Below are 57,671 nucleotides of genomic sequence, written 5' to 3'. Positions count from 1 at the left end.
CCGGTCCGGCGCCGGGCACGCCTCCGCCCGGCGGCATCGTGGCCACGACCACCCCCGATGGTGCGATCCCGCCCGAGACCGCTCCGTCGAAGCCCGCGCCACCGCCGACCGAGCACGACGCCCGCTCGAGGCGCGGTGGGAAGGCACTGCCGATGCGGGCGCGGCACCATGGACCCGCCCGTTCGTCCAGGCGCACGCGGCCTCCCACCGCGCGTCCCCGCCCGCACGAACCCGGCTTCTAGCCGTCTCCTTCCGCCTCACCGGCGGCCGGCCCGCGAACCCGCGCCGACGCCTTCACGCCGCCTTCGGCCGTTGCCCATCGGCCGAGGACGGCACCCGCTCCTTCCGATCCGGTACGTCAGCCCGGCAGGGCATCGGCTTGCCGGGGCTCACGTCGTACGCCGGACGAAGGCGCGGGTGACCGCGGTGCCGGCGTCACTCAGGCAGGCGGCGAGTTCCTCGGTGATGAGCGTCTTCTCGACGCCTACTGTGATTTCGTCTGTCGCGAACTCGGCCACGGCGAGCTCATGGCCGAGATCTCCGCTTCTTCTGACGCGGACGCGAAGCGCCGGCATCGGGCCCGCGTCCTCGACCGGCTGGAGCAGCTTCAGCGTCGCCGTGCCGATCTCGTCCATGGGGATCGCCAGCTCGGGGGCGAACTGCCTCTCGTCGACATAGGCGATGATCCGGTTTTCCTGAAGTGCATGAAGGATTACTGCCGGGGAGCTATGCAACAACTGGGCGCGACGGAATTCCACTGATGGTTGCGACGGCGATGACACGTATCATCCACCATATCCTTTCTGGCAATCACGTCCCCGATCGTTTCGCTGCTCGTTGCCAGGAAAGTTTGACGCATCAACCCCACCGAAGGCGACCGTACATCCGGAACATCACGTTTCCTCCCTTTCCGGATCGGCCGGCGCGCTATTGATCGCCTGCATGAGTTGATCGGCAAGGCGCGCTGACTGTTCGCTCGTATACCCCTTGGGCACGCGAAAGATCAGGCGTTCTCCGACTCCGGTCCGGATGTCGGCGATGTCCCACCCGATCCACTGGCTGATCGCCAGTGCCTTGACGCTGTCCGGGTCCATTTCGAGGCCGGCCGCGAGAGCCTCCAGGCGCCAGAGATCAGGCATCCGCGACACCCGGCCACTCAGCACATCGGTAATCCACTGAGCGGTGAGGCACTGACCTGCGCTTCCGCTCACCGACCTCAGTGCGAGCGTACGGATGCTCATCCCCTTGTCCGCCACATAGTCGCGGATGCAGTCGCTCAGGGGGGTGGGGGGCTGGTCGGGTGTCACGCGCTGCGACGGCATTCGGTTGTCAGCTCCTCGAATCTTTCTGTCCGCGATCGCCACCATCATGCCCGCTAGATCCTGACGACAGGGAGCAAACCCCGACGAAGCATGGGATCAGTTGTGTCAACAAGATGCGTCATATAAAGCCATCGCGCGCAAGATTTATTCGCTGGAACCTTCCGTTTCACGTGCGGCCGTGCGCTCGGTCGGATTAGAGTGCGACCTGCAGTCGAGACGTCAGCAGAATCTGATGATGCAGTTTCCATCGGAGAGGTTGGCTATGGCGGGAAAGCCGCAGATGCACCTTCGGAGCGTGGCACTCTTGCGCGCCTTGATGGTCGGCCACAGTCACAGCGTGGCCGATTTCGCTCGCCGGGCAGCACTTACCAGACAGTGCATCGACGGTCTGCTCAAACGAGGCACGTGCCGCCGCACCACGGCGGACGCCATCGCGGCGGCAGCGGGGGTGCGGACTCTCGACCTGTTCCGGCCTTCAGTGTCGTCAAAATTTGCTGACAATGATGAGGGCTCGTGATCCCGTTACCTGTCTCCGATCCGGGATCACCTGATCCTCCGCGGAGGCTCTCACGGGGAGTCCGACTCGAATCGCCTCGACTGCGGTCCTGCGCATCCCGCTTCGCCGTCACCACACCGCCGGCTGCCGGGATGTGTGTTCGATCCGACAGCAGCACCACCTCATGAAAGGAATCGTCTCTTGACGATGAAGAAAGCCCTCCTCACGGGGGCACTCGCCACCGCTGCAATCGTCACCCCCGCGGTGCTGGCCACCGGAGCCGCGAGCGCGGCGAGCACGGCCTCGCAGGCGACGAGCAGCATCTCCCGCCCGATCGACACCCCCAGGCGAGGACCGGATCCGCGCGCGGACATCCGCGTCCACCATTTCGTCCTGAAGGGCAAGACGTACATCCTCCCCAGCTGCCAGTACGTCGTCAACGGCGGCGTCTACGTCTCGCCGTCCTGCGGGGCGGGCCTGACCCGGCCGGTGTACATCCTGAGCGGCCGCACCTACGCCCTGCCGGGCGAGTGGTGCGACCAGGCCGTCAGCGGCCTGCCCGGCCGCTGGTACGGCCTCCCCGGCTACCAGCTCGGGGACGGCGTCCACGAGTACATCGTGGCCGGCCGCACCTACATGCTCCCCAGCTGCCAGTACGTCATCAACGGCGGCGTCTACGTCTCGCCGTCCTGCGGAACGGGCCTGACCCGGCCCGTCTACTTCGTCAGCGGCCGCTGGCTGCCCCTGCCCGGTAGCTGGGGGTGCGACACGTCCCTCGGCCTGCCCGGCCGCTGGTACGGCCTTCCCGGCCGTGTCTTCGGCAACCCGGGCCACAACTGGGGCGGCAGCTCCTGGGGCGGCCGCTGGGGACGCGGCAGCTGGGGCAACTGGGACGGCTGGGGCCGCTGGGGCCGCGGCGGTGACCACGGTGGCTGGGGCCACGGCAACACCGGCGGCTGGGGCCACGGCGGTCCCGGGGGCTCCGGCGGCCCCGGCCACGGCGGCCCTGGCGGCCCCGGGCAGGGCGGCCCTGGCGGCCCCGGGCAGGGCGGTCCCGGCGGTCCCGGCCAGGGCGGTCCCGGCCAGGGCGGTCCCGGCGGCCCCGGCCAGGGCGGCCACGGCGGTCCGGGTCAGGGCGGTCCGGGTCAGGGCGGCCCGGGGGGCGGTAGCTGGGGCGGCCACGGCGGTCCCGGCGGCTCCGGCGGTCCGGGTCAGAGCGGCTGGGGGCACCGCTAACCGCTCGCCCTGGTGTCAGCCGGCGCGGTGAACGGACATCCCACAGCGCCGGCGGCGACAGCACCGAAATGCTCTCGGCGGATGCGCGCCATCCCCGAGAAAGGCGAGGGGCGTGGGGGTAGCTAGTGGACGTCCCTCGTCCGGTTCGCGGCGGAGCTGCCTTCCGGGACACCGGATGATCGTTGACATCCACGCCCCGCTACCTGGGGCAGGGGCGCGGATGGAAACGCGCCGCGAGAGAGCGGCTGCGACCGGCATCGTCGCAGCCGCTCTCCTTTGTTCCGTCTCACCCGTGGACCGTACCCGCGTCCCGGTCACGTCACCCCGGCGACGGCACGACGACCGGCGACCGAGCCCCCGCCTCGGGGACGAATCCCGGTACGGCCTCCGACGAAGGGAAGCCCCGATGACTCTGGACTGGTGCATCGAGGTGGCGCTGCTGAGCCTGCTCACGTTCTCGTCCTGGCCCCCGTCCCGCGCCGGCCTGATCCGGCGGCAGCCGCGCCTGCTCAGCGACGTCGTCGAAGCCGAGTTCGACCAGCACACGCGCCTGTACGTGCTGACGCACGTCCGCGCCGGAGGCTCCACCACCACGCCTCTCGTCGCCAATTGGGACCAGATCACGGCGTACGCGGCACACTGTTCCAACGAGATCGACACTCTTTACGTATGCGTGCTGCACGGCCTGCAGAAGTGGTACTGGCAGTGCGGCCTGAAGACCGACGCCCCGGCCGACACGACCGGAGGCAGACGGACCGGGAGCCGGCGGCACGCCAAGCCGTACGAGTGCCGGCAACGGATCGACGCCGTGCTGGAGGCACTGGAGGATCGGCGTACGCCGTCGGCCTGCCGGTTCCGCCGGCGCCCCAGAACCACTGGGTGAGGAACACCACCGGCGAGGACCCGACCACAACGGACCCGGCATGACGGGCCCACCACGACGCGCACGGCACCCCGGCCCGAGCACGACGCGCACGGGCCCCTCCCGGGCAGGCATGGGCATGGAATGATCAGAAGGTGCTTCCGACCGCGGTGCTTCAGGTGCCCCAGTGGCAGGGGTCGAGCGTCGAGGACGCACGGCTCCTGTCCCTCGGCGCCGAACGGCTGGCCTCTCTGCTGACATCCAGCGAGCCGCCCACCGAACCGCCCACCGAACCGCCCACCGAACCGCCCACCGAGCCGCCCACCGGGCCGTCCGTCAGGGCCGTTCGGGTACCCGTCCCGGACACCGCGGGCACCGAGCGGGACGGAGTCCGGGCCCTGGACGTCCTCACCACCGTCGCCGCCCGCACCCGCGCCGCGCTCGGCGAGTGCGGCACGGCCACGGTCGTCACGGTCGGCGGCGACTGCGGCGTGGAGGTGGAGCCGGTGTCGGCCGCCCTGGAGCGGCACGGCGACGGGCTGACCATCGTCTGGTTCGACGCCCACGGCGATCTCAACACGCCCGGATCCTCACCCTCGCATGCCTTCCACGGCATGGTCCTGCGCACCCTGCTGGGCGAAGGGCACCCCGATCTGGTTCCACCGCGGGCCCTGCACCCCCGGCAGGTGATCCTCGCCGGAGTTCGCGCGCTGGACCCGGCGGAGCTGGCCTACGCCGCCGACGCGGGCCTCGCCCGGCACACCGTGGCCGAACTGACGGCCGATCCCGGCGTCCTGGTCCCGGCCGTCGCCGCCGCCGGGGGCACCGCCGTCTACATCCACATCGACCTCGACGTTCTCGACCCGGAGGAGTTCGGGTCGCTCAGTTGTCCCGAGGCCGGCGGTCTGTCCGTCGCGGCACTGCGGGACGCCGTACGCGCGCTGACGGCCCGCTTTCCCCTGGCCGGCCTGGGGATCACCGAGTACGCCCCCCGCCGGGAGGAGGACCAGGCCGTCCTCGCCTCGCTTGTCCCCGCCCTGCTCGCCGACGCCGCCACCGGGTGAAGGCGCGGGTGCAGGCTCACGCGCCGAGCAGCGCGGCGACCGCGCCGGTCGCCGCCGGATGCCGGTCGAGCAGGGCCGCCACCTCGCCGTTTCCGTGCCCGGTGCTCCCCCACTCCGCCGTACAGCCGAGCAGCACGGCGACGGCGTCGCACGCCCCCGGGTGCCGGGCCAGCAGCGTGGACACCGGCCCGCTCGGCGCGGCTGCCGCCCGGGCCGCTCGGACCGGCGCGGCCGGCCGTTCCCAGGGCGGGGTCCAGGCGTCCAGCTCGGCCAGCGCGCCGGGGAAGGTCCGCCCGGCCTCGCGGACGAGGACGGGGACCAGCTCGGGCGCGTGCTGCCGCAAGGTGCAGATCAACGTCGGCAGCCACGGCAGCAGAACCGGGTCGGGCAGTCGCGCGAAGGCCTTCGACAGCGCCTCGACCACAAACGGCGCGAGGCCGGGCACGGGTTCGAGCGCCTGGACGAATCCGCTCACATAGAGCGGATACGCCGGCACGACGAGCGGGTTGGCCAGCAGCACGTCACAGCGGGCGCGCAGCTCTTCCCTGGTCAGCAGGCCCAGCTGCGTCTGGGCGGCCCACAGCAACGCGACCTTGGCCGGGTCCCGTGGATGCGACTGCCGTACGGCCAGTTCGAGCTGAGCCCGGTCGCAGCCCAGCGACAGCGCGAGGCTCTCCAGTGTGAACAGGAAGCCGAGCATCGCCCCGACCTGGCGTACGGCGGTGTCGTCGTCCGCGAAAGCGGTGGGCAGCAGCGTGCAGTAGTGCGAGTACCCGGCTGTGACGAAGTCCTCGCACCAGGCGGGCAGCTCCGGTTCGCTCGCCCGGTAGTAGGTCAGCAGCCGCCTGATGCGGCGCAGCACCTCGGGAGCGTCGTCCACGGTGCGCTCGGCGGCCAGCAGTTCGACCGCGCGGGCGCCGAGTTCGCCGGGCAGGCGCCGGCCGCCCACATAGAGGATGGCGTCCTCGACGGCCGCGAGCGCCGCCCCGGCGGTGGCCTGGGGATCCCACGCCATGCGGCGCAGCCGCTGCTCCAGCACCTGCTCGACGGTGACGCCCTCGTAGCCCAGCTCGACGATCTCCCGCTGGTGCCGGCCGAGCGCCACGTCCCAGCTCTCCTGGATCGGCCGCTCGCCGAGGCGGCGTGCCCCCATGATCGGCCGGAGCGCACCGTCGGGCAGCAGGTAGCGCAGCGTCCACAGCAGGTCCGAGCACGGCTCCAGCTCCGGGTCCGCCCTGAGGTCGAGCAGCACCCGCTGCTGCGTGCGCCTGGTCAGGTCCAGCCCGAGGGGCTCCAGCCGGTCGTACACGTCGCGGGCCAGCGGGGGCAGCGCGTCGTAGCCGACCATCCCGATCTTGTCGCCGCCCAGGAGGATCTCGCACAGGCGCCGGACGTCCCGGCGGCCTGGCACGGCGTCCTTCTCGATGCAGGTCACGGCCGCGTCGGCGAAGTCGTACGGCGTGGGCCTGGCCCGGCCGCGCAACCCCGCGAGCAGGATCGACGTCTCGAACACGGCGATGGCGTCGGCCGTGCTGGCCAGATAGCCGTTGCGGCGGGCCAGCCGCACGATGTCGACGCACCATCCGCGCAGTTCGTCCTCGTCCAGGCCGTCGAGCGCGGGCGGGGCGGCGAGGAACCCCGACAGCCGGTCGGCCGCCGGCTCGGCCGCGACGGGCGGTGCGGCACTACCGCCCCGCTTGCCGCCCTGCTTGGCCCGGCCGCCCTGCTGCCCCTCCAGCCGGTACGGGGTGACGCCCCCGCGCCTGACCGCCTTGGCCCACGTGGCGGCGGCGATGGACACCGAGCCCTGGGCCAGGCCGAACTGCGCCTCGATCGCCGAGTGGCTGGAGGGGATCAGCCCGTGCAGCCATCGGGTGCCCGTACGCGGGGCGATGGTGTACGGCGGCGCCTCGGACCGCAGGCCGAACTCCGCGACCGTGCTGACGGCATGGAAGGCTCCGCACACGTACAGGCAGTCGGCGGGGTCCGCGCCCGACTCGGCGAGGTGCTCGCGGATGCGCGTCCACATGTAGCGCTCGCGTTCCTCGTCGACGGCCAGGCGGCCGTGCCCGTCGGGGCGGAGCCGCCGGAACAGGCTGCCGATCAGCGCCATCGCCTGGCGGTAGGTGTCGTAGTCCGCTCCGGTCAGCGGCTGTTCGACGTACTGGTCCCACCACTCCGACCAGTGCCGCACCTTGCCGTGGTGCAGCAGGTGCTTTTCCAGCTCGGCGAAGCGCGGCCGCAGGTCGCCGATCTCGACGCCGACGGCGTCACCGTGCAGCGCCACATCGTCACTGTGCAGTGCCGCCTCGTCGCCCTGCGCGGCCTGCTCGTGCGGATCCGGACCATCCGTCTCCTGCGGCAGCCACTGGAAGACGTGGTCCACCGAGCGGTCGACCAGCACGATCTCGACGCCGGGGGTGTCGAGCGCGTACGCGATCGCCTGATACTCCGCCGACGCCTCCGTGACCGGCGCGATCACGCTGAGCGGTCCGGAGCCGGCCGGGAACCCGTCCAGCTGGGTGGCGAACGCCTGCAGCGCCACCGGCAGCCTGCAGTTGCGCAGCTCGTCGAGGAGCGGGCGCATGTCCTCGCACAGCTCCAGGTAGACGACCTTGGGCCGCTTGTCGCGCAGTCGCCGGGTCATGGCCAGGGCGGAGGCCGGCGAGTGGTGGCAGACCGGGAAGATCTCCAGCTCCTCGCGCAGCATGCGGTCGACGTCGTCGACCATGCCGGACAGGATGCCGGCCAGGACGTCCCCGCCGCCGGAGAAGGCCTCGGCGGCGTCGAGAAGCTGCCCGCGCAGGGCGTCGAAGGTGCTCATGACAGCGTCGAGATCGCCTGACGGCCGCCGTCGAGGAACCGCGTCCACTCGCCTCCGTCGTTCCTGCTGCGTGGTTCGACCACCCCGTGCCAGTACTTGTTGAGGATGGCCAGGTCTTCGGGGGCGCGCCTGGCCAGGGAGCCCACCAGGGCGCCGGCCAGCGTCTCGGCGCGCAGCGTGCGGTCGCCGAAGAAGTGGCTGTGCAGGATGGCGTCCTCCAGCACGCCGATCTGCTCGGCGGTGGACAGGGCCGACTCCAGCTTCTCGTCCTCGCTCGTGGCCGAGGCCGCCGCGGTGCGCAGGTCGGCGAAGCTCTGCAGCAGGATGTCCAGCAGCGCCGGCGGCACGTCCAGCTCGATGCGGTGCCGGCGCAGCAGTTCGATGGTGCGGAAACGGACGATCTCCGCCTCGCTGGCCTTGCTCGTCACCACGGGGATGCGGACGAAGTTGAACCGCCGTTTCAGCGCCGAGGACAGGTCGTTGACGCCCCGGTCGCGGCTGTTGGCGGTGGCGATGATCGAGAATCCGGGCTTGGCGAACACGGTGTTGTCGGTGTCGAGCTCGGGAATGGAGACGTACTTCTCCGACAGGATCGAGATCAGGGCGTCCTGCACGTCGCTGGTGGCGCGGGTCAGCTCCTCGAATCGGCCGATCATGCCCTGTTCCATCGCCGTCATGATCGGCGAGGGGATCATCGACTCGCGGGACTGGCCCTTGGCGATCACCATCGAGACGTTCCACGAATACTTGATGTGGTCCTCGGTGGTGCCCGCCGTTCCCTGCACGACCAGGGTGGAGTCGCGGCAGATGGCGGCGGACAGCAGTTCGGCCAGCCAGCTCTTGCCGGTGCCGGGGTCGCCGATCAGCAGCAGGCCGCGATCGGAGGCGAGCGTCACTATGCTGCGCTCGACGAAGCTCCGGTCGCCGAACCACTTCTGCGCGATCTCGCGGTCGAGGCCGTCGGACCGCTCGCTGCCCAGCACGAACAGCCGGACCATCCGGGGGCTGAGCCGCCAGGAGAACGGCTTGGGGCCGTCGTCGACGGACTCCAGCCAGTCGAGCTCCTCGGCGTACTTCACCTCGGCGGGCGCGCGGAGCATCTCGTTGGTCATGTGAAGGGGTCTCCTAGGCGAGGAAGTTCTTGAGTTCGAACACGAGCTTGCGGATGTGGCCCGAGATCACCGGCGTGCCCAGGTCCTTGAGCTTCTGCCGGAACCACGGGTTCACGCTCTGGTGACCCGAGCTGTTCACCGAGCCGACCGGGATGAACCTGACCCCGGAGCGGTGCACCGCCTGGATGGCGTCGAACAACGGCTGGGACCGGTCGAACTCGTAGAAGTCCGAGATCCACACCATCACCGTGTTGCGCGGGTCGGCGATCTTCGGCTGGGCCATGGCCATCGCGACGGGGCCGTCGTTGCCGCCGCCCAGATTCGTGCGCAGCAGCACCTCGAACGGGTCGTGCACCCACGGCGTGAGGTCGATCGCCCGCGTGTCGTACGCGATCAGGTGGACGTCCACCTTGGGCAGCCCGGCGAAGATCGACGCGAGGATCGTGCAGTTGACCATGGAGTCGACCATCGACCCCGACTGGTCCACCACGACGATCAGCCGGGCCGGGGTGGTCCGGCGGGCGGTGTGCCGGTAGTAGAGCCGGTCGACGTAGAGCCGCTGGTCCTCCGGGTTCCAGTTGGTGAGGTTCTTCCAGATCGTCCGTTCGATGTCCAGGTTGCGGAACACCCGTTTGGGCGGCACCGACCGGTCGATCGTCCCCGCGCCGGCCTTCTCGACCTGCGTGCGCAGCACCTCGGCGACCTCGTCGACATACCTGCGGATCAGCGCCTTGGCGTTGGCCAGCGCCACGCCCGACAGGTTGGCCTTGTCGCGCAGCAACTGCTCGACCAGCGACATGCTGGGCGTGAGCTGCCGCGCCAGGGCCGGATCCGCCAGAACCTCGCGCAGCCGCATGCGGCTGACCAGCCCGGCCTCGATGTCGGCCAGCACCTTGGCCAGGTCGCCGCCGGGCCCCTGCCCGAACCCGGCCGCCGGCCCGGTGTGCGGTCCGGCATCCGGTCCGGTCCCGGCCTGCGCCCCGGACTCGCCGCCCGGCTCTCCGGCACCCGTTTGCGCGCCCGTTCCCGATCCGGGTGCCGTGCCCGTTCCCGATCCGGGTGCCGGCCCCGCGCACAGGGCGCGCTTGAGCCAGGCGGCGTCCTGCTGCCAGGTCGCGAGCTGGGTGGCGCTGACGTCACCCGCGCCGGTGGCGAAGGCGTTGAGCAGCAGCTTCGAGACGAGCGCCGCCCGGCGCACCTCGCCGCCCGGCGCGTGCTCGTCCGGCGTGAGCAGGGTCTCGAACTCGGCGGCCAGTTCGGGGAAACGCTGCACCAGCGAGTCGACCGACACGGCCGGGTCGAGCAGCCCGGCGGGCAGGCCCAGGTCGCCGACGACCGCGACGCTCGCGGTCTCCAGCGCCGGCTGCTCCTCGTGATCGAACAGCCGGGCCAGCAGCCGCCAGTAGAGCAGCTGACGCCGGTTCCTGTCGGCGTTCGTCGGTCCGCCGTCCCCGGCAGGGGAACCGGCCGCGGAAACGGCCACGGAAACGGGCGTGGAAACGGCAGGCGGCGCGGACACCGCAGGACCGGGGTGCGCGGTGGCGTCCCCGCCCGTCGGCGGGTGGGCGTCCGTGGAGATGTCGTCGCCCATCGCCTGGGCGCTCGTGGAGATGTCGTCGCTCATCGTCGCAGCAACCGCCCGGCTCGCTCCCGCAGCACGGCCACCGCGTCCGCGGCTTTGGCCTCGGCCTTGGCCGCCTTGGGGTCGGTGGGGCCGAGCGCCCAGTCACCGGTGGCGACCACCACGGTCTCGCGCTTGACCTTCGCCTGCACGGCCAGCGGTTGCAGCGTCCAGCGGCCGCCGTCCCACCGAAGCAGCCCCACGCACGCCGACGAGGCCGCCACCAGCTTGGGCGTGAGCGGGCCGCAGTCGGGCAGCCGTTCGGTGTCCACGACGATGACGGCGCCGCCGAGGTCGAAGGAGCCGTCCCCGGTGACCTTGTAGCCCTCCACCAGCACGGGCTCGGCGATGCGTACGGGCGCCCGGTCGAGAGGCGGCACCGCCGGGCCGAGCGCGCCGGGCAGGCACAGCCGGGCGGTGGCCAGCGGGTCGGCGGGCTTGCTCACGAAGGCGCGGTCGTCGTCCCAGACGAGGTCACCGCTGTCGAGCAGGGGCACGTCCGCGATCTCGATGCAGCGGCGGTCCGCCAGCGCGGCCAGCAGCACCTTGTGGCGCTGCGGCAGCTTCCACAGCGCGGGCCCGACGATGGTGTCGACCTTGGCCACCGTGACGGAGGTGCGCACCAGCCGGGACCGGCCTCCGTCGGCGGGTTCCAGGACGGCGTGCACCTGGAACTGGACGGCGGTGCCGTGTTCGTGCACGTCGACGCCGAGCACCAGCAGCCGTCCCGACACCGTGGCGGCGGGGCCGGGCTCGCCGGTCAGGACGCCGTCCTGCGACAGCAGCACGGCCCGGGTCCACAGGTCGGCCCAGCGCCGCACGGGCAGGTGCTCCGCGGAGCCGATCGGGCAGGACGCGCGCAGTTCCGCGGCGAAACCGTCCAGCAGCACCGCGAGCCTGCGCAGCGCCGGTGCGCCGAGCAGTGCCTCGATGACCTGATCCGCCGCGGAGACGAGGTCGTGGTCGACGCCGCGCCAGCCGGTGATGGCCAGCTCGCGCAGCCAGGAGCGGACGCCCTCGATCGCGTTGCCGGCGGGCTGAGCGCCGGACGCGGGGCCCCCGGATGTGGACGTCCATTCCGCGTGTTCCCGGCCCAGAGCCGTGTCCAGGCTCGTGAGCAGGGCGTCGTGCATGGCGCCGGACAACGCGATCCGGCCGCCGGCCAGGATCGTCAGGTGCTCCTGGGTGATCGAGCCGGACACGACCGCGTCGGCGGCCTCCGCCAGCCGAGCACCGAGGGGAGTGGCCGCGAACGCCGCGGCCAGCGCGGTCACCGCGCCGGCGCGCTCGTCGGCGAGCCGGGCGAGGCCGTGCACCAGGGCGTCGTCGAAGCCGTCCAGCAGTGCGAGCGCCTCTCCGGCTCCCTCGCCGGCGGCATCGGAGTCGCCGAGCAGGGCGGCGAGCTGTACGGCGAGCATCAGCGCACCGTCCCCGTGGCCGGGAACCAGTGCAGCTCCGGGATCGGCATGGTGGTGTCGGGCACCTCCAGGTAGGCCAGGTGACGCAGGAACCGGCTGAACACGACCGCGGCGGGGGCGGGCTCGTGGATGCCGCGCAGGCAGTCGGCCGGCTCCGCGCCCTCGGGGACCTCCGCCCGCAGATAACGGGACACGCGGTCGGCGCCGTACTGCAGGACGGCCTCGGCGACCAGGGCGCGCAGGTGCTTGCACGGCGCGCCGTACAGGCCGCCGCAGGGGCGGTTGTTGTTGGTGCTGCAGTTGTAGTTGTGGGTGCCGGCGGCGATGGAGGAGACGTAGACCCGGCCGATGTCCGAGCCGCTCGACACCACGCCCTGCAGCCTGCCGTCCGCCAGCTCGACGAAGGGGACCTTCGCCAGCTTGCGCGGCTGGACCGGCGGCACCACCCGCAGCCTGCTGTTTCGCGCCCACACGGTCGCGCCGTCGGGGGAACGCTCTGTCATGATCCGGAACGTATCCGAGCCGTACGACAAAACGGCTCGGCCGCCCATCCAGAGTCTTGACATAGACGGACACTTACAGAAAGATCCACCTGTCGATTCTTGTCCCGCTCGCGATGCCGAGAGGTCCCCTTGCGGTTGCCCCGCGTGAAAGCCCAGCACCGCCCCCACAGGTACGGCAACGACCGGATCCGGATAGGCGGATCGGTCAACGGCGTGACAGCGGAGATCAGCGATCCGGACGGCCACGCCTGGGCGGCCCTGAAGGCGATGGACGGCACGAGGACCCCGGAAGAGGTCGTCGCCCGCCTGCATCGCGCGTTCCCGGGGCTGACCGAGGCCGAGGCGGCCGACGTCGTCGACCTCCTGCTGAACTCGGGGTGTGTGGAGGACGCCGCCGGCCCGCGGCCCGAGGAGCTCAGCCTGCGGGAACTCGAACGCTACTCGCGCAACGCGGCGTTCTTCCGCGACGCCGACCCCACCCGCCCCGAGCGCGGCTGGGAGGCGCAGGTCCGCCTCAAGCGCTCCCGTGTGCTCGTCCTCGGCCTGGGCGGGACCGGCAGCCACACGGCCTGGGCGCTCGCCGCGTGCGGCGTCGGCGAGATCCACTGCGTCGACCGCGACCCGGTCGAGCTGCCCGACCTGACCCGCCAGGCCCTCTACCGGGAGTCCGACATCGGCAGTCCCAAGGTGGACGTGGCCGCCGCCCGGCTCGCCGAGGTCAACTCCTCCGTCCGCGTCACCGCGGAGGCCCGGCCGGTCGAGTGCGAGGAGGACATGCTCGACCTCGTACGCGGGTTCGACGCGGTGGCGATGTGCGCCGACGAGCCCGCGGGCAGGGGCGGCATCCGCGTCTGGGCCAACCGGGCCTGTCTGTCGGAGAAGATCCCGTGGGCGCTCGGCGGCTACAACGGCCCGCTGGTGAGCGTGGCGGCCTTCACCCCCGGCGGCCCGTGCTACGAGTGCCTGACCGCGAGCGTCGACGCCCCTCTCGCGCCCGGAATCCCCGTCGACCTCGGCGGGCCGGGCGCCATCGCGCCCTCCGCCGGGGTGTCGGGCCATCTGACCGCCCAGGCGGTCGTCGCGTTCCTGACCGGGATCCCGGCGACCTCGGGCAGCTACGTCACCGGGATCAACCTCGCGGCCCCGGACCAGCACGTCTACACGCGTCATCCCGGGGCGCCGGACTGCCCCGCCTGCTCGCCGGACGCGCTCCGCGCCGAGTCCCTCGGCAGCATGGCCCGGTGAAACGCCCGGGCCACGGTCAGGCGAGCGGAAGGCCGGCGCCGCGTTCGGACTCGGGGCGCGGCCCGCGGATGCGCCGCTCGCTCTCCTCGATCGGCACGTCGTTGATGCTCGCCTCCCTGCGGCTCATCAGGCCCTCGGCGGTGAACTCCCACAGCTCGTTGCCGTAGCTGCGCCACCACCGGCCGTCGGCGTCGTGCCACTCGTACTGGAACCGTACGGCGATGCGGTCGCCGCCGAACGTCCACAGGTCCTTGCGCAGGGCGTAGTCCTGCTCGCGCTCCCACTTGTGGCGCAGGAAGGCGACGATCTCCTCGCGTCCGGTCAGGAACTCCGATCGGTTGCGCCACACCGAGTCCTCGGTGTACGCGAGCGCGACGCGTTCCGGGTCTCTGGTGTTCCAGGCGTCCTCGGCGGCCTGGACCTTCTGCCTGGCGGTCTCCTCGGTGAACGGCGGAAGCGGTGGGCGTGTGCTCATCGTGGCTGTCCTTCCAACACGGGAGAACGATCGTTCTCCCTACGTATCGTAGAGAACGAGCGTTTTCCTCGGTGAGGAGGGGCGGGTGGACGGGACCCGACGGGTGCGGATGGACGGAGAAGAGGCGCGCCGGCGCATCCTGGACGCCGCCGAGCGGTTGTTCTACGCGCGGGGCATCCAGGCCGTGGGCATGGACCAGGTCCGCGACGCCGCGGGGGTCTCGCTCAAGCGGCTCTACCAGTGCTACGCCTCCAAGGACGCGCTGGTGGAGGCGTACCTGGAACATCGCGACCGACGGTGGAACGACGCCCTGGCCGACCATCTCGGCCGTGTCGGGGAGCCCCGCGAGCGCGTGCTCGCCGTCTTCGGCTTCCTCGCCGAGTGGTTCGGCACGGCCGACTTCCGCGGCTGCGCGTTCGTCAACGCCTTCGGCGAGCTCGGCCCGGCGTCACCGCCCGTCGTGGCGGCGGCGCGGGCGCACAAGAACGCGCTGCGGGGAAGGCTTCGCACGCTCACGGCCGAGGCGGGGGCCGCCGATCCGGACCTGCTCGCCGACCAGCTTCTGCTGCTGGTGGAGGGGGCCATCGTCGCCGCCGCCATGGGAACGGCCGCCGACCCCGCGGAGCGGGCCCGGTCCGCCGCCCGTGCGCTGCTCGACGCCGCGGCCGCGCCCGATCATCCCCTCACCGCGCGTTGGCCCTCGTGAGCACGCTCCGCCATCCGCGGAGGACTACAGGCAGGCGTCGCCGGGGCCGGAGGCGGTCGCCTCCGGCGTTCTGTTCGTCTCGCTCCGCGGCCGCCGGGGCAGGAAGATCGATCCGGGAGAGGCGCGGAGCGGGGTCCGGCGCCGCCCGAGGGAGACGGATGGTGAAGGTGGCTCCGGCTCCCGGCCGCCCGTCCACGTCGATCGCGCCGCCGTGCGCGGTCATCACCTCGCTCACGAGAGCCAGGCCGATGCCGAGACCTCCGGTGTGGGGCGCGCCGACATGCCTGACCAACAGGCGCTCGCCGTCACGCGGGTCCAGCCCCACGCCGTCGTCCCGCACACTGAGCTGAACGGTCTGCGGCCCCGAACACACGCTCACCCAGATGTGGCCGCCCGTGGAGGTGTGGCGGAGTGCGTTGTCGAGGAGCGCGGAGATCACCCGGCGCAGCGCGGACGGCGCTCCGCACACGACGTGATCGCCGGGATCTCGCCGCAGGTCGATGGTCACCCCGCGCTGCCCGGCGCGGGCCGCCTCGGCGTCGGCCGCCTCCTCCGCCAGGGCGGCCAGGTCCGCGGACCCGAACGGCCGGCGGCTCTGCCTGAGCTGGGTCGACAGCAACAGGTCCTCGATCACCTCGCCCAGCTGCCCGATGCCGGTGACCAGCCGGTCGACGTCGCCCACGACGAGAAGAGGATCGGGCTCCCGTCTCAGGCGCCGGGCGGCGAGCTGCGCACGGACGTGCAGCCGGGTCAGCGGGCTGCGCAGTTCGTGGCTGACGTCGGCGGTGAACCGGCGCTGCCGGTCGAGGGCCTCGCCCAGCGGCGCGATCGCCCGGCGGGCGAGGACCTGGCCGATCAGCAACGCCACCAGCAGGGCCGCGACCTCGGCCGCGCAGAGCGTGCGCAGCAGCCGCTGCCGCTCGGTGACGGGGTAGTACAGGTCCATCACCGCCTGCAGGGGCACGTCGCCGCGCCGCTGCGTACGGACCAGGTACGTATGGCCGCCGACTTCCGCGACGTCGACCCGGGTGCGGCCGTCGGCGGCGACCCGGTCGAGTGTCTCGCGCACCGGCAGGCCCTCCGGCGCCCCCGGGGATCTTCGCACGGTGTCCGCCCGGAGTTCGAACAGCCATACGCAGGGCGGCGGGTGGTCCATCGGGGCCGACATCGCGGCCACGGCCAGATCGCGCCGGGCGGTGGCGTCCTGCGCGTCGGCCACCACGCAGTAGACCAGCGTGCCCAGGAGGGCGATCGCCAGCGTGAACACGGCCGCCACCTGCGCGGTGATCCGGCGGCGGGTCCGGATGAGCAGGCGCCGCTCCGGGTCGAAGGACCGTGTCGTCTTCACAGCTCACCCAGGCGGTACCCCACGCCCCGCACGGTACGGACGACGCCGGGCCCCAGCTTGGTGCGCAGGTAGTAGACGTAGGTGTCCACGATCGACTCGGTCCTGGCGCCGTCGAAGACCCGCTGCCGCAGCGAGGTGCGCGTGTGCACCTGCCGGGGGCGGGCCGCCAGCGCGTGGAGCAGCCGGCACTCCTGGCCGGACAGTGTCACCTGCTCGCCGGACGGCAGCCGTACGACGCAGGACGCGGAGTCGAGCCAGCCGGCGCCGAGCGGCAGCAGCGTCGCCTGGTCCAGGTTCCTGCGGTGCAGGGCGCGCACCCTGGCCAGCAGCTCGTCGATCTCGAACGGCTTGACCAGGTAGTCCTCCGCGCCCGCGTCGAGTCCGGTCACCCGGTCGGCGAGAGCGCCGAAGGCGGTGAGCATCAGCACCGGTACGGTGACCGCCTGGCGGCGCAGCCGCCGCAGCAGATCGAGCCCGTCGACCACGGGCAGTCCGCGATCGATGACCATCGCGTCGTAGCCGCGGCTCAGCGCCAGGTGCAGGCCCCGCTGGCCCTCCAGCGCCAGGTCGACCGTGTAGCCCTGGTCGGTGAACACCTCGACCAGCATGTCTCCCAGCTCGCGGTCGTCCTCCACGAGCAGCAGGCGCCGGGAGCGCGGTTCGGATGTCCCCGGTATCCGTGCCACCGAACAACCGTGTCACCGATATCAGGAGATATCCAGACTTCGGAATTTCACTCCAGGGAAATCGCCCTATATTCCACGAATGTCCGACTCTCCGGTGAAATTAAATGAAACCGGTTTCTCCCGCCGCCGCACCCATCCGGGGCGCACTACCCACGCTTCCCGCATCGGCCCGCTCGTGGCGCTCCGGCAGCGCCAGTTTGTACAGCGGCAGGGCCCCCGCGGTGGTGAGCACGGCCACGAGGACGAGCATCGCGAAGAGCTCCTGCGTGATCATTCCCTGCGCCAGGCCGATGTTGATGAAGATGAGGATCATCAGTCCGCGGGCGTTCATCATCGCGCCCATGGCCCAGGATTCGCGCCAGCCGAATCCCAGCGCCCGTGTCGCCAGCGAGCAGCCGAAGTACTTCCCGCAGAAGGCCAGGGTCAGGATCAGCGCGAACGCCAGGAGCGCCGAGCCCCCGGCGATGCCGCCGAGATGGGTGTTCAGCCCCGAGAACGCGAAGAAGACGGGCAGCAGCAGGGTCGATACGACATCCATCATCCGGTCGTGCAGAGCGGCGCGGAACGCCGGCTCGCGCGGCATGGACAACCCGGCGACGAAGCCGCCGAACACCGAGTAGACGCCGATCGCGTCGGTGATCCACCCGGCCGCGAGCGGCACCAGCACGATCACGTACACGGCGCCGGCGCCGAGGCGCCCGGTACGCGCGACGCGGCGGCCCAGGGGGCGCAGCAGCGGAGCCACCACCCCGAGCATCACCGCCGCGAACACCCCTGCCAGGGCGATGGTGCGCAGCGTGTCGCCGGGACCGCCGCCCAGGTGCGCCGCCGACAACGCGGCGAGCAGGCACCAGGCCACGGCGTCGTCGATGGAGGCGGCGAGCAGGGCGATCCGGCCGATGCGGGTGTTCTGCAGCCCGCGTTCGTACAGGATCCTGGCGAGCATGGGGAACGCGGTCAGCGACAGCGCTCCCCCGAGGAACAGGGCGAACTCGATCCGGCCGACGTCCGGCCGGGAGAGGCGGTCCCACAGGACGAGACCGGCGGCGCCGCCGAGGACCAGCGGTGAGCCGATCCCCGACGCCGCCAGCACGCTCGCCTTGCGCAGCTCGCCCGGCGCCCGGGCGTCGTGGTCCATTCCGGCCCCGACCAGGAACATGTACAACGTCAGGCCGAGGGTGCTGAGCACGTACAGGACCGGTCTGACCTCGGCGGGGAACAGGGCCGCCTGGGCGCCGGGGAACAGCGCGCCGAGGAGCGTCGGCCCGAGCAGGACGCCGGCGACCATCTCGCCGACGACGCGCGGCTGCATCACCAGAGTGGCCAGCCGGCCGCACAGCGCCGCGGCCAGCAGGATGACGGCCAGGGCCGGCAACACCCTGAGGGCCAGCTCCAGGTTGGGGTCGGCAGTGTGCGCCTCCACTGAAAGGAGGGCCGGAACGGGCATGGCATGTGCCTCCGCTCGTGGTCGGGCCTGGGATCGGCCGGTCGTCTACGTGCCCTCGGGACGGGCGTCGCGGGTGAAGTGGCGCTCGCACAGACGCAGCCGGCGCGCGTCCCACACCATGTACGTGCCGAGGACGAGCTGCACGAGGCTGCGCCAGACGTCCTCCCAGCCGTCCCGCAGGCGCATGGACAGCAGCGTCAGGCGCCGTCCCGGCCCGCGCCGTGCGGCCGTCGGGGTGAGGAGGCACGGTCCCCGGTTGGGCAGCGACCGGGTGTGCCCCGCGGTGGTGTCAAGCGCGTACGCCCGCAGGACCTCCCGCGTCGCGACCCGCATGGCGAGCGGCGCGAGCCGCCACGCCGGGCAGGGACGGTTCGCCGGCATGCCGAACGGGATGTGGTTGAGCTCCCTGACCGGGGTGTGCCCGGGGGCGAAGCGGCCGGGATCGAAGCGCTCCGGATCGGGGAAGCCCGAGCGGTGGAACGCGGGGTAGTCGAAGCACAGCACCGAGCCGGCCGGGATGGCGATCCCCTCGCCCAGGGGGATGTCGCCTTTGGTGACGCGGTGGGCGATGCCGAAGAGCGGGTAGAGCCGCAGCGTCTCCGCGATCACCTGGTCGAGGTAGTGGTCGTCGCCGCTCCGCGCCCTGTCCTGTACGTCCGGATGCTGGGCCAGGGCCATCAGCACGTGAGCCATGGCCTCCGACATCTGCACGACAGCGGTGGTGAAGAAGGCCCCATGGAGATACAGCGCCTGCTCCCGGGGTGTCAGGCCCGCCGGGAGCTCGTGCCTCACCCTGGGCAGCGACTCGACGAGATAGGCGGTCAGCCGGTCGCGCCGGTCCATGTGCCGCAGGCCACAGCACTTGAGCGCGGTCACGACGTCGTTCGCGTTGCCGACGATGAGGTCACGGACCTGCGGCGGGCACGGCTCGCCGAAGACGAGCTCGTAGGAGAACTCGGCCCAGGCCGGCATCATCAGATCGCGCAGCCGGACCAGCCCGCGCCCGCCCTCCAGTGCCCGGCGGACGCACCGGCGGGTGAGCTCCTCCACCTGCGCCCGCGGCAGGGACAGGATGCGGCGGGTGGCCAGGGCGACGGCGTCGTACCGCTCCCCCGCCTCCAGGTGCTCCTGGTGCATCTCGGGCCCGGGCGACAGCCAGTACCAGAACAGGTCGGACAGGACGGCTCCTTCGCTGCGGCCGGAGGCCGCCGGGTGGGAGTAGATCTCCCTGAACCGGTCGACGCCGACGAGGTCGCCGGGGACCGCGATGCTCTCCTCGCCGTTGATCCTCGTGAACACCCACCCGCGCAGCGCGACGACGCGCCCGGGGAGCCACCGGGGCAGGCTGATCACGACGATGGCCCCAGCCACCCACAGCGCCACCCACACCGCCGTCAGCATCGCCGCACCAGCCCCGGCTCCAGGTCGCGCGGCGAGGCCAGGCCGCACAGAGTGAGCGCGTGCTCGACCTCGTCCCGCAGCAGCCCGAGCACGCGGGCCACGCCGCACTCGCCGTCCGCCGCCAGGCCCCAGACCACCGGACGGCCGACCGCGACGGCGGTCGCGCCGAGCGCCAGCGCCTTGACCACGTCGGTGCCGCGCCGGATCCCTCCGTCCACCAGCACCGGTACGGCCCCGCCGGCGGCGGCCACGATCTCCGGCAGCAGATCGACGGTGGCCGGGACCGTGTCGAGCTGCCGCCCTCCGTGGTTGGAGACGTACAGCGCCGCCACGCCGTGGTCCAGGGCGAGGCGCGCGTCGGCGGGGTGCGTGACGCCCTTGAGCACGATCGGCAGCCGCGTCATCCGCCTCAGCGAATCGACGTGCTCCCAGGAGATCGCGGGCGACATGACGATCGGCCGCACCGACTCGGCGTCGCCGTCGCGCAGGTTCTCGCAGCGCATGCCCTCGGGCAGATCGTCGAAGCCGCGGCGCACATCCCGATCCCTGCGGCCACGGGCGGGGGAGTCCACGGTGACGACCAGCGCCGCGCACCCGGCCGCCTCGGCGCGCCGGACGATCGCCTCGGTGAAGGCCATGTCGGGCTGGACGTAGAGCTGGAACCACAGGGTGGCGCCCGGCGCCGCGGCCGCGACGTCCTCGACGGCGACGGTGGCGGCCATGCTGACGATCATGATGGTCCCCGCGGCGGCCGCCGCGCGGGCCGTGGCCTTCTCCCCCTCGGGGTCGGCGAGCCGGTGGAACGCGGTCGGCGCCACCAGCACCGGCATCTCCGCGCGGCTGCCCAGCAGGGTGACCCCGATCCGCGGACTCCCCGCGCCGCGAAGGACCCGCGGCAGCAGCGCGAGCCGGGCGAACGCCGCCTCGTTGGCCTTCACGGTGACCTCGTCGCCGGCCCCGCCGGCGAAGTAGTCGTAGTGGGCGGGGTCCAGCCGGTCGCGCGCCGCCGCCTCGAACTCCCGGGTGGTCGTCAGCACGGCCGTCACACCGAGACCGGGAGGCTCTGACGCGTGAAGAAATCCCGGAGCGGGCGCAGGTGCACCTCATCCGAGGTCCAGTCGTTCTCCAGGTTCTCGGTGACGTGGTGGACGGCCTCCACGACACCGCCCCGATAGCGGCGTACGACGGGGTGGAGGTAGTGGCCCTCGTGCGCACGCTCCGCGTCGCTCTGCCTGATCCGCCCCACCGAGAGATCGAAGGGGTCGACCTGGTCGTGGTGCGGGCCGTACTCCAGGGTGATCGCGAAGTGGCCCGCGTCGCCGATCGGCGGACCCTGCAGGTCGATCGGCAGCTCCTCCAGGTAGCGCATGCCGCCGAGCCCGTCCGGGACGATCACGTCGGCCAGCACCCCGAACTGCTGCCACAGCGCCGAGCTGCGGTTGACCCGTTCGAGCACGGCCGCCGCGAGCGCGTCCGGATCCGCGGGGAGGTCGCGGCCCGGCCAGGGGACGCCGTGATGCCTGTTCTCCAGCATGCGGTGCAGGGCGCGTACGCCGTACCGGAAACCGTGGATGAACCCGTTGGTGCCGCGCTTGAAGTCGAGCGACTGGGTGATCGTCCCGGCGAAGTGGAGGTCTGGCACGTTGACCGACTCGTACGCCGGGGTCAGGGCGGGGAACCTGTCCCCGATCGCCAGATCGGGACGGCACTCGGGCGAGAAGATGGAGGCGTCGAACCGGAAGCCGGTGCAGACGATCACCCGGTCGTACGGGATGTCCTTGGTGACCTCGTCGGCCCGGACGAAGGCCACCGTCACCAGGTAGGAGCCGTCGGCCCGGCGCTCGATCCTCCTGACGTCGCCGTCCAGCACGGCGTTCTGCAGTTTGAGCTGGTAGGTGTCGAGGAAGTTGTTGTTGACCGCGCGCAGGTGCCCGACGAAGTGGGTCCGCCAGGCCAGGCGCACCGGGTGCGGTCCGGCCACGTGGACGACCGCGGCGGTCTCGATGAGGTTGTCGGCGGTCTCGAAGGCCGAGTTGGCCTTGCCGATGACGAGCACCCGCATGTCCGTGTAGTCCGCGGGATCGGTCGAGTGGGTGCTGTACTGCTCGGCGGTCTCGATGCCGGGGATGGGCGGGACGTTGGGCCGGGAGACCCCCGTCGCGACGATCACCCGCCGCGCCCGGTACGTCCGGCCGTACTCGTCGGTCGCGAGGAAGGGGCCTTCGGCGTCCGGGCGCGCGACCTCGGTGACCCGCGCGTCGTACGTGACGTGCAGGCCCTGGAGGGCGACGAAGTCCTCGATGTAGCGGACGAAGTCCTCGGCGGCGGGGAAGTAACGGTCGCTGTAGCGGGTGAACAGGAGACGGGGGTCGTCCGAGAGCAGCGAGTTCCAGTCCATCCGGAGGTTGAGCTCCGGGTCGTCCCATCCGGTGTGCTTCTTGTTGATGGAGATGAGCGTGCGATGGCGGGGGAAGGTCCGGAAGAACGCGCCGGGCTCGGGCGCCGCCTCGAGGATCCGGTAGGCGCGCCCCGCCCGGTGCAGGAAGTGACCCATCTGCAGGCCCGCCGGTCCGGCGCCGACCACCAGGTAGTCCAGGATGTTGTCCGGCACTGACGCCTCCCTCACTGGGATGGTTGAAGTTTCACCAGTGTTGGCGGGCGATTCTCAGAGATGGATCAGAGCGCCGTGGACAGATGCCGCTCCAGCAGGGCACGCTTGTCCGGTTTTCCGCTCGGCGCGACCGGCACGGAGGCGACCGTCGTGATCGTCCGGGGGACGCTGTCCGCGCCGAGCTCGGCGCGTACCAGCTCTGCCAGGGCGGCGTGGTCCGGAGTGCGGCCCGGAGCGGGGACCACGAACGCGTGGACGGCCTCTCCGGTCCGCTCGTCCGGCGCGCCGGTCACGTACGCCTCGGCCACGTCGGGGTGGCCGGCCAGCGCCCCCTCGATGGGCCCGGCATAGACGACGATCGCGTTCACGATGATCACGTCCCTGGTCCGGCCGGCCAGGTACAGCAGGCCGGTCTCGTCGAGGTGCCCGAGATCGCGGGTGCGCAGCCAGCCGTCCCGCAGCACGTCGCGGGTTTCCTCCGGCTGGTTCCAGTAGCCCGCCATCAGGAAGGGGCCGCGCACGTGGATCTCGCCGGTGCGTCCCGTGGCGACCGGGCGGCCCTCCTCGTCGCGCACGCTGATCTCGACGCTGGGGTGCGGGCGTCCGACCGAGGTGGGCGCGTCGTGGCCCTCCCCGGGAGGAAGCATGGAGATGACCCCGGCCTCGGTCGCGCCGTACCCCACGTAGACGACGGGGCCCAGCCGGTCCAGCGCCTCGAGCAGCCGATGCGGGCTGACGGACGATCCGGAGACCGTCAGCGCGCGCAGGCTGCCGACGTCGACCGGCTCCTCACGGAGCAGGTCGAGCATCTGACACAGCCGGGGCACGGTCACGATCGCGCCGGTGATCCGGTGCCGCTCGATCGCGTACGGGAACAGCGGCCGGCCGTCCTCATCGGGGATCACCGCGGTGCCGCCGCCGAGCAGGCACGGCGCCAGGAAATCCAGAACCACCAGGCTGGACAGCGTGCCGAACAGCATGTAGCGGTGGAAGGACTCGTCGAAGCCGGGCGCGATCGACGACCAGCCGCGATGGCTGGACCAGTGCGCGGCCAGAGCCCGATAGGTGAGCACGCAGCCCTTCGGCCTGCCCGTGCTGCCGCTGGTGAAGGTCAGCAGGGCCGCGTCGTCCGGGCGCGCCGTGACGGCGGGGAAGCGGTCATCGCCGGTATAGGCGTCGTCGCCGGTATGGGCCAGGATGTCGGCCGCCCCGGCCACGCCGGGAGCGGGCCCCAGCGACAGCATCGTGGCCGGCCCGGCGGCTTGGAGCAGTTCCGGTGTCGCCGTCGACCGGTCGAGGACCACGGCGTCGACTCCCACGCCGAGGACATCGGCGAGCTGGCCGGGGGTGTACCCGGGCTTCACGCTCACGACGCGGCAGCCCAGCACATGGGCGGCCATCTGGGCGGCGAACCCTTCCGGTGACAGCCCGGTGCGGACGGCGACGCCACTGCCGGGGCCGAGTCCCACGTCGCGCATCGCGCCGGCCATGCGTCCGATGAGCTTCAGCACCTCGCCCCTGGAGACGATCCTGCCGCCCTGCTCGAAGGCGGCGGTGCCGGGTGAGTCGCGCAGCGCCTCCAGCAGCACGTGCGGGAACGCGCCGGCGGCGTGCTCGGGCCCGCCGTGGTCGGCAGGCTCGCCGCTCTCGTGGTGCGTGGCGCGGATGACGGGATCGTCCATGTCCGGTTCCTTCGTCTCGCGAGGCGCCCGCCCGCGGCGACGACACGACCCGCCGCGGCGCGGGCGGCCGGTGTCCCACCGGCTGTCGCGACCGTAGGCGGCACAGATCAGAGCCGGATCAGAACGCGTCCGCGGGCCGCCCGTGGGAGCGGCCCGGTGGGAGCTGCAGAGTTCAGCCCATCGCGAGCATCATCGGAGCGAACATGCGGGTCCGGTCGCCGGGGAGCGGCCTGCCGCCGTGGACCATGAAAGACGTCGAGAACGCCTGTGCCATACCCCGCTCGCCGAGCCAGGCCAGCAGGCTCGGCCGGGTGCGCTCGGCCTCGATCCGCACCAGGCCCTCGGCGTTGCGGGCGAGGTCCGTGACGAGCGCGCGGGCGACCGCCTCGCCGCCGGCGACCACCGGCCCGATGAACAGCGTGTTCATGCTGCGCCACGACACGGCGTAGCCGGTCGGCCCCGTCTCGTCCTCGGCGACCCTGACCTCCTCGGCGAAGGCGAACAGCCGCGCCAGCAGTGCGGCCCGGTCCGCGCCGAAGACCTCCGCGTCGAGCGCGAGCAGGGCGTCGAGATCGGCGTCGAGATCGGCCGGCCTCGACAGAACGGGATCGTCCCCGGGGCGCAGGCGCCCCACGCGCGCCTCCGTCACGCCCAGCGTCTCGAATCCGAGCTTCTCGTACAGCGGCCGGCCGAGTTCGGTGGCCCAGAGGAAGACGGTCGCGTCACCGGCCGTGTCGAGCACATACGTCATCAGCCGGCGGCCGAGCCCGCGTCCGCCGTACCGGGTGGCGACGAGCATCATGCCGATGCCCGCCGCGGCCGTGCCGTACCGGGTCAGCGTGACCGTGCCCGCCAGCTCTCCCGACGGGGCGTCGATCGCGTAGACCTCGGCGTTCTCCAGGAGGAACAGCCACTTGCGCTCCTCCCGGGCCCAGGCCCTGTCCTGGCTCAGGGCGAGGCACCGATCCAGGTCCTCGGGTCCGAGCCGGCGGACCGGAAGCTCGGCGGCCGGTGTGGTGAGCGGGTCAGGCATACGTGCGCGTCCTTGTCCGCGCCGGTTCACGGCCCAGGCGCTCGTGGCGGCCTCCGAGGCTAACCGCATCCCCCACCCTGGGGATACCGGTTTTCCCCCTGGCCACGGCGCCGGGGAAAACCGGTGTCCGGCACGCTCCGGATCTTGTCAGGATCGTGCCATGCGACATTGGCCGCTCTTCGCGCTCAGACTGACGACGCCCCGGCTGGAGCTGCGCCTGCCCGGCCTGGACGACCTGGACGAGCTCGCCGACCGCGCGGCCGAGGGCGTCCACGACCCCGCAGAGATGCCGTTCGGCGTGCCATGGACGGACTCCCCGCCGCACGAACGCGCCCGCTCGACCGTCCAGATCCACTTCCGGCAGTGGGGCACCTGGTCTCCCGACGACTGGAGCTGCTCCTTCGTCACGGTGTGGGAGGGCCGGGTGGTCGGCGTGCAGGAGATGCGGGCCCGCGACTTCGCGGTCACCCGGGAGGTCGCCACCGGTTCCTGGATCGGCCTGCGCTTCCAGGGCAGGGGCATCGGGACCGAGATGCGCGCGGCCGTCCTGCACCTCGCCTTCGCCGGTCTCGGCGCCCGGTACGCGACGTCGTCCGCCTTCGTCGACAATCCACGGTCTCTGGCGATCTCCCGGCGGCTCGGCTACAGGGAGGACGGACTCGCCGTGGAGAAGCGCAGGGGCGAGGCCGCGCTGCAGCGGCGGCTGCGGCTGTCGCGCGACGAGTGGACGACCCCCGACGGGTTCGAGATCCACGGCCTCGAACCCTGCCTGCCCCTGTTCGGAGTTCCGAAGAGGATCACGGATGCAGGGTGAGCCCTTTGAGCACCTTGTCCGCCGCGTTCCTGAGGCCGTACACGGCCAGCCCGACGAGCGGCATCTCCTCGGCCGTGACGGCCCGTACGGCGGCCCGGTTGTCCACGTCGTTGCCGGTCTCGAACATCTCCTCGATGTAGACGGCCACGGCCGATTTTGGTGTCGAAACGCATGGGCATCAGGCTGCCTCCCGGCGCACGGACCGTCTTGTACGCTCGTGCGCCATCCGGGTCGGGCAAGCGGCCGCCGATCCGCGCACAATAGTGCCGTGGCACAGGACCGGTCCCGCTACTGGCGCTCTCCCGACCGGTCGCTGGAGGCCATGCACGCCCACTTGGCCCGGCACGTCTACCACCGGCACAGCCACGAGACGTACTCCTTCGGCGTCACCGAGGAGGGCAACCAGGCGTTCACCTGCCGCGGGGCGGCGCATACCAGCGTGACGGGCACGGTCATGGCGTTCAATCCGGACGACCCGCACGACGGGCATGCCGCCGACGCCCTCGGGTTCACCTACCGGATCATTCACATCGGGCCGGAGCTCGTCACCGCCGTGCTGGGCGACCTGGCCGGGCGGGAAACGGGACCGCCCTTGTTTCCTCACCCCATCGTGCGCGACGCGGAGCTCGCGGCCGGGCTCAGGGCGCTGCACACGGCCCTGCTCGCGGGCGCCGAGGTCACCGCCGACGACCTCGCCGCCGTGACCGGGCGCAGCAGGTTCGCGGTCTACCGCGCCTTCCGTGCCGTGTACGGCATGGCGCCCAGCGACTACCAGCGCCTGCTCCGGTTGCGTACGGCCCGGCGGCTGATCGCCCAGGGCCGTTCACTGAGCGAGGCGGCGGCGGATGCGGGATTCGCCGACCAGAGCCATCTCACCCGGTGGTTCGTCCGCTGTTACGGCATGAACCCGGAGATTACCGGGCGGCCGTACGGGCCTGACTCAGGCCGCTTCGCGCCCCCGCCTGCCCGCGTACCCGGCACTGGCGGCAAGCAGGACGGCGAGCAGCAAGTAACCCGAGGTCAGTGACAGCGCGGTCGCGACCGCCCCGACGAGGAGCGGGCCGCCCGCGTCGCCGATCTCCCGGCCCACCTCGGCGCTCCCCATGGTCTGGCCCATACGTTCGGGCGGTGTGCCGCCCGCCAGCACGGTGAATCCGAGCGGGGTGACCAGCCCGATCCCCACGCCCGCCGTCGCCGCCGCGAGGACCAGCGGAGCCACGCCCGGGACGGCCGCGAGCGCGAAGGCCGCCGCGCAGAGCAGCAGCCCGGCGGCCAGACCGCGGACCGCGGTGATTCTCCCCGCGTCGAGCGCCCGGCCCGCGAGGGGCTGGGCGACGGCGGCGCACGCGGCCAGCAGGGAGACGGCCGCACCGGTCGCGACGGGCCCGAGCCCGTCCGCCCGGCCGGAGACCGGCAGGAAGCCGACCCCTACCGACAGCGCCGCCGTCCCCGCCGCCAGGGCCGTCACCGGCCGCAGGAACCCGTGGTCGGCGAGCCGCCTGGCGAGGTCGCCCACGGTCTGCCTGGTACGCGGCAGCGGGGGCACCCGGGGCACCGCGAGAGCCGCCCAGCAGGCCACCGCGGCGGCGAGCACGGCCATGACCGCGAACAGCGACCGCAGGCCGCCGGCCACGACGACCGCCCCGCCGAGGAGCGGTCCGAGGGTGTAGCCGATGCTCTTGTAGAAGCCGTACGAGCCGAAGGCCCGGCCCCGCGCGCTCTCGGGCGTCAGGCGCGCGACCAGCGCGGACGCCGAGGGTGAGAACGCCGAGGCCGCCGCGCCCTGCCCCAGCCTCGCCGCGAGGAGCCACCAGGTCTCCGCGGCGCCGTCCGGCCCGGCGGCCAGCGCGTACGCGCCCGACGCGAGGACGAACGCGACGAGGCCGCCCACGAGCACCGGGCGCGGCCCGATCCGGTCGGCCAGCGTGCCGAACACCGGTTTGAGCACGACCTCGGCGCCGTCGTACAGGGCGAGCAGCACGCCCAGCCGGAGCAGGGACGCGCCCGCGCCGTCACCCGTCACCGCGAGGTTCGCGGCGATGCCGTGGGCGCCGAAGGCCGTGGTGAACCCTGCGGCGTACAACGGCCACAGGCGCGCGCCGCTCAAGTGCGTCAGGCCAGGCGCGGCGGGAACCCGCCGGTGGCGACCGGCCCCCAGGACGTCGGGGTGATCCGCACCAGCGACTTGCCCTGGCGGACCATGGCCGCGCGGTACTCCTCCCAGTCGGGGTGCTCGCCGGAGATCGACCGGTAGTACTCGACCAGCGGCTCCAGGGCCTCCGGCAGGTCGAGCACCTCGGCGGTGCCGTCCACCTGCACCCACGGCCCGTCGAAGTCGTCGGACAGCACGACCACGCTCACCCGGGGGTCGCGGCGGGCGTTGCGGGTCTTGGCGCGTTCGGGGTAGGTCGACACGACGATGCGGCCCTCGGCGTCGACTCCACACGACACGGGGGACGCCTGCGGGCCGCCCTCACGTCTCGCCGTGATCAGGATCGCCCGGTGGCGATCACGGACGAAGTCGAGCAACTGCTCACGGGACACCTTCTCGGCGGTCGCGATCCTCGGACTCATGCGACAACTCTAATGACCATCCAGGACTCGCCCACGGGAGGTGCGGCCCTCTCCCCCCGAGGTCCGCGGGGAGGCCGGGCCAGGGACGTGATCTCCCTGCACGGGCGAGGGTTTACCCGCCGTCTACCTGGCCTCCACCCACTCTCTACGTATCCCTCGAACAGGTATCGATACGGGTGTTTTCCCCCTCCTCACCCCAAGGAGCGAGAAGGCAGTCTGAAAACGTCTCAAAGAGTGCATGAGAGTCAGGGGGACCGATCATGTGCCAGCACCACCCACAGTGCCCGCCGGCGGACGCGCCCGACCGCGACGCCGCCTGCCTGGTCGCCTTCCACCCGGAGCAGGGATGGGGCCTGCTCTGCAACGGCGTGGTGCTCTTCGACGACAGCGGCGAGCTCATGCCGGACGGTCGCAGCATCCCCGCCCGCGCGTCTCTGGGGTGTGCCGCATGAGCGAGCGGACCAGGCAGCACAGCGCGCGGCGAGGTGTCGGACCGTGCGCCTCCCGTACGACCGAGCTCCGGAATGAAGGCGAGGAGGAGGTATGAGCCTGATCTACTGTCCCGTCCGGGACGAACCACGGTCGCTCTCGCAGAGCGACGACGCGCCCGCCACCCCGCCCCGCCGGCACTCCACGGTCCGCCATCGCTGGGACACGCTGCGGCAGCGGGTGGGCGAACTCACGATCCGGCTCGTGGACGAGCCCGACGTCGAGGCGGCGTCCTGGCGGCTGCCCGCCCACCCCACCTCCGTCGGGCGGGCCCGGCGGCTGACCCGCGAGCGCCTGCGCGCATGGGACATGGAGAAGCTGTCCGACACGGCGGAGCTGCTGGTGAGCGAGCTGGTCACCAATGTGCTGTGCCACACCTGCTGCGGCGACCTCGTCGTGCGGCTGTCGGCCGTCGAGGGGCTGCTGCGCTGCGAGGTGGAGGACTGCGACGGCGCGCTCCCCGAGATGGCCCGGCCCTGCGCCGGTGACGAGAACGGCCGCGGACTGCTGCTGCTCGACTCGCTGGCCTGCTGCTGGGGCGCGGAGCGCACTCGCCGGGGCAAGATCATGTGGTTCGAGTTGCCGGCGTACGCCCTTCGTTGACCGGTCCGTCCGCGCCGTCCGCCCTGTCCGCGGCCGGGCCTTCGGGCCGCTCGCTCAGCCGCTCCTTGATCCAGGCGGCCACCTGGGCGCGGGACTTGAACCCGAGCTTGTCGAGGATGTGCTCGATGTGGCCCTCCGCGGTGCGCTGGGAGATGACCAGCCGGCCGGCGATGTCCTTGTTGCTCAGTCCCTCGGCGACGAGGTGCGCGATCTCCGTCTCCCGCCGCGTCAGCGGTGCGATCCGGCCCTCGAACGGCGCGGGCTCGTGGGCGGCGGGTGCGCGTTCCCGCAGCGCGTAGGCCAGGGCCTCTTCCCGCGTCAGGGCCGCGCCCCGGGCCGTCTCGGCCTGGAAGGCGCGCTCGCCCAGCGCCTCGCACGCGGCCGCGACGCAGTCGTCGTGACAGCCGCTCATGTAGCGGAACTCCCCCAGCCGCGCGCCGGCGGCCCGCCAGGAGGTCCGTACGACGCCGAGCAGCCGGGCCGCCCGCTCGTACCTGTGCTCGCCCGCGGCCGACCAGGCGTGGACCTCCAGGTTCATCCCCATCCCGAGCTGGTCGCCCACGGCCGTGTTGTAGCGCAGGCTCTCGTTGTTCATCTCGCAGGCCGCGCGCGTGTCGCCCCCGCGCCAGGCGTCGATCGCCAGCGCCAGCAACGCGTACGCCCGGTGCCAGCCCTCGCCGTACAGGTCGCACAGGGCCATGCACTCCTCGGCGAGGTCGCGGGCGACCGGCCGGCTCAGGAACGCGTTGGCCAGGGCGAGCCGGTTGAGGGCCAGCGCCAGGCCGATGGGGTTGCCGACGGCGCGATGGGCGGCCGCGGCCTCCTCGTACCGCCGCATGCCGGTCTCCAGGTCGCCCCCGCAGACGGCGGCCGTGCCGGACAGGAACGCGATGTAGCCGTGCGTCACCCGCAGCCCGAGCCGTTCGGCGATCGCCGTGGCGTCCTTCAGCCGCGCGAGCGCGGTGGTGTGGTCGTCCCGGAGCAGGGCGACCCAGGCGCCCGCCCACAGCGCGTGGGCGCGCACCTCGCCGGGTTCGGTCGCGGTGGCCAGGCTCCGGTCGAACCAGCCGGACCCCTCCGACAGGTGGTAGCCGCTCCAGTGGTAGAGCAGCTCCGCGGTCATCGCGAGGCCCGTCTCCGCCTCCCCGGGCTCGCGCAGCGACCAGTCCAGCGCCTTGCGGAGGTTGGCGTGGTCCCGCCGCAGGCGCTCCACCCACGCCTGCTGGGTGGCGCCGAACAGCTCGGCCCAGGCCCGTGACGTGATCTTCCGGTAGTAGTCGCGGTGCCGCCGGTGCAGCGTCGCCTCGTCCCCGGACGCGGCGAGCAGCTCACGGCCGAACCGCTGGACGGTGTCGAGCAGGCGGTAGCGGACGACCCCCTCGGACTCCCGCCGCAGCAGCACCGACTTGTCGACCAGCCCCGCGACGAGTTCGAGCACGTCCTCGTGCGCGATGCCGTCGCCCGCGCACACGTGCTCGGCGGCCTCCAGGTCCAGGCCCCCGGCGAAGACCGAGACACGCTGCCACATCAGGCGTTCCTGCTCGGTGCACAGCTCGTAGCTCCACTCGAACAGCGCGCGCAGCGTACGCTGCCGGGGCAGTGCGGCCCGCGATCCCCCGGTCAGCAGCCGGAACCGGTCGTCCAGCCGCTCCAGCACCTGCCGCACCGACAGGGCGCGCAGCCGTACGACGGCCATCTCGATCGCCAGGGGCAGGCCGTCCAGCCGGCGGCAGATCTCGGCCACCACCTCCTCGTTCTCCTCGGTCACCTCGAACTCGGGCACCACCGCCACGGCCCGCTCGGCGAACAGGCGGACCGCGTCCGACTCGGCGAGCGGCACCGCGGAGTCGCCGTTCGGGGCGGGCGTCGACAGCGGCGCCAGCTCGACGATCTGCTCGCCGTCGATACCGAGCGCCTGCCTGCTCGTGGCGAGGACGCGAAGGCCGGGAAGCGCGCGGACCAGCGTGTCCACGAGCGTCGCGCACTCGGCGAGGACGTGCTCACAGGTGTCCAGCACGATCAGGGTCTGCCGGTCCCGCAGGCGTTCGACCAGCACGTCCAGCGGCGGCCGGGTCGAGTAGTCGGTGACCGACAGCGCCTCGCCCACGGCCTGCACGAGCAGGGCGGGATCTTCGAGCGCGGCCAGCTCGACCAGCCGTACCCCGCCGGGAAAGCTCCTGCGGACATCCTCGGCCGCCCGCAGCGCGAGGCGGGTCTTGCCCACCCCGCCCGCCCCGACCACGGTGACCACGTGCGAGGTCCCCAGCAGGCGTTTGAGCTCGGCCAGCTCGTGCCGGCGCCCGACGAAGCTGGTCACCTCGGCGGGCAGCCCGGCCGGTTCCCCTCCGGCACCCCTCGTTCGCATAGCGGTCATGAGCCCACGCCGCCCCCGTCGTCCGGTGCGCCACGACGCTGTGGCACATACCACCGTACAAACCGCGCCCCGGACCTTCCGGAGCGCCCCGGTGGAGCTCAGCCCTTCATACGGCGCAGGATCTGCTCGCGCCTGACCTGCAGGTCGTCGATGAGCGCCTCCTGCTGCTCGACGTTGGTCAGTAGTGTGGATCTCTCCGCCATGTCCGTCGGCGCGTCCCAGCTCTGCCCGATCTCCTCGCGCATCTGCGCGGCCTCCTTGCGCAGGCGCTCGATCTGGGCGTCCACCTCCTCGAGCTCCTTGCCGAGCTCAGAGTCGTCCATGCCTCACCATCCCGTTCGGTCACTCGCGTTCGTGTTGGCGCGTTCGTCCACCACATTCCACGAGGACGGGAAACTATTCGGCGACGGCGGCAGGGAGGTAGACGGTTTCGCCGGTGTCGCGGGCCCGCTGGGCGGCCGTGAGCCGGGCCACCAGATAGGCCGGCATGAGGGAAGCGGCCTGCGCGGCGGTGAAGAACCCGTAGTCGTCCAGCTCCTCCTGCTGCAGGACCACGCCCGTGCCGTCCCGGAACGTCCCGCAGTCGAACAGGAAGTGGACCAGCGGGATCGGCCGGTCGTCCAGCGGCGGCACCCACTGGACCACGAGCAGACGACCCACCGGCCGGGTGAGGCCCAGCTCCTCGGCCAGCTCCCGGCCACAGGCCGCCTCGGGTGACTCGCCCTCGTCGACGTGGCCGCCCGGCCAGCCCCAGTGGTCGCGGTAACCCGGCTTGACGAGCAGGACCCGGTCCGAGGAGTCGGTGATGAAACCGGCCGCCGCGGCGGCCACCTTGAACAGCCCCGCGTAGAAGGCGTCCGCGGGAATCATCGCAGCTCCGATCTCATGCCCTGAGCCTAGTAGGGGATGTCCCCTAGATCGCGGGGATGAGGGGTGTACGCCCCGAGCAGTACGCGCGATCTGGTCTGCGCGTCCGATGTGCCGCCCTTGATCGGCTCCTACCGTCGAAGCAGACGTAAAAGGGGAGGTCATGGGACGCCGCAGGAACATCGCCGCCACCATCGGCGGCTGGAGCGCACGCCATCGGTGGTGGGCGCTGCTCATCTGGGTCGCCTTCGTCGCCGTCGCGACGGTCGGGGGCAACGCCGTGGGCACCACCGAAATGCGCGGCTACGAGTCCGCGAACGGCGACTCGCGCCAGGCCGGGCAGATCCTCGACGGCGCGCGGTTCCCGGACGTGGCCGGCGAGGTGGTGCTGGTCCAGTCGCGTACGGGGACGCTGACGGTGGCGGACCCGGCCTTCCGCCGGGCCGTCGAGGACGTCAAGAAGGCCGTGGAGGCCACCGGCCAGGTCGAGCACGTGCGCACGCCGTACGACAAGGAGCCCTCGCCGGTGACGCAGGACCGGCGGACGACGCTGGTCCAGTTCGACATGAAGGGCGACGGCGGCACGGCGGAGGAGCGGATCCAGCCCGTGCTCGACGCGGTGGCCAGGGTGCAGGGGGCACACCCTGACCTGCGCGTGGAGGAGGCCGGCGCCGCCAGCTCCGAGAAGCTGATCGGCGAGGCGATCGACGCGGACTTCGTCCGCGCCGAGCAGCTCTCGCTGCCCATCACGATCGGCATCCTGCTCGCGGCGTTCGGCGCGCTCCTGGCGGCGGTCGTCCCGGTCGCGCTGGCGATGACGGCGATCTTCGCGGCCACCGGCCTGCTGGCCTTCACCAGCCATCTTCTGCACGTCGACTCGGCCACCACCAACGTCATGCTGCTGATCGGCCTGGCCGTCGGCGTCGACTACAGCCTCTTCTACATCATGCGCGAGAGGGAGGAACGGGCGAAGGGCCGCGACAAGAAGCGGTCCATCGAGATCGCCGCGGCCACGTCGGGACGCGCCGTGCTGATCTCCGGCATCACCGTCATCGTGGCCATGGCGGGCATGTTCCTCACCGGCAACGGCATCTTCATGGGCTTCGCCGAGGGCACGATCCTCGTGGTGCTCACTGCCGTCGTGGGTTCGCTGACCGTGCTGCCCGCCCTGCTCTCGCTGATCGGCGAGAAGATCGACGCCCGGCTGATCCACGGCACGGCGCGCGTCCTCACCGGCGGCCGGCTCACCTGGCGGCGGATCCTCGGAGTGCGCGGCGGCGAGAGCCGCGTGTGGGGCGCGATCCTGCGGCCGGTGTTGCGGCACCCGCTCATCTCCGTCGTCCTCGCGGGCGGGCTGCTCGCCGCCCTGGCCGTCCCGGCCTTCGGCCTGAAGACCGGCACCCAGACCATCGACGACCTCCAGGGCGACTACCAGATCGCCGAGACGTTCAAGCGGATCGACAAGGCGTTCCCCGGCGGCAACGAGCCGGCGGTGGTCGTGGTCAAGGCGGCCGACGTGACGACGCCGGCCTTCACCGCCAAGATCGAGGACTTCAAACGGCAGGCGCTGGCCACGGGTGAGGCCAACGAGCCCTTCGCCGTCGCCGTCAACCCAGACAAGACGGTCGCGAGAATCAGTATCGGCATCAAGGGCACCGGCGCGGACGAGGTCTCCGAGCACGCGATCCGCACCCTGCGGGAGAAGGTCGTGCCGGCCACGCTGCCCGGCGCCCACGTCACCGGCAACACGGCCGGCTCGATGGACTTCAACGAGCAACTCACCAGCCGCATCCCGCTGGTGTTCGGGTTCGTGCTGCTGCTGGCGTTCGTGCTGCTGCTGGTCTCGTTCCGCTCGGTGGTCGTGGCGGTCAAGGCCATCGTGCTCAACCTGCTGTCCGTCGCCGCGGCGTACGGCGTGCTCGTGCTCGTCTTCCAGAAGGGGTACGGCGAGAGCCTGCTGGGCTTCCACTCGACGGGCACGATCACCAACTGGCTGCCGCTGTTCCTGTTCGTGATCCTCTTCGGGCTGTCGATGGACTACCACGTCTTCATCCTCAGCCGGATCAGGGAGGCGTACGACAAGGGCATGAGCACCGAGGACGCCGTGTCGTTCGGGATCAGGAGCACCGCGGCCGTGGTGACCAGCGCCGCGCTCATCATGGTGGCGGTGTTCGCGACGTTCGCCACGCTGTCGCTGCTGACGTTCATGCAGCTGGGCGTCGGCCTGGCGGCCGCCGTGCTCATCGACGCGACGATCGTCCGCGCGGTGCTGCTGCCCGCGACGATGAAGCTGCTCGGCGACTGGAACTGGTACCTGCCGCGCTGGCTGGACTGGCTGCCCCGGTTGTCGCACGGCGACGACGAGCCCGAGGAGGCCCCCGAGGAACGGGTTCCCGCCCTCGTCTGACACCCGGTTGTGCGCCGGAACGGTGATCCTGCCGTTCCGGCGTATCGCCGTTCATCGGGCTCTTTCGTGTGGACCGTTCTCGCGCGAAATTCCCGGTAAATTACCGGCGACGGGGGCGCTTGATAACAGGGCAGCGACGGAGGCGTCATGACGGAGAACGGCCCGACCGAAAACAGGGAAAAGGACTTCTTCGTCACCTATAACGGCAAGGACGAAGCCTGGGCAACCTGGATCGCGCGCACCCTGGAGGACGCCGGCTACACCACGACCATCCAGGCCTGGGACTTCCGGCCCGGGGACAACTTCATGGCGGGCATGGACAAGGCGTTGTCCGGCTGCCGCCACGTTCTGGGCGTGCTCTCTCCCCATTACCTGAGCTCCATCTTCACCCAGGCCGAATGGACCGCGGCCTATCGTCAGACGCTGCTCGGCAAAGAACGCGGATTCATACCGGTGCGGGTGGCCGAATGCGATGTCGCCCCGTTGCTCGGGCCGCTGGTCTACATCGACCTGGTGGAAGTCGAGGAGGCCGAGGCGCGGGACCGTCTCCTGGCCGGGGTCTCTCCCTCGGTGAGCCGAACGCCACGCGCACCCGGATTCCCGGGCGGCGCACGCCGGTGAGTCTCGGAGGTCACGTGCGGGACGACGACCACACCGCGGACTTCTTCATCTGTCACGCGGACGCCGACGTGCCGTGGGCGGAGTGGATCGCGGAAGAGCTGGAAGGCGCCGGCTACGGCGTGGTCCTCAAGTCGTGGGACTTCCGGCCCGGGCACAACCTGCTCGCGAAGCTCGATGAGGCCCTGGCCAAGAGCCGTCACACGCTCTGCCTGCTGTCGGACGCCGGCGAGGCCGTCCAAGCGGCCGCGCAGGCCGCCGCCCAGCTACAGGAGGTGGAGGGCAAGGACCGGGCCCTGATCCCCGTCCTCCTGGCCGAGTGTGAGAGGCCGCCGCTGCTGGCGGCGTACGTGTCCATGGACCTGTGCAACGTGGACGAGGACGAGGCCCGGCGGCGCCTGCTGGCCGGAGTGGCCGACCGCGCGGAGCGTGTGGCGAGCGGCGGCTTTCCCGGCGCCGGGCGGAAGGCCACCGGGAAACAAGTCCGGTTCCCCGCCGCCGCCCCGGAGGCGGGGCAACTGCGCGGGCAGCGTCCGAATCCGCATTTCGTCGGGCGTGACGACGATCTGAAGGACCTGTACCGCGCCTTCCGCGCGAACCGCCCGACCTCCGCCATCCAAGCGATCACCGGGCTCGGCGGGCTGGGCAAGACCCAGCTCGCCATCCAATACGCCTGCCGGTACGGCAACGCCTACGACGTGGTGTGGTGGGTGCGGGCCGAGGACCCGACGACCCTGCGCGGGGACTACGCGGAGCTCGCCAAGGAGCTGGGCCTGCCGTTCGACCAGGACGACCAGGCGATCCCGGCGCTCCGCCAGACGCTGCGCCGCCGGGGCGACTGGTTGCTGATCTTCGACAACGCCGAGGACCCGGAGCAGATTTTCCCGCTTCTCCCGGACCGGCTCACGGGCCACGTGCTGATCACTTCCCAGTTGCGCAATTGGCGGCATGCGGAGACGCGGCACCTGGAGGTCCTGCCGACCGCGGCCGCTGTGGAATACCTGCAGCGGAAGGGCAAGGTCACCAACGCGGACACGGCGCGAGAGCTGGCGGAGGCCCTGGGCGGCCTGCCTCTCGCGCTGGCCCAGGCGGCCGGCGTCATCGCCGAAGGCATGTCGGCGGCCGACTACCTCGCCCAATTGCAGCGGCAGTCGCCGGAACTGTTCACGCGGGGCCGGGACGGGGACAACGAGGCGACGATCGCCTCGACCTGGCGGGTGTCCTTCGAACGGCTGGCATCCCAGTCCGTCGCCGCGGTCGCCCTGCTCCGCCTCGCCGCGTTCCTCGGGGCCGAGGCCATCCCGCTGTCCCGGCTCGCCCCGGTGCCGGACATGCCCGCCGACCTCGCCGAGGCCCTGGCCGACCCCTTACGCCGCCACGATGTGACGCGAGTCATGGGTCAATACTCGCTGGCCGACACCGAAGACGGCCTGCTGTCCCTCCACCGCATGGTGCAGGCGGTCACCCGCACCGACCTCGGCGAGGAGGAGCCGCGCTGGGCGGGGGTCGCGCTCGCCACCGTCGCCGCGGCGTTCCCCGACGACGTCCGTGATCCGAAGATCTGGCCCGACTGCGAGGCCATGCTCGCCCACGCCGTCGCCGCCGCCCAGCACACCATGCGGCTCAACGTCGCACCGGTGGAAACGACCGGCCTGCTGGAACGGGTCGCCCGATATCTGCTGCAGCGCGGGCGGTTGGATCACTCGGAGTCGGTGATCGGGGACGCCCTGGCCGTGGCCGGGCGACTGCCGGATGGGCCAGAGTATCTCCGCTGCCGCAACACGCACGGTCTGCTCCTGCTTGCTCAAGGCCGGCTCACGGCGGCCCTGGAGGCCCAGGAGGAGGTCTACGAGGCCCGAGTCCGCACGCTCGGGCCTGACCACATCGACACTCTCCGGAGTGGCCGAGACCTGGTTGAGGCGCTCTATCGCCAAGGCCACCTGACGCAGGCCAAGCGCTTGCAGGATCACCTCGTCCACGAGTTCGCTGTGACGCGTGGTGCGAAGGACCTCGAGACCATCACCGCCCTTGCCTACCAGGCGACTCTCCTGTCCGACGCCGGCCAGTACAAAGAGGCTCGCCACCTGGAGGAGCAGGTGCTGGACGCCCGACGCCGACTCGTCGGCGACCACCACCCCGACACCCTCGACGCCATGGCCAACCTCGCCGCCACCCTCCGCGCCCAAGGCGAACTCCATCAAGCACGCGCCCTCGAAGAACAGGTCCTCGACGCCCGCCGACAACTCCTCGGCGACCACCACCCCCACACCCTCACAGCCATAGCCAGCCTCGCCAGCACCCTCCGCGCCCAAGGCGAACTCGACCAAGCACGCGCCCTCGAAGAACAGGTCCTCGACGCCCGCCGACAACTCCTCGGCGACCACCACCCCCAGACCCTCACAGCCATGGCCAACCTCGCCGCCACCCTCTACGCCGAAGGCGAGCTCAACCAAGCACGGGCCCTCAACGAACAGGTCCTCGGCGCCTGCCGACAACTCCTCGGCGACCACCACCCCCAGACCCTCACAGCCATGGCCAACCTCGCCGCCACCCTCTACGCCCAAGGCGAACTCGACCAAGCACGGGCCCTCAACGAACAGGTCCTCGGCGCCTGCCGACAACTCCTCGGCGACCACCACCCTGAAACGCTCACCGCAATGGCCAACCTCGCCAACACCCTTCGCAATCAAGGGCATCTCGAGCAGGCCCACACCCTCAACGAACAGGTCCTCGACGCCTGCCGACAACTCCTCGGCGACCACCACCCCCAGACCCTCACAGCCATGGCCAACCTCGCCGCCACCCTTCGCGCCCAAGGTGAACTCCATCAAGCACGCGCCCTCGAAGAACAGGTCCTCGACGCCCGCCGCCGACTCCTCGGCGACCACCATCCCGACACGCTCAGGGCGATGGCCAACCTCGCCGCCACTCTTTGGGAGCAAGGCGAGAAACCGCAAGCGCGCTCTCTACTCGTGACGGCCCTTGCCACCAGCGAACGGACGTTCGGCAAGAAGCACACGATCACTACTTGGCTCGCCTGGAGGCTGGTGTCCCTGCACAACGCACGGCACGAGGCGGCCAGGAGGAAGGCGATCGCCATCGAGAACCTGTCCTGGCTCGCCAAGGAGCCGTCGAACCGGCTCACCGGGGAGCAGAAGAGCATCAGAGAGCGTGTGAAGGCGTTCTTCGGCGGCGGCAAGTCGGCCGGACGCCGCCCGTCCAAGCGCAAGAGGTAGCCGCCCGGTCAGCGCCATCTGCCACATGCCGTTCCCCGGGATAGGGGCACCTAAGGGGCAAGAAGTACATAACGGTAAAATGTGTGCACGTGGTGCAGAAGGGCGAGAACAGCCGCAAACCTCTGATCTACTGGACCGCCGGTGTGCTCGCGTACATGGTCGCGGTCTTCCACCGGCAGTCGCTCGGCGTGACGGGGATCGACGCGGCGACGAGGTTCGGGGTCGGATCGGCGGCGCTGTCCACGCTCGCGATGCTGCAACTGCTCGTCTACGCGGCCATGCAGATCCCCGTCGGCGTCCTTGTCGACCGCCTGGGGTCCAAGCGCATGCTGCTCATCGGCGCGGCGGTCATGGCCCTCGGCCAGTTCCTGTTCGCCGTCTCCACCGGCCTGGCGTCGGCCGCCGCCGGGAGAATGCTGGTCGGCTGCGGTGACGCGATGACGTTCATCAGCGTGATCCGGGTGGTCAACGTCTGGTTCCCGCCCCGGCGCAACCCGCTGATCGTGCAGCTCACCGGCCTCATCGGCCAGTTCGGCGCGGTCGTGTCGGCCGTGCCGCTGATCAGCTCCCTGCACGCGTACGGCTGGACGCCGACCTTCCTGTGGGCGGCGGGCCTGGGAGTGGTGGCGCTGGCCGTCGTCGCCGCCGGGCTCCGCGACCGCAGGCCCGAGCGCCTACCGGCGGCGTCCGGAGTGCGGGCCGCGTGGGCCGAGCCCGGCACCCGCCTCGGGATGTGGACCCACGCCGCCACCCAGTGCTCGTCCGCGGCCTTCACGATCCTGTGGGGCTATCCCTTCCTCGTGCAGGGGCAGGGCCTGTCCCCGCGTACGGCCGGGGTGCTGATGACCGCGCTGACGCTGCTCGCGATGGCGTGCGGGCCGCTGCTCGGCTATCTGGCCGGGCGTTTCCCGCTGCGCCGCTCCTGGATGGTGCTCACGGTCATCGGCGTCACGGCCGGCGCGTGGACGCTCGTCCTGCTGTGGCCCGGTGGCCATGCCCCGCTGTGGACGCTCGGGCTGCTCATGCTGGCCCTCGCGACGAACGGGCCGGGCTCGGTCATCGGCTTCGACTACGCCCGCACGTTCAACCCGGCCGAGCGCATCGGCGTCGCCACCGGCATCGTCAACGGCGGCGGCTTCGCCGCCTCGATGTCCCTGATCGCGCTCGTCGGGGTCGTCATGGACCTGCAGGGCGACTTCCGCTGGGCGTTCGCCGTGCAGTATCCGATCTGGCTGCTCGGGGCCGTACAGGTCGTCCGATACAGAACCCGCGCCCGCCGCCGCGCCGCGGTTCACCCCACCCCTGCCCCGGCTCCGGCTCCCGCCTGAGCGGAGCCCGCCTACCTCAGAAGGTGTTCGACTGCCGGCTGTCGCGGCTGCTCTGCACGTCAACCGCTTCCGTGAAGCCGGGGATCGTACCGATCACGTCATCCCACGCACCGCCAGGGAGTGCCCGTCGCAGGTCCTTCATCAGCAGCAGGAGGTGCAGCGGGTCGCTCGGGCTCTGCTCGAACGCGGCGAGCCGCAGATAGAAGGCCCGCGCCGCCTCGCTCTCGCAATGGATGAGCATGGCCCGGACGCCGATCTGGTCGGCCACCCGAGCCACCCTCCGGAAGGCGTCCACGACGAGAGCCCGTCCCAGCCCGATGCCCTGTGCGGCTCTGTCAACGCCCAGCCGGGCCAGGATGACCACGGGTTGTGCGTGACGACCGGCCCCCTTGAGCAGCCGTGCGGGAGCCTCGCCCGGAGTGACGCTCCCGGCCGCGAGCGCGTAGTAGCCCACCACCTTGCCGGACCCCATGTCGCAGACGACGTAGACGCGACATCCCCCGCTCGCGTGCGCCTGCAGCGCATGACGCGCCAGCCACTCGCTCTGGGCGGGAGAACCGCGATCGAAACCGTCAAGATCGTCGCCCCTCGTGACGGGAGCAACCGGAGACAGCTTCACGGGCCTTCGTCCAGAACCGTTGAGGTTCTCATAAGTTCGGCGAGCCCCGGCACGTCCCGAGCCTCCCGGGACAGGGCCGCGTCGAAGGCCTGCCACTGCTCTTCGTCGAGGTGGAACACCGTGCGATCCGCCAGCAACTCGCGGGCCGCTGCAGTCGCCACACCGATTACTTGAGGTTTATGAAGGGGTCGGGGAAGTGGGAAGGGGCGAGGACGCCGGCCCGGGCGAGGATGTCCTCACGCGTCCGCACAGCGAGGCCGGGGTCCTCGTCGTACACGTAGGGGATCGCGGGATCGGCGAGCTGGACGGGGTGGAGCACGGCGTCGCCGCTCATGACCACATCCCCCACCTCGACGCACTGGTGGCCAGGCGTGTGGCCCGGCGCGTGCAGCACCCGGACCCCCGGCACGGGTTCGGCGTCGCCGTCCACGACGTGGAGCCTGTCTCGCAGGGGATCGAGGATCAGCTCGCGCACCGGGGCGGAGGCCCACTCGACCTCCGACCGCTGTAGCACGTAGCGGGCGCCGGGGAAGGCGGGAACGCCGTCCACGACCGCGCCGCCCGCGTGGTCGCTGTGCAGATGGGTCAGCACGACCACATCCACGTCGCCCGGGGCGGCCCCGGCGGCGGCCAGTTCCGCGCCGATCCGTCCGGGCAGCGGCGCCCAGGTGGCGAGCGAGTGCGCGCCGCCGATCCCGGTGTCCACCAGGACCGTACGGCCCGCCACGCGCAGCAGGTAGCAGTGGAAGTGCAGCACCCACTCCTCGCCAGGTGCGAACGTGGCGCCGGGAAACATCTCGGGCAGCGGCTTGCGGACCGGTTCCTTCATCGGGCCGACGGCATCGCAGAGCGGGACGATCTCGACACCGGACACGATTCTCGGCTCATGCGGCATCGCCCCACCATAGAAGAACCTAATCAGCCGGCGAAGCCCGTGGTGTCCACGAAGGTCACCCGGCCGCCCTGCTCCCACACCCACAGGCGGTGCGGATCGGGGCCGAAGCCGGTCGTCCAGCAGGTGACGAGCACCTCGTCCCGCCCGTCCCGGTCGTAGTCGCCGGCGCGCAACGCTCCCGGCCAGCCCCCCTTGACCTCGTGGCACGAGAACGGGCCGAGCCCACGCCGGGCGGTCAGGCCGTTCTCGAGCAGTTCGACCCGGCCGCCGCCCTGGAGCAGAAGGTCGTCCCGGCCGTCCCCGTCGACGTCCCCGGCGACCAGCTTGCCGTGGATGCCGGGAACGCCGATCGCGACCGGGGCCTGCGGCGCCCGCCCGTGGTAGACCGTGACCGCGGACGTCGCGCCGGTCGTCTCCGCGCCCGGTTCGTCGTTGCGGCTTCCGTCGTCGCCGACCGCGACGTCGCGGCGCCCGTCCCCGTCGAAGTCACCGACGGCGACGGCGTTCCCGGGGCCGAGCGGGTGACCTCGCCCCGAGGGGACCCGCGTCAGATATGTCGCGCCGGTCTGCTCGCCGTCGTCGGCCGCGTGGAGGACCAGCCCGGTCCGTCTGCCCGGCCTGATCCCGTCCGGGACGATCCAGGCGACGCGCCGCCCGGGACCGTTCGCCGGTCCCGGGCCGGAGAAGTACGTGCGGCTCGGCCGCCCGCTCCTGCCGAACGGCCCGTAGAGCACCGCGTAGCCGCCGATGTCGGAGACTTCCAAGTGCGGTGCGGCGAGCGCCAGGTCGGCGTGCCCGTCGCCGTCGAAGTCCCCGATGGCGGGCCAGTCCGATTTGATCCTTCTCACGTCGGGCACCGGCACCACGGGGGACAGTTCGCCCGCCGGGCCGGCCGGGCCGCCCCAGACGATCCGCAGCCCTGTTCGGAGTATGACCGGGATGTCGGCGTATCCGTCGCCGTCGAGGTCGGCGGTGTCCGGCCGTCGGAGACGCGGTCCCGCGAAGTCGAACAGCTCCTGCCCGCCGAACCGCACCACCGTCCGCCGCCCCGCGTCGAGACCGCCGCGCGAGCCGTACAGGACGGCGAGGATGGGGACCTGCGGCGACGTCTCCATCGTGACCACCGCATCCACATAGCCGTCCCCGTTGACGTCGTCCGGCAGCGCGCTCCCCGCGCCGTACGGCACGCCTTCCGCGTCGGCCGTCACCGGCGCCATCCGGGCGGAGGCCGGCCCGGCGCCGGTCGGGGCGGAGTCGGATGCGCCGGCCCCGCCGACGCGGGGCGGCGGAGGTACCTCGCCGGCAGCGCCGCACGCAGCGAGAACGAGCGCGACGGCCAGCGCGACCCCCGCCCGTGAGGCGGTACGACCGGGACACCTCATGGCTGTTGGACGCCCGGCCCGCCCTCGTGGTTCAGCGGGCGGCGGCCGGGACGGGGGCATAGTCGACGTCGAGGTCGGCGGCGTAGACGGCGCGCTCGCAGTGGGCGCAGCGGTAGAGGATCGGGCCCTCGTCGAGCTCGGTACGGCAGCGCGGGCAGCGGCGGCGGGTGCGGGTCATCTCGGTCTCCCCCTTCGAAAAGTTCCTTGCGTGTCCATGGAAGCTCCGGCGGCTTGCCGTACTCCTGCAGCCGACTTGTCGCCGGTTCGCACTCCCGGTCGGGGTGGATGATGGACGGGTGCTCGCCGACGTCATCGACCATCTCGTCTGCCCGGCCTGCGGGACGGCGATCCATCTGGCCGACGGGTCGGTCAGATGCGCGCGCGGCCACTCCTTCGACGTGGCGCGGCAGGGATACGTGAACATGCTCACCCGCCCGGCCGGCACGGCCGACACGCCCGCCATGGTGGCCGCACGGGCGGGCTTCCTGGAGGCGGGCCACTACGCCCCGCTGGCCGGCCGCCTCGCCCGGCTGTGCGAGGGCGCCGCCGTGGTCGCCGACGCCGGCGCGGGCACCGGCTACTACCTGGCCGCGGCGCTCGGCGACGCCGCGGTGGGCATCGCGCTCGACGTGTCCAAGCACGCGCTGAAGCGGGCCGCCCGTGCGCATCCCCGCATCGGTGCCGTGGTCGCGGACGTGTGGCGGCCGATCCCCGTCGCCGACCACCGCGTGGACGTGCTGCTCAACGTCTTCGCGCCGCGCAACGCGGAGGAGTTCGCCCGGGTGCTGCGGCCGGGCGGTTCCCTGGTCGTCGTCACGCCCGGCCCCGGCCACCTGAGCCCACTCGTCGAACGGCTCGGCCTGCTGAGCGTGGACGAGGACAAGGACCGCCGCCTGGAGGACACCCTGGGCGGCCGGTTCGCCCGCGCCGGGGAGGAGACCGAGGAGATCGCGCTCTCGCTGCGCCACGACGAGGTCGAGGCGGTGGTCGGCATGGGCCCGAGCGCCTGGCACACGCGCCCGGAGGAACTGGCCGCGAAGATCGGTGCGTTGCCCGACCCGGTGCCGGTGACCGCGTCCTTCCACATCACCCGCTGGGCCCTGCCCGCCTGACCACGCCCCAGAGCGCGCGCGGGTCACGACCGCGGGACGGCCACACCCCTGGTGCGGATCGCGGGGGCGACCGCGGCGACCGCCCCGAGTAGGAAGCAGATCGCGATCACCGCGACGACCGGCTGCCAGGGCACAGCGAAGGCGAACGGACCGGCCAGGCGCAGCAGGGCCGCCTCCAGCCCCAGCAGGCCGAGTGCCGTGGCCGCGAACCCCAGCACCACGCCGACGGCCACCACCGCCAGCGCCTCCGCCACGACGTACCGCAGCACCTGTGCCCGCGTCGCGCCCAGCAGCCGCAGGCCGCCGCGCTCCGCCGCCCGGTCGGAGGCCGCCATCAGCAGCGTTTTGACCAGCGCGATCACGGTGTAGCAGAGCATGATCCCCAGCACGGCCAGCAGGCCGAGCCGGCTGGCCGAGGCTCGCCGGTCGCCGGACTGCCGCGCCCACTCGGCCCTGCTCACCGCGCGGGCGTTGTGGCCGCGTACGGCATCCTCCAGCGCGGCACGTACGGCCGGGGCCGAGGCTCCGGGACGTGGCGTCACGTACGCGACGGAGGGCAGCGCGGAGAAGGCGTGGGCGGGCGTGACGTAGGCGTCGGCGGGCGAGTCGTCCCCGAGCACACCGGTCACCGTCAGCATGACCGGGCTGCCGTCGGCGCGCCACATGCGCACCCGTTGCCCCAGGCTCAGCTCCCAGGTCCGGGAGACGACGATCGTGTCGTCGCGGAGTCCGGCCGCCGATCCGGCGACCAGCGGGACCGACAACGCCGTGGAGAGCGTGGCGGGTTCGACGGCCTGAGCGGGCCTGCGGATGAGCTGGGTGTCGCCTTCGAGTGTGTACACGCTGGTCTCGGTCTCGGTGGCGACGATCACGCCGGGAACGGCCCGCAGCCGCTGGACGAGCTGCCGGTCCAATCCGGAGTCGCCCTCGGGGAGCACCAGGTAGTCGGCGCGTACCGGCCGGGTCTGCAGTGCGGCCTTGGCGGCGTCGGTCATCGCGGCCCCGCCCAGCAGCGAGGCCGCCAGCGCCACGGTGACCAGGACGGGCGCGGCCGTGGCGGCGGTGCGCCCGGGCGAGGCCGCCGTCCCTCCCGCGACCACGACGCCGCCGGCGCCGCGCAGCCGCTCAAGCGGCGCCACGAGCAGGCGGGTGACGGGCCGCGCGAAGACCGGCGCGAGCAGGCCCAGCGCGGCGATGAGCAGCATGACGATCGGCATGAAGGTCTTGTTGTTCGTGGCCGACGCCGGGTCGCCGACCGCGTTCACCGCCATGCCGACCAGTGCCGTGCCCAGCAGGCCCAGCCCGGCGATCCACCTGCCCCAGGTCATCGCACGGGGTTCCACCGCCGCCTCGCGCAGCGCCTCGGCGGGCCGCACCCGCCCGGCCCGCCGCGCGGCCGCGGCCACCCCGGTCAGCGCGACCAGCACTCCGGTGCCGAAGGCCGCCCAGGCCGGTACGGACGACTCGGACGGCACCAGCCATTCCGGCGCCATCCCGAGCTCGGTCAGCCGGTCGAGGATCGGCCCGGTGGCCTGCGGGCCGAGGAACGCGCCCACCGCGGAGGCGGCCACCGCGACGAGGGCGGCCTCGCCGTACATCATCCGTCTGACCTGGCGCGCGGTCGCGCCGATGGTCCGCAGCAGGGCGAACTCGCGCCGCCGCTGCCCCACCGCGAACGCGAACGTGGACGAGACCACGAAGATCGCGATGAAGGCGGCGAACCCGGCGGCGATGCCGGCGATCGTGTTGGCGTTGTTGCGCGCCCGCTCGTCGGCCTCACGGAACGGATCGGCCAGCGCCCGATCCTGCCCGCTCAGCACCCGCGCCGCCCCCGCGACCGCCTTCGTCACCTCGGCGGCGGGCCGCCACAGCGCGAGCGCGTCCACGCGCGGCGACAGCCGGGCGGCGTGCGCGTCGGCGAAGAACACCGTGGGTTGCGGCCCCGCCTCCGTGACGCCCACGACCCGGTGCGTCTCGATCCCGGTCGCGGTGACCACGGGCACCCGCGTCCCGACCAGCGCCCGCGCCGCGGCGGACCCCCGCCGCCCGGGCCGCGTCCCCGCGCTGATCGCGATCTCGCCGTCCCCCGACGGTGCGCGGCCCGCGACGAGCGGCTGCGGGGCCGTACGGGCGGCCGACCAGGGCCTGCCCACCGCCGGCGGCCCGTCCGAGAGCCGCGCCGGGAAGACCCGGTCCACCACCGCGCCGGGGAAACGGGCGACGATGTCGTCCGCGAGGCCGCGCGGCTCGGCCAGGGGCGCGCTGCTGCCGCCCCGCCAGGTGTCCACGGTGAGGCGGTCGTCGGGCACTACCACGACGGGTGCGGCGGCGTACCGCTGCGGCCCCCGCGGCGGTGAGGTGATCCCGGAGGCCAGCACCTGACCGAGCGCGGCGATCAGCGCGGCGCCCAGCGCCAGCGCGGCGAACGTGCCCGCGAAGGAGACCCAGCGCGTACGCAGCGTGGACCAGGCGATCCTCAGCACGACGCCTCCAGCTGCAGCATCCGGGTGGCGACCAGCTCGGCGGTGGGCTCGTGCAGCTCGCCGTACACACGGCCGTCGGCCAGGAACACGACCCGGTCGGCGTACGAGGCCGCCACGGCGTCGTGGGTGACCATGACGATGGTCTGGGCCTGCCGGTCCACCAGCGTGCGCAGCAGGCGCAGCACGTCGCGGCTGGTGTTGGCGTCGAGGGCGCCGGTCGGCTCGTCGGCGAAGAGCACGGCGGGGCGGGTGACCAGCGCCCGCGCGATGGCCACCCGCTGCTGCTGCCCGCCCGACAGCTCGGCGGGCCGGTGCCCGGCGCGCTCGGCCAGGCCCACGGCGGTCAGGCTCTGCCCCACCAGCTCCCGGTCGGGGCGCCGCCCGGCCAGCCGCAGCGGCAGGCCCACATTCTGCTCCGCGGTGAGCGAGGGCAGCAGGTTGAACGATTGGAACACGAAGCCGATCCGGTCTCTGCGCAGCAGCGTCAGCTTCCGGTCGCCTAGTGCGGCCAGGTCGCGGCCGTCCACGACCACCCGGCCCGCGTTGGGCCGGTCCAGCCCGGCCGCGCACTGCAGCAGCGTCGACTTGCCCGACCCCGAGGGCCCCATCACGGCCGTGAACGTGCCGGCGCCGAACCCGATCGTGACGTCGTCCAGCGCCGTGACGCCGTGTGCGTAGTGTTTGGTGACCCCGATGAGATCGACCGCTTGGGTGTTGTCCACCCTGAGAACGCTAGGAACGCCGACGTCCGGGGGGTATCGGACACATGACCGGTGCCGTCACCGGAAGGGCCACCGGCCGCACCGGCCCTCGGGCCGTCGGGCCGGGCGTGATGATCAGGGCCACTAGGATTCCGGCGTGCTGTGGGGGCGTGCGACCGATCAAGCGGTGATCGACGGTCTGCTCGACCGGGCGCGTGCCGGACGGTCCGGCGTGCTCGTGGTCCGGGGCGAGCCGGGCATCGGCAAGACGTCGCTGCTGGGGTACGCCGCCGACCGGGCCCGGGACACGCGCGACATGCGCGTGCTGCGCGGCGTCGGCGTCGAGACCGAGGCGGAGATCCCGTTCGCCTCGCTCCACCTGCTGCTCGGGCACGGGCTCGACCGGCTCGACGCGCTGCCCGCACCGCAGGCCGCCGCCCTGCGCGGCGCCTTCGGCCTGGCCCCGGTGACCAACCGGCTCCTGGCGGGCCTGGCCGTGCTGTCGCTGCTGGCGGAGCTGGCCGAGGGCGGGCCGCTGCTGTGCCTGGTGGACGACGCGCAGTGGCTCGACCAGGAGTCGGCGCAGGCGCTGCGGTTCGCGGCCCACCGGCTGCACGCCGAGGGCATCGTCATGATCTTCGCCGCGCGTGACGGCTTCGACCCCTCCGGCCTGCCCGAGCACCGGTTGCCGGGCATCGACGCCGGCAGCGCCGCCGCGCTGCTCGACCACGCGGCCCCCGGCCTCGCTCCCGGCACCCGCGACCGTCTCATCGAGGAGAGCTGCGGCAATCCGCTCGCCCTGCTCGAACTCCCGCGTACGGCCCCGCCCGCCTACGACCGGAGCCCGCTGCCGCTGCCCGACCGCATCCAGCAGGCGTACGCGATCCGCATCGCCGGACTGCCCCCGGACGCCCAGCGGGCGCTGCTGCTCACCGCGCTGACCGACGGCGGCGACCTGGATGTGATCGTACGGGCGGGGCGTGAGCTGGGGATCGCGCCCGCCGCCCTGGGCGTGGCCGAGAAGTCCGGCCTGATCAGGATCGACGGCGGGCGGGTGGCCTTCACCCACCCGCTCATGCGCGCGGCGGCCTTCCGGCACGGCACCTACGACCTGCGGCTGGAGGTCCACGCGGTCCTGGCGCGGCTGCTTGAGCACCAGCCGGACCGGCGGGCCTGGCACCTGGCCGCCGCCGCCACCGGCCCCGACGAGACGGCGGCACTGGCGCTGGAGCAGGCCGCGCGGCGCGCCCGGGACCGCGACGGCAACGCGGCTGCCTGCGCCGCACTCGAACGGGCCGCCGAGCTCACCGAGGACCGCGCGCTCAAGGCGGGGCGGCTGACCGCGGCCGCCGTCGCCGCCGCCGACGCGGGCCAGGCCGGCCGGGCCAAGCACCTGGTCGAGCGCGCCGCCGAGCTGGTCACCGACCCCCGTTCCCGCGCCCGGCTCTGTGAGCTGCGCGCCCGGATCGCGTTCGACGAAGGCGCCCCCTACCTGGCCCACGACCTGCTCATGCAGGGCGCGGAGGAACTGGCCGCGCTCGCCGGGACGGACGAGGAGGGCCCCGGCGGGCAGGCGCGTCAGGACCGGATCGCGGCCGGGCTCATGCTGACCGACGCCGCGCGCAACGCCTGGCAGCTCAGCGATCCGGACAGGGTCGCCGAGGCGGCCGCACGCCTGCACGGGCTCGGCCTGCGCCCGGAGGACGGCCTCGACCCCGCCGTCCAGGCCGTGACCGGCGCGGCCGTGCTGCTGCGGCAGGGGCCGGCGCAGGGGGTGCCCATCATGCGCGACATGGTCGCCAGCGGCGGCCGGATCACCTCCGGGGCGCACACGTTCCGGATCAACGCGGCCTTCGTGGCCCCGCTCGTCGGCGACTTCCGGACCGGGCACGACATCTCGGCCGCGATGGCGGAGGAGTGCCGGGCCGCCGGAGACGTCGGCAAGCTCCCGCTGGTCCACGTCACGCTCGCCGCCGCCGAGCTGTACCTGGGCAGGTTCAGGGACGCCGAGGCCACCGCGGCCGAGGGCCTGCGGCTCATCTCCGACACCGGGCAGCGCAACCGGGCGGGCTACCTGGAGGGCACGCTGGCGTGGCTCGCGGCCGTACGGGGTGAGGCGGACCGATGCGCCGAGCTCGCCGCCCGCTGCCGCGACCGCTTCGACGCCAACCACATCGTCAACGGCCTCGCCTGGGCCGAGTGGGCGCCGGCCCTGCTCGACCTCGGCCGGGGCCGGTTCGCCGAGGCGCTGGACCGGCTCGACGCCGCCATGACCGGCCCGGTGCGCCATCAGATCCAGGCCGTCTACTTCGCTCCCGACCAGATCGAGGCGGCCGTACGGCTCGGGCTGCCCGCGCACGAGCCCCTGTGCCGGTTCGAGGAGTGGGCGACGGCCTCGGGGCAGGACTGGGCGCTGGCCGTCCTGCACCGTTGCCGCGCCCTGGTCGAGCCCGACGGGGAACGGGCGCACGAGCACTTCCGCACCGCCCTACGGCTGCACGCCGGCAGCGGCCGCCCCTGGGAGGCGGCCCGCACCAGGCTCGCCTTCGGGGAGCGCCTGCGCAGGGAGCGCGACAAGGGCAGTGCCCGGCCGCATCTGCGGGCCGCGTGGGAGACCTTCGAGCGGCTGGGCGCCCGTCCGTGGGCCGAACGCGCGAGCACCGAACTGCGCGCCACCGGAGACACCGGCTCCCCGGCCGCGCGCGGGGAGGCGCTGTCCGCCCTGTCGCCGCAGGAGCTGCAGATCGTACGGCTGGCCGCCAAGGGCCTGACCAACCGGGAGATCGGCGCGCGGCTGTTCCTCAGCCCGAAGACCGTCAGCTATCACCTCTACCGGGCGTTTCCGAAGCTGAACGTGGCCAGCCGCGCCCAGCTCGCCGGTCTGGACCTGTCCTGACCCGCCGCCCGCGCCAACTTGTGTCCCGACATCACCTATTTGTCGGTCATTTGCATCTCTCGCGGGACATACTGAACCCGACCCCGTAGGAGCACCTGGGGAGGGCCGGCATGAAGGCCGAGGAACGCTGGCAGGCCAGGTTCCGGGCACCGCGGGTGACCCTGCCCACGTGGGCGCGTCAGGCGCCGCACCGCGCCGTCTACCGCGGCAACGCCTCCGGCGCGTGGGAGATCTACGCCTGGGACCGGTCGAGCGGGCAGATCCGCCAGGTCACCGACCGCGCCCGCGGCACCCGGTACGGCGCGATCGACCCCGCCGGCCGGTGGATCTGGTGGTTCGGCGACACGGACGGCGACGGGCGGGGCGACGGATACGGCGTGTGGTCGCGTCAGCCGTTCCACGGCGGCCCGGACGAGCCCCTGGCCATACCGCCCGGCCACCCGTGCGGGCTCGCGCTCGCCTCGGACGGCGCCGCGGCCGTCGGCCGTTCCTCCCGGGACGGCTTCGAGATCCTGCTGGCCCGGCCCGGGAGCGAGCCGGTCACGTTGTACCGCCACGACGAGTACGCCGCGGTCGCGGACATGTCCCTCGACGGCTCGCTCATCGCCGTCAACCACAGCGAGCACGGCGACGCCCTGCACCCGGCCGTACGGGTCATCAGGGCGAACGGCTCGACGGTCGCCGAGCTGAACGACGGACCGGGCAGAGGCGTGACCGGCTGCAGGTTCGCCCCCGTCCCCGGCGACCGGCGCCTGCTCGTCCTGCACGAGCGCCGGGGCCGCCGCGAACCGCTCGTGTGGGACCCGGTGACCGGCGAGCAGCGGGAGATCTGGCTGCGGGTGCGCGGCGAGATCTCCGCGGACTGGTACGACGACGGCCGGGCCCTGCTCATCATCCACAACCAGCGGGGACGCACGGAACTGCTGCGCTACGACCTCGCCGGCGGCGGCCTCACCCCGATCCAGAGCCCGCACGGGGTGATCGAGGCGGCGGCGCCGCGCCCCGACGGCACCGTCGAGTACGCCTGGTCGAGCGCCGCCCACCCGCCGGTCGTCAGGTCGAGCAACGGCCACGTGGTCTTCAGCCCCGGGCGCACGCCGCCGCCGTCCGTGCCGCTGGAGGACATCGACGTGGAGGGCCCGGGCGGGCGCATCCACGCCCTCGTCTCCCGGCCCGAGCGGGTGGCCGCGCCGTACCCGACGGTGTTCCTGCTGCGCAGCGCGCTGCCGGGGTTCGGCGGCGGCACGGGCGGCCAGGACGACGACTCGTTCCAGCCGCAGGTCGCGGCGTGGGTCGACAGCGGTTTCGCCGTGATCCGGGTGAACCACCGGGGGTCGGCCGGCTACGGCTCCGCCTGGCGCGACGCGCTGCGCGGCGACATCGGCCACATCGAGCTGGCCGACGTGGCGGCGGTGCGCGACTGGGCGGTGGAGCGCCGCATCGCCGACCCGGACCGCCTCGTGCTCGCCGGCACGGCATGGGGCGGCTACCTGACCCTGCTGGCGCTCGGCACCCAGCCGAAGTCGTGGACGGCGGGGATCGCCGCCGCCCCCATCGCCGACCACGCGGCGGCGTACGAGGACGAGGCCGAATGCATGCGCGCGGTGCACCGGGCGCTGCTGGGCGGTTCCCCGGACGAGGTGCCCGAACGGTACGCCGCGTCCTCCCCGATCACGTACGCCGACATGGTGACCGCGCCGCTGCTGATCCTCACGGGGGTGAACGACCGGCGCTGCCCGGCCCGGCAGGTCGAGCGCTATGTGCGGGCCCTGGCCGGCCACGGCAGGGAGGCGGCCGTGTACCGGTACGACGCCGATCCGGGCACGCCGGCCGTCGAGGAGCGGGTGCACAGAATGGCCGCGTCCATCGCCTTCGCCGCCCGAGCCCTGGGTCGTGCCTAAGATCTGTCGTACCTGGGCTCTAGGGCGCGCGCAGGACGAGGATGGCCAGGTCGTCGGCGCTCGGCACGGGCGCGAAGTCCTGTACGGCGCGGCGGATGCGCTCGGCCACCGCGCGGGCGGACAGGTCCACGCACTCGGCCAGGAGCTTGGCCAGGCCGCCGTCGTCGTCGAGCAGCCGGTTGCCCGACCGCCGCTCGGTGACCCCGTCGGTCACGCCCAGCAGCACGTCGCCCGGAGTGAGCCGCAGGCTGTCCTCCTGGAACTTCACCTCGGGGAACACCCCGAGCAGCGACTGCGGCGAGGCGACGACCTCGACGTCGCCGTTCGGCCGCAGCCGCAGGGCCTCCGGATGCCCGGCGGAGACGAGACGGATGTCGAGGCCCTCCGGCATGACCGTGATCTGGCCGTGCAGCAGGGTCAGGAAGCGGGCGCGCTCCCCCTCCTCCAGGATGGCCTGGTTGAGCCGGCCCACGACGGCGGCCACGCCGTACCCCTCGCGGGCGAGCAGCCGGAGCGTGTGACGGGCCAGCCCGGTGACCGCGGCGGCCTCCGGCCCGGTGCCGCAGACGTCGCCGATCGCGAAGCGCCAGACTCCTTCCGCGATCGGGAACAGGTCGTAGAAGTCGCCGCCGACCTCGTTGTTCTCCCCCGCCGGCTCGTAGATCACGTGGAAGTCGAGCCCCGGGGTGGTGGGCTCGTCGGGCGGCAGGAGGCTGCGCTGGAGCGCCCGGTTGGCCGCCGCCTGCTGGGCGTACAGGCGCGCGTTGTCGAGCGCCAGCGCCGCGCGGCGGCTGAGGTCCTCGGCGATCTGCATGGCCTCGTCGGGGAAGCGGTCGCGCCGGCCCAGGCACATCACGCCGAGCCGCCGCCCCCGCGCGGTCAGCGGGTACGCCAGCGCCTGCCATTCGCTCATCGGCAGCACGGCGGGGTCGTCGTCCGCGGGCAGCGAGATCTCCTCCAGTTCGTCGCGCATGGCGTCGATCTGGGTCTCGTCCGCGTGCCAGAGATAGGCGGGCCGCAGTTCCCCCGACCCGTCCTGCGCGGTGTAGACGGCGCACCAGCTCGCCAGGCGCGGCACCACGATCTGCGCGACGATCGCCGGGACCATCTCCGGGTTGAGCGTGCCCGCGAGCAGGTCGCTCGCGTCCGCGAGGAAGCCCAGCCAGCCCGGGCCGTGCGCGGCCTCGAGCAGCCACTCGTCGCTCTGCACCGGCTCCCGGCCGGGCAGTTCCAGGCGGGCCCAGCGGGTACGCAGCGACGGGGTGAACGTGACCCCCCAGGTGACGGCGTCGGCCGGCGGCCCGAAATCCTGGCCGTCCGCCTTCTCCCTGACCTCCACCTGGATGGACTCGCCGTGGTGAAGCCACACCACCTCGAAGGGCGCGCCCGCCGCCTCCACGACGAGTTCCCCCACCAGGCGCTCGGCCTCGGGGTACACCGACATGGCGGCCCACGCTGTCATCACCTCGCGCGTGAACCGCTTCGCTTCGGGTACGGCCGTCTGGCCCGGCGTGAAGGACGCCGCCAGAACGGCTCGAGGGGTAGTTGTCACCACCATTGTGCTTACCACACTTCCGGCTGACCTCGGGTCAAGCAAGGGGGCCCCGCATCCCGCCGAACGTGACAGACTGGCATGGAGTCCGCGGCTGGACAGGCCGTATGAGGCCATATGCCTTGGTCGCGTCAGCCCCGATCGGGGTAAAGGAGGCTAAATGTCGCCCGCCAACGCCGAGCTGGCCGGGACCGAACGGGTCTACCGCGAATCCGACCTCGTCCCCTTCCTGGAGACGCTCATCACATGGCGGGACGGCGACTTCCGCCGACGCGTGTCCCACGCCCCGCCGGGAATCCTCAGTGAGATCCGGCTGCTGCTGAACGAGGTGGCGGACCGGCGCGAACATCTGGCCAACGAGCTGGCCCGAGTGCGCCGTGAGATCGTCAAGGAGGGCCGTTTCACCGAACGGCTGAGCCCGGGGCCGGGCGTCGGCGCGTGGGCGGAGAGCGTGGGCTCGGTCAACGATCTCATCGACGCCATCGTGACGCCGGTCAGCGGCGCCGCCGACGTCATCGACGCCGTGGCCAAGGGCGACCTGTCCCGCCGGATCGACCTGAACCGCGCGGCCCGGGGCGAGGTACGGCGGCTGGGCAAGGCCATCAACGGCATGGTCGACCAGCTCTCGCTGTTCACCTCCGAGGTGACCCACGTGGCCCGCGAGGTCGGCACCGAGGGCCGTCTGGGCGGCCGGGCCAACCTGCGCGGCATGTCGGGCAGCTGGCGCGATCTCACCGAGGCCGTCAACACGATGTCCGACCGCGTCTCCGCGCAGGTCCGCGACATCGCCGAGGTGACGACCGCCGTCGCGGGCGGCGACCTGAGCCGCAAGGTCACCGTCGACGCCGTCGGCGAGATGCTGGAGCTGAAGCACACCGTCAACACGATGGTCGACCAGCTCTCGGCGTTCGCCGAGGAGGTCACCCGGGTGGCCCGCGAGGTGGGCACCGAGGGCAAGCTGGGCGGCCAGGCGCAGGTGCGCGGCGTGTCGGGCGTCTGGAAGGACCTCACCGACAACGTCAACTTCATGGCCAACAACCTCACCTCGCAGGTGCGGCAGATCGCCGTCGTCTCCACCGCCGTGGCCAAGGGCGACCTGTCCAGGAAGATCACGGTGGACGCCCAGGGCGAGATCCTGGAGCTCAAGGAGACCCTCAACACGATGGTCGACCAGCTCTCGGCGTTCGCCGACGAGGTCACCCGGGTGGCCCGCGAGGTCGGCACCGAGGGCAAGCTGGGCGGCCGCGCCGAGGTGAAGGGCGTGTCGGGTGTCTGGAAGGACCTCACCGACAACGTCAACTCGATGGCGAACAACCTGACCTACCAGGTGCGCAACATCGCCCAGGTCACCACCGCCGTCGCCAACGGCGACTTCACCCGCAAGATCGACGTCGACGCCCAGGGCGAGATGCTCGAGCTCAAGAGCACCATGAACACCATGGTCGACCAGCTGTCGTCCTTCGCCTCCGAGGTGACCCGCGTCGCCCGCGAGGTCGGCACCGAGGGACGCCTGGGCGGCCAGGCGCAGGTGCGCGGCGTGTCGGGCATCTGGAAGGACCTCACCGACAACGTCAACTTCATGGCCAACAACCTGACGTCGCAGATTCGTCAGATCGCCGTCGTCTCCACCGCCGTGGCGCAGGGCAACCTGTCCAAGAAGATCACGGTGGACGCCCAGGGCGAGATCCTGGAGCTCAAGGACACGATGAACACGATGGTCGACCAGCTGTCCGCCTTCGCCGACGAGGTGACCCGCGTCGCCCGCGAGGTCGGCACCGAGGGACGCCTGGGCGGCCAGGCGCGCGTCCCCGGCGTGTCGGGCGTCTGGAAGGACCTCACCGACAACGTCAACTCGATGGCGAACAACTTCACCTACCAGGTGCGCAACATCGCCCAGGTCACCACCGCCGTCGCCAACGGCGACCTGACCCGCAAGATCGACGTCGACGCCCAGGGCGAGATCCTCGAGCTCAAGAGCACCATGAACACCATGGTCGACCAGCTGTCGTCCTTCGCCTCCGAGGTGACCCGCGTCGCCCGCGAGGTCGGCTCGGAGGGCCAGCTCGGCGGCCAGGCCCGGGTCGAAGGCGTCGAGGGCACCTGGAAGCGGCTCACCGAGAGCGTGAACGAGCTGGCCGGCAACCTGACCACCCAGGTCCGCGCGATCGCCGAGGTGACCAGCGCGGTCGCCAGGGGCGACCTCACCCGGTCGATCACCGTGGAGGCGCCGGGCGAGCTGGCCCAGCTCAAGGACAACATCAACACGATGGTCGCCACCCTGCGCGAGACGACCAAGACCAACCAGGAGCAGGACTGGCTCAAGTCCAACCTGGCCAGGATCTCCCGCCTGATGCAGGGCCACCGCGACCTGATGGAGGTCGCCCGGCTGATCATGAGCGAGCTCACCCCGCTCGTCTCGGCCAGCCACGGCGCCTGTTACCTGTACGACGACGGCCGGCTCAACCTCATCGCCGGGTACGGCATCCAGCCCGGCTCGGCTCCCAAGCCGAGCTTCGAACTGGGCGAGGGCATCATCGGCCAGGCCGCGCTGGAGGCCGATCAGATCATCCTGGAGAACGTGCCGGTCGACTCGATCACGGTCGAGACCGGGCTCAGCCGGTCGAACCCGGCTCAGATCGTCGTGCTGCCGATCCTCTTCGAGAACAAGGTGCTCGGCGTCCTCGAGATGGCCTCGTTCCGGCAGTTCAGCGAGGTCCACCTGGCGTTCCTCACCCAGCTCGTCGAGACCATCGGCGTCACGATCAACACGATCATGGCCAACTCCCGGACCGAGGACCTGCTCACCGAGTCGCAGCGGCTCGCGATCGAGCTGCAGGAGCGCTCCGACGAGCTCCAGCGCCAGCAGGAGGAGCTGCGCCGGTCCAACGCCGAGCTGGAGGACAAGGCGGCGCTGCTGGCCAAGCAGAACCGCGCCATCGAGATCCAGAACTTCCAGATCGAGCAGGCCCGGCGGACGCTGGAGGAACGGGCCGAGCAGCTCGCGGTCTCCTCGCGCTACAAGTCCGAGTTCCTCGCGAACATGTCCCACGAGCTGCGCACCCCGCTCAACAGCCTGCTCGTGCTCGCCAAGCTGCTGACGGAGAACACCGAGGGCAACCTCACGCCGCAGCAGGTCGAGTTCGCCCGTACGATCCACGACGCCGGTTCGGCGCTACTGCAGTTGATCAACGACATCCTCGACCTGTCCAAGGTCGAGGCGGGCCGGATGGACATCCATCCGCAGGGGATGTCGCTGTCCGCGCTGGTCGACTACATGGAGGCGACCTTCGCCCCGCTCGCGCAGGACAAGGGCCTGTCGTTCGCGGTCCAGGTCGACCCCTCCGTGCCGCACGAGCTGCGCAGCGACGAGCAGCGGCTGCAGCAGGTGCTGCGCAACCTGCTGTCCAACGCGGTGAAGTTCACCCACGAGGGCGAGGTCAGGCTGGAGGTGACCCGCGCACCCGTCGACGTCCCCTATGTGGACGAGAAGCTGCAGGGCTCGCCGGAGGACATGCTGGCCTTCAGGGTCGTGGACACCGGCATCGGCATCGCGCCGGACAAGCTCGAAGTGATCTTCGAGCAGTTCCGCCAGGCCGACGGCACGACCAGCCGCAAGTACGGCGGCACCGGCCTCGGCCTGTCGATCTGCCGGGAGATCGCCCGCCTGCTCGGCGGCGAGATCCACGTCCAGAGCGTCCCCGGAGAGGGCAGCACGTTCACGCTGTACC

Annotated in this window: 48 protein-coding genes (2 of these 48 only partly in view); 18 read left to right on the top strand and 30 right to left on the bottom strand. The window is 72.2% G+C overall.

The features are described 5' to 3' along the window. Positions 1-242: the 3' portion of a hypothetical protein gene (locus tag HHX30_RS29435; protein ID WP_169985705.1), read on the top strand. Its footprint begins 61 nt before the window's first position; only the last 242 of its 303 coding nucleotides appear in the window; the start codon falls outside the window, past its left edge; the stop codon is at positions 240-242. 147 nt (positions 243-389) lie between these two features. On the opposite strand, the gene HHX30_RS29430 is transcribed toward HHX30_RS29435, so the two are convergent. Together HHX30_RS29430 and HHX30_RS29425 are read right to left on the bottom strand one after the other, a co-directional pair. Next, entirely contained in the window at positions 390-758 is a 369-nt protein-coding gene (locus tag HHX30_RS29430) for a hypothetical protein (RefSeq protein WP_169985703.1), read from the bottom strand. 135 nt (positions 759-893) lie between these two features. Continuing rightward, the gene (locus tag HHX30_RS29425; protein WP_169985701.1) at positions 894-1,370 is read right to left on the bottom strand and encodes a hypothetical protein; all 477 of its coding nucleotides are present in this window, start codon (positions 1,368-1,370) and stop codon (positions 894-896) included. A 649-nt stretch (positions 1,371-2,019) separates the two neighbouring features. Here HHX30_RS29425 and HHX30_RS29420 point away from each other — a divergent pair. The 3 genes from HHX30_RS29420 to HHX30_RS29410 all read left to right on the top strand — a co-directional run bounded on the left by HHX30_RS29420 (position 2,020) and on the right by HHX30_RS29410 (position 4,980). Beyond that, positions 2,020-3,054, top strand: a complete 1,035-nt coding sequence (locus tag HHX30_RS29420; protein WP_169985699.1) for a hypothetical protein — start codon at positions 2,020-2,022, stop codon at positions 3,052-3,054. Positions 3,055-3,460: 406 nt separating this feature from the next. Beyond that, on the top strand, positions 3,461-3,937 hold the full coding sequence (locus tag HHX30_RS29415) for a hypothetical protein (RefSeq protein WP_169985697.1): 477 nt from the start codon (positions 3,461-3,463) through the stop codon (positions 3,935-3,937). A 134-nt stretch (positions 3,938-4,071) separates the two neighbouring features. Further along, on the top strand, positions 4,072-4,980 hold the full coding sequence (locus tag HHX30_RS29410) for an arginase family protein (protein WP_169985695.1): 909 nt from the start codon (positions 4,072-4,074) through the stop codon (positions 4,978-4,980). Between the two features lie 16 nt (positions 4,981-4,996). On the opposite strand, the gene HHX30_RS29405 is transcribed toward HHX30_RS29410, so the two are convergent. From HHX30_RS29405 to HHX30_RS29385, 5 genes are read right to left on the bottom strand one after another with little or no spacing between them, the layout of a single operon-like run. Then, entirely contained in the window at positions 4,997-7,804 is a 2,808-nt protein-coding gene (locus HHX30_RS29405; RefSeq protein ID WP_169985694.1) for a DUF5682 family protein, read from the bottom strand. After that, the gene (locus HHX30_RS29400; RefSeq protein ID WP_169985692.1) at positions 7,801-8,916 is read right to left on the bottom strand and encodes an AAA family ATPase; all 1,116 of its coding nucleotides are present in this window, start codon (positions 8,914-8,916) and stop codon (positions 7,801-7,803) included. Before HHX30_RS29400 ends, HHX30_RS29405 begins: the two co-directional genes overlap by 4 nt. A gap of 13 nt (positions 8,917-8,929) precedes the next feature. Then, positions 8,930-10,540, bottom strand: a complete 1,611-nt coding sequence (locus HHX30_RS29395; protein ID WP_249350565.1) for a VWA domain-containing protein — start codon at positions 10,538-10,540, stop codon at positions 8,930-8,932. Further along, positions 10,537-11,955 (bottom strand): hypothetical protein, encoded by a 1,419-nt coding sequence (locus tag HHX30_RS29390; RefSeq protein WP_169985690.1) that lies wholly within the window; start codon positions 11,953-11,955, stop codon positions 10,537-10,539. Before HHX30_RS29390 ends, HHX30_RS29395 begins: the two co-directional genes overlap by 4 nt. Beyond that, positions 11,955-12,458, bottom strand: a complete 504-nt coding sequence (locus HHX30_RS29385; protein ID WP_169985688.1) for a hypothetical protein — start codon at positions 12,456-12,458, stop codon at positions 11,955-11,957. Before HHX30_RS29385 ends, HHX30_RS29390 begins: the two co-directional genes overlap by 1 nt. 144 nt (positions 12,459-12,602) lie before the next feature. Between HHX30_RS29385 and HHX30_RS29380 the strand changes: the two genes are divergently transcribed. Continuing rightward, positions 12,603-13,703 (top strand): ThiF family adenylyltransferase, encoded by a 1,101-nt coding sequence (locus HHX30_RS29380; RefSeq protein WP_211592722.1) that lies wholly within the window; start codon positions 12,603-12,605, stop codon positions 13,701-13,703. Positions 13,704-13,719: 16 nt separating this feature from the next. Here the strand turns inward: HHX30_RS29380 and HHX30_RS29375 are convergent, their stop codons facing one another. Further along, entirely contained in the window at positions 13,720-14,178 is a 459-nt protein-coding gene (locus HHX30_RS29375) for a nuclear transport factor 2 family protein (RefSeq protein WP_169985684.1), read from the bottom strand. A gap of 85 nt (positions 14,179-14,263) precedes the next feature. Between HHX30_RS29375 and HHX30_RS29370 the strand changes: the two genes are divergently transcribed. After that, positions 14,264-14,884, top strand: coding sequence for a TetR/AcrR family transcriptional regulator (locus HHX30_RS29370; RefSeq protein ID WP_311922907.1), 621 nt, complete (start codon positions 14,264-14,266; stop codon positions 14,882-14,884). Here the strand turns inward: HHX30_RS29370 and HHX30_RS29365 are convergent. The 8 genes from HHX30_RS29365 to HHX30_RS29330 all read right to left on the bottom strand — a co-directional run bounded on the left by HHX30_RS29365 (position 14,862) and on the right by HHX30_RS29330 (position 25,092). Continuing rightward, entirely contained in the window at positions 14,862-16,232 is a 1,371-nt protein-coding gene (locus tag HHX30_RS29365; protein WP_169985682.1) for a HAMP domain-containing sensor histidine kinase, read from the bottom strand. The genes HHX30_RS29370 and HHX30_RS29365 overlap by 23 nt on opposite strands. Continuing rightward, complete coding sequence (locus tag HHX30_RS29360; protein WP_211592719.1) at positions 16,229-16,918, bottom strand: response regulator transcription factor; 690 nt, start codon at positions 16,916-16,918, stop codon at positions 16,229-16,231. Before HHX30_RS29360 ends, HHX30_RS29365 begins: the two co-directional genes overlap by 4 nt. A 100-nt stretch (positions 16,919-17,018) precedes the next feature. Beyond that, positions 17,019-18,341, bottom strand: a complete 1,323-nt coding sequence (locus tag HHX30_RS29355) for a cation:proton antiporter (protein WP_169985680.1) — start codon at positions 18,339-18,341, stop codon at positions 17,019-17,021. Between the two features lie 69 nt (positions 18,342-18,410). Then, positions 18,411-19,766, bottom strand: a complete 1,356-nt coding sequence (locus tag HHX30_RS29350) for a cytochrome P450 (protein ID WP_169985678.1) — start codon at positions 19,764-19,766, stop codon at positions 18,411-18,413. Further along, positions 19,760-20,803: an alpha-hydroxy acid oxidase gene (locus HHX30_RS29345; RefSeq protein ID WP_211592717.1), complete on the bottom strand. Its 1,044-nt coding sequence runs from the start codon at positions 20,801-20,803 to the stop codon at positions 19,760-19,762. Before HHX30_RS29345 ends, HHX30_RS29350 begins: the two co-directional genes overlap by 7 nt. A 5-nt stretch (positions 20,804-20,808) precedes the next feature. Beyond that, on the bottom strand, positions 20,809-22,377 hold the full coding sequence (locus HHX30_RS29340) for an NAD(P)-binding domain-containing protein (RefSeq protein WP_211592715.1): 1,569 nt from the start codon (positions 22,375-22,377) through the stop codon (positions 20,809-20,811). Between the two features lie 65 nt (positions 22,378-22,442). Next, positions 22,443-24,059: a class I adenylate-forming enzyme family protein gene (locus tag HHX30_RS29335; RefSeq protein WP_169985676.1), complete on the bottom strand. Its 1,617-nt coding sequence runs from the start codon at positions 24,057-24,059 to the stop codon at positions 22,443-22,445. Positions 24,060-24,231: 172 nt separating this feature from the next. Continuing rightward, entirely contained in the window at positions 24,232-25,092 is an 861-nt protein-coding gene (locus HHX30_RS29330) for a GNAT family N-acetyltransferase (RefSeq protein WP_169985674.1), read from the bottom strand. A gap of 160 nt (positions 25,093-25,252) precedes the next feature. On the opposite strand from HHX30_RS29330, the gene HHX30_RS29325 reads away from it, so the two are divergent. Then, a complete protein-coding gene (locus tag HHX30_RS29325) occupies positions 25,253-25,906 on the top strand; it encodes a GNAT family N-acetyltransferase (RefSeq protein WP_169985672.1) in 654 nt (217 codons plus the stop codon). Here the strand turns inward: HHX30_RS29325 and HHX30_RS29320 are convergent. Next, positions 25,890-26,054 (bottom strand): DUF2000 family protein, encoded by a 165-nt coding sequence (locus HHX30_RS29320; protein ID WP_311922906.1) that lies wholly within the window; start codon positions 26,052-26,054, stop codon positions 25,890-25,892. The genes HHX30_RS29325 and HHX30_RS29320 overlap by 17 nt on opposite strands. A 120-nt stretch (positions 26,055-26,174) precedes the next feature. On the opposite strand from HHX30_RS29320, the gene HHX30_RS29315 reads away from it, so the two are divergent. Beyond that, complete coding sequence (locus HHX30_RS29315; RefSeq protein WP_311922905.1) at positions 26,175-26,933, top strand: AraC family transcriptional regulator; 759 nt, start codon at positions 26,175-26,177, stop codon at positions 26,931-26,933. On the opposite strand, the gene HHX30_RS29310 is transcribed toward HHX30_RS29315, so the two are convergent. Together HHX30_RS29310 and HHX30_RS29305 are read right to left on the bottom strand one after the other, a co-directional pair. After that, complete coding sequence (locus HHX30_RS29310; protein ID WP_211592713.1) at positions 26,847-28,013, bottom strand: MFS transporter; 1,167 nt, start codon at positions 28,011-28,013, stop codon at positions 26,847-26,849. The two genes, HHX30_RS29315 and HHX30_RS29310, sit on opposite strands and share 87 nt — an antisense overlap. Before the next feature lie 5 nt (positions 28,014-28,018). Then, entirely contained in the window at positions 28,019-28,480 is a 462-nt protein-coding gene (locus HHX30_RS29305) for a PPOX class F420-dependent oxidoreductase (protein ID WP_169985670.1), read from the bottom strand. Positions 28,481-28,740: 260 nt separating this feature from the next. Between HHX30_RS29305 and HHX30_RS29300 the strand changes: the two genes are divergently transcribed. Next, positions 28,741-28,932: a DUF5999 family protein gene (locus HHX30_RS29300; protein WP_169985668.1), complete on the top strand. Its 192-nt coding sequence runs from the start codon at positions 28,741-28,743 to the stop codon at positions 28,930-28,932. Between the two features lie 91 nt (positions 28,933-29,023). After that, a complete protein-coding gene (locus HHX30_RS29295) occupies positions 29,024-29,572 on the top strand; it encodes an ATP-binding protein (protein WP_169985665.1) in 549 nt (182 codons plus the stop codon). On the opposite strand, the gene HHX30_RS29290 is transcribed toward HHX30_RS29295, so the two are convergent. The 3 genes from HHX30_RS29290 to HHX30_RS29280 form a co-directional block, all read right to left on the bottom strand. Beyond that, positions 29,535-31,937 (bottom strand): LuxR C-terminal-related transcriptional regulator, encoded by a 2,403-nt coding sequence (locus HHX30_RS29290; protein ID WP_249350564.1) that lies wholly within the window; start codon positions 31,935-31,937, stop codon positions 29,535-29,537. The two genes, HHX30_RS29295 and HHX30_RS29290, sit on opposite strands and share 38 nt — an antisense overlap. A gap of 107 nt (positions 31,938-32,044) precedes the next feature. Then, positions 32,045-32,269, bottom strand: a complete 225-nt coding sequence (locus HHX30_RS29285; RefSeq protein WP_169985661.1) for a hypothetical protein — start codon at positions 32,267-32,269, stop codon at positions 32,045-32,047. Between the two features lie 73 nt (positions 32,270-32,342). After that, the gene (locus tag HHX30_RS29280) at positions 32,343-32,816 is read right to left on the bottom strand and encodes an NUDIX hydrolase (RefSeq protein ID WP_169985659.1); all 474 of its coding nucleotides are present in this window, start codon (positions 32,814-32,816) and stop codon (positions 32,343-32,345) included. A gap of 160 nt (positions 32,817-32,976) precedes the next feature. Here HHX30_RS29280 and HHX30_RS29275 point away from each other — a divergent pair, with 160 nt between their 5' ends. The 4 genes from HHX30_RS29275 (at position 32,977) to HHX30_RS29260 (ending at position 40,402) form a co-directional block, all read left to right on the top strand. Further along, on the top strand, positions 32,977-35,220 hold the full coding sequence (locus tag HHX30_RS29275) for an MMPL family transporter (RefSeq protein ID WP_169985657.1): 2,244 nt from the start codon (positions 32,977-32,979) through the stop codon (positions 35,218-35,220). 147 nt (positions 35,221-35,367) lie between these two features. Continuing rightward, positions 35,368-35,841 (top strand): toll/interleukin-1 receptor domain-containing protein, encoded by a 474-nt coding sequence (locus tag HHX30_RS29270; RefSeq protein ID WP_169985655.1) that lies wholly within the window; start codon positions 35,368-35,370, stop codon positions 35,839-35,841. A 14-nt stretch (positions 35,842-35,855) separates the two neighbouring features. Then, a complete protein-coding gene (gene fxsT, locus HHX30_RS43460) occupies positions 35,856-39,074 on the top strand; it encodes an FxSxx-COOH system tetratricopeptide repeat protein (protein ID WP_169985653.1) in 3,219 nt (1,072 codons plus the stop codon). Between the two features lie 89 nt (positions 39,075-39,163). Further along, the gene (locus tag HHX30_RS29260) at positions 39,164-40,402 is read left to right on the top strand and encodes an MFS transporter (RefSeq protein ID WP_311922904.1); all 1,239 of its coding nucleotides are present in this window, start codon (positions 39,164-39,166) and stop codon (positions 40,400-40,402) included. 16 nt (positions 40,403-40,418) lie between these two features. On the opposite strand, the gene HHX30_RS29255 is transcribed toward HHX30_RS29260, so the two are convergent. From HHX30_RS29255 to HHX30_RS29235, 5 genes are all read right to left on the bottom strand, one after another. Continuing rightward, positions 40,419-41,021: a GNAT family N-acetyltransferase gene (locus HHX30_RS29255; protein ID WP_169985651.1), complete on the bottom strand. Its 603-nt coding sequence runs from the start codon at positions 41,019-41,021 to the stop codon at positions 40,419-40,421. Next, positions 41,018-41,182 carry a DUF1778 domain-containing protein gene (locus HHX30_RS29250; protein WP_311922903.1) on the bottom strand — a complete coding sequence of 55 codons (165 nt, stop codon included), beginning with the start codon at positions 41,180-41,182 and terminating at the stop codon, positions 41,018-41,020. Before HHX30_RS29250 ends, HHX30_RS29255 begins: the two co-directional genes overlap by 4 nt. A gap of 5 nt (positions 41,183-41,187) precedes the next feature. Beyond that, the gene (locus HHX30_RS29245; RefSeq protein ID WP_169985650.1) at positions 41,188-41,916 is read right to left on the bottom strand and encodes an MBL fold metallo-hydrolase; all 729 of its coding nucleotides are present in this window, start codon (positions 41,914-41,916) and stop codon (positions 41,188-41,190) included. A 23-nt stretch (positions 41,917-41,939) separates the two neighbouring features. Next, positions 41,940-43,124: an FG-GAP and VCBS repeat-containing protein gene (locus HHX30_RS29240; RefSeq protein WP_169985648.1), complete on the bottom strand. Its 1,185-nt coding sequence runs from the start codon at positions 43,122-43,124 to the stop codon at positions 41,940-41,942. 205 nt (positions 43,125-43,329) lie between these two features. Beyond that, a complete protein-coding gene (locus tag HHX30_RS29235) occupies positions 43,330-43,476 on the bottom strand; it encodes a hypothetical protein (protein ID WP_169985646.1) in 147 nt (48 codons plus the stop codon). A 118-nt stretch (positions 43,477-43,594) separates the two neighbouring features. Here HHX30_RS29235 and HHX30_RS29230 point away from each other — a divergent pair, with 118 nt between their 5' ends. Further along, on the top strand, positions 43,595-44,410 hold the full coding sequence (locus HHX30_RS29230) for a putative RNA methyltransferase (protein WP_169985744.1): 816 nt from the start codon (positions 43,595-43,597) through the stop codon (positions 44,408-44,410). A 23-nt stretch (positions 44,411-44,433) separates the two neighbouring features. Here the strand turns inward: HHX30_RS29230 and HHX30_RS29225 are convergent, their stop codons facing one another. Both HHX30_RS29225 and HHX30_RS29220 read right to left on the bottom strand, forming a co-directional pair. Beyond that, positions 44,434-46,893, bottom strand: coding sequence for an FtsX-like permease family protein (locus HHX30_RS29225; protein WP_169985644.1), 2,460 nt, complete (start codon positions 46,891-46,893; stop codon positions 44,434-44,436). Beyond that, positions 46,887-47,615, bottom strand: a complete 729-nt coding sequence (locus HHX30_RS29220; RefSeq protein ID WP_169985642.1) for an ABC transporter ATP-binding protein — start codon at positions 47,613-47,615, stop codon at positions 46,887-46,889. Before HHX30_RS29220 ends, HHX30_RS29225 begins: the two co-directional genes overlap by 7 nt. Positions 47,616-47,751: 136 nt before the next feature. On the opposite strand from HHX30_RS29220, the gene HHX30_RS29215 reads away from it, so the two are divergent. Together HHX30_RS29215 and HHX30_RS29210 are read left to right on the top strand one after the other, a co-directional pair. Further along, the gene (locus HHX30_RS29215; RefSeq protein WP_169985640.1) at positions 47,752-50,490 is read left to right on the top strand and encodes an AAA family ATPase; all 2,739 of its coding nucleotides are present in this window, start codon (positions 47,752-47,754) and stop codon (positions 50,488-50,490) included. A gap of 110 nt (positions 50,491-50,600) precedes the next feature. Then, positions 50,601-52,391, top strand: coding sequence for a prolyl oligopeptidase family serine peptidase (locus tag HHX30_RS29210; protein ID WP_169985638.1), 1,791 nt, complete (start codon positions 50,601-50,603; stop codon positions 52,389-52,391). Between the two features lie 19 nt (positions 52,392-52,410). Here HHX30_RS29210 and HHX30_RS29205 read toward each other — a convergent pair whose 3' ends face one another. Continuing rightward, complete coding sequence (locus HHX30_RS29205; RefSeq protein ID WP_249350563.1) at positions 52,411-53,835, bottom strand: PP2C family protein-serine/threonine phosphatase; 1,425 nt, start codon at positions 53,833-53,835, stop codon at positions 52,411-52,413. Between the two features lie 268 nt (positions 53,836-54,103). Between HHX30_RS29205 and HHX30_RS29200 the strand changes: the two genes are divergently transcribed. After that, positions 54,104-57,671 carry the 5' portion of a HAMP domain-containing protein gene (locus HHX30_RS29200; protein ID WP_169985634.1) on the top strand. 644 nt of this gene lie beyond the right edge of the window, so 3,568 of the gene's 4,212 nt are visible here — the first part of the coding sequence; it begins with the start codon at positions 54,104-54,106; its stop codon lies off the right edge, out of view.

Source organism: Microbispora sp. H10836 (assembly GCF_012999525.1).
Classification (GTDB): Bacteria; Actinomycetota; Actinomycetes; order Streptosporangiales; family Streptosporangiaceae; genus Microbispora.
The sequence above is the reverse complement of the archived record's forward strand: the minus strand, read 5'-3'. Positions and strand labels throughout refer to the sequence as shown.

Coding starts and splice junctions, on each gene's coding strand:
- HHX30_RS29425 (WP_169985701.1), bottom strand. CDS start 1,370: ATGATGGTGGCGATCGCGGACAGAAAGATTCGAGGAGCTGACAACCGA.
- HHX30_RS29415 (WP_169985697.1), top strand. CDS start 3,461: ATGACTCTGGACTGGTGCATCGAGGTGGCGCTGCTGAGCCTGCTCACG.
- HHX30_RS29405 (WP_169985694.1), bottom strand. CDS start 7,804: ATGAGCACCTTCGACGCCCTGCGCGGGCAGCTTCTCGACGCCGCCGAG.
- HHX30_RS29400 (WP_169985692.1), bottom strand. CDS start 8,916: ATGACCAACGAGATGCTCCGCGCGCCCGCCGAGGTGAAGTACGCCGAG.
- HHX30_RS29395 (WP_249350565.1), bottom strand. CDS start 10,540: ATGAGCGACGACATCTCCACGAGCGCCCAGGCGATGGGCGACGACATC.
- HHX30_RS29390 (WP_169985690.1), bottom strand. CDS start 11,955: ATGCTCGCCGTACAGCTCGCCGCCCTGCTCGGCGACTCCGATGCCGCC.
- HHX30_RS29385 (WP_169985688.1), bottom strand. CDS start 12,458: ATGACAGAGCGTTCCCCCGACGGCGCGACCGTGTGGGCGCGAAACAGC.
- HHX30_RS29375 (WP_169985684.1), bottom strand. CDS start 14,178: ATGAGCACACGCCCACCGCTTCCGCCGTTCACCGAGGAGACCGCCAGG.
- HHX30_RS29350 (WP_169985678.1), bottom strand. CDS start 19,766: ATGCTGACGGCGGTGTGGGTGGCGCTGTGGGTGGCTGGGGCCATCGTC.
- HHX30_RS29335 (WP_169985676.1), bottom strand. CDS start 24,059: ATGGACGATCCCGTCATCCGCGCCACGCACCACGAGAGCGGCGAGCCT.
- HHX30_RS29330 (WP_169985674.1), bottom strand. CDS start 25,092: ATGCCTGACCCGCTCACCACACCGGCCGCCGAGCTTCCGGTCCGCCGG.
- HHX30_RS29325 (WP_169985672.1), top strand. CDS start 25,253: ATGCGACATTGGCCGCTCTTCGCGCTCAGACTGACGACGCCCCGGCTG.
- HHX30_RS29305 (WP_169985670.1), bottom strand. CDS start 28,480: ATGAGTCCGAGGATCGCGACCGCCGAGAAGGTGTCCCGTGAGCAGTTG.
- HHX30_RS29300 (WP_169985668.1), top strand. CDS start 28,741: ATGTGCCAGCACCACCCACAGTGCCCGCCGGCGGACGCGCCCGACCGC.
- HHX30_RS29295 (WP_169985665.1), top strand. CDS start 29,024: ATGAGCCTGATCTACTGTCCCGTCCGGGACGAACCACGGTCGCTCTCG.
- HHX30_RS29290 (WP_249350564.1), bottom strand. CDS start 31,937: ATGCGAACGAGGGGTGCCGGAGGGGAACCGGCCGGGCTGCCCGCCGAG.
- HHX30_RS29285 (WP_169985661.1), bottom strand. CDS start 32,269: ATGGACGACTCTGAGCTCGGCAAGGAGCTCGAGGAGGTGGACGCCCAG.
- HHX30_RS29280 (WP_169985659.1), bottom strand. CDS start 32,816: ATGATTCCCGCGGACGCCTTCTACGCGGGGCTGTTCAAGGTGGCCGCC.
- HHX30_RS29275 (WP_169985657.1), top strand. CDS start 32,977: ATGGGACGCCGCAGGAACATCGCCGCCACCATCGGCGGCTGGAGCGCA.
- HHX30_RS29270 (WP_169985655.1), top strand. CDS start 35,368: ATGACGGAGAACGGCCCGACCGAAAACAGGGAAAAGGACTTCTTCGTC.
- HHX30_RS29245 (WP_169985650.1), bottom strand. CDS start 41,916: ATGCCGCATGAGCCGAGAATCGTGTCCGGTGTCGAGATCGTCCCGCTC.
- HHX30_RS29235 (WP_169985646.1), bottom strand. CDS start 43,476: ATGACCCGCACCCGCCGCCGCTGCCCGCGCTGCCGTACCGAGCTCGAC.
- HHX30_RS29210 (WP_169985638.1), top strand. CDS start 50,601: ATGAAGGCCGAGGAACGCTGGCAGGCCAGGTTCCGGGCACCGCGGGTG.
- HHX30_RS29205 (WP_249350563.1), bottom strand. CDS start 53,835: ATGTCGGTGTACCCCGAGGCCGAGCGCCTGGTGGGGGAACTCGTCGTG.